This window comes from Bacillus sp. CGMCC 1.60114, assembly GCF_042676365.1.
In the GTDB taxonomy this organism is placed as follows: domain Bacteria; phylum Bacillota; class Bacilli; order Bacillales; family Bacillaceae_G; genus Bacillus_A; species Bacillus_A rhizoplanae_A.
Window position 1 is genome coordinate 1 of sequence record NZ_JBHTHG010000009.1, and the last position, 57,671, is coordinate 57,671.

Annotated in this window: 53 protein-coding genes and 4 pseudogenes (1 of these 57 running past the window's edge); 36 read left to right on the forward strand and 21 right to left on the reverse strand. The window is 36.1% G+C overall.

What is annotated here, in order from left to right; translation table 11 throughout:
- Nucleotides 1-146: 146 nt before the first annotated feature.
- Nucleotides 147-2,939 carry a dynamin family protein gene (locus ACFQZ1_RS05505; RefSeq protein ID WP_377881106.1) on the reverse strand — a complete coding sequence of 931 codons (2,793 nt, stop codon included), beginning with the start codon at nucleotides 2,937-2,939 and terminating at the stop codon, nucleotides 147-149.
- Between the two features lie 352 nt (nucleotides 2,940-3,291).
- Here ACFQZ1_RS05505 and ACFQZ1_RS05510 point away from each other — a divergent pair, with 352 nt between their 5' ends.
- Nucleotides 3,292-3,894, forward strand: coding sequence for a DedA family protein (locus tag ACFQZ1_RS05510; protein WP_377881107.1), 603 nt, complete (start codon nucleotides 3,292-3,294; stop codon nucleotides 3,892-3,894).
- 25 nt (nucleotides 3,895-3,919) lie between these two features.
- On the opposite strand, the gene ACFQZ1_RS05515 is transcribed toward ACFQZ1_RS05510, so the two are convergent.
- The 3 genes from ACFQZ1_RS05515 to ACFQZ1_RS05525 form a co-directional block, all read right to left on the reverse strand.
- Nucleotides 3,920-4,348, reverse strand: a complete 429-nt coding sequence (locus tag ACFQZ1_RS05515; RefSeq protein WP_377881108.1) for an EamA family transporter — start codon at nucleotides 4,346-4,348, stop codon at nucleotides 3,920-3,922.
- 71 nt (nucleotides 4,349-4,419) lie between these two features.
- Complete coding sequence (locus ACFQZ1_RS05520) at nucleotides 4,420-4,566, reverse strand: BH0509 family protein (protein WP_028411195.1); 147 nt, start codon at nucleotides 4,564-4,566, stop codon at nucleotides 4,420-4,422.
- A 160-nt stretch (nucleotides 4,567-4,726) separates the two neighbouring features.
- Nucleotides 4,727-5,143: a pyridoxamine 5'-phosphate oxidase family protein gene (locus ACFQZ1_RS05525; protein ID WP_377881109.1), complete on the reverse strand. Its 417-nt coding sequence runs from the start codon at nucleotides 5,141-5,143 to the stop codon at nucleotides 4,727-4,729.
- Nucleotides 5,144-5,350: 207 nt separating this feature from the next.
- Between ACFQZ1_RS05525 and ACFQZ1_RS05530 the strand changes: the two are divergent.
- From ACFQZ1_RS05530 to ACFQZ1_RS05545, 4 genes and pseudogenes are all read left to right on the forward strand, one after another.
- Nucleotides 5,351-5,464 (forward strand): annotated as a pseudogene (locus ACFQZ1_RS05530) (transposase); the annotation flags it as partial.
- Nucleotides 5,465-5,503: 39 nt separating this feature from the next.
- Nucleotides 5,504-6,132 (forward strand): annotated as a pseudogene (locus tag ACFQZ1_RS05535) (RNA-guided endonuclease InsQ/TnpB family protein).
- A 233-nt stretch (nucleotides 6,133-6,365) separates the two neighbouring features.
- Nucleotides 6,366-7,424, forward strand: coding sequence for a calcium/proton exchanger (gene cax, locus ACFQZ1_RS05540; RefSeq protein ID WP_377881110.1), 1,059 nt, complete (start codon nucleotides 6,366-6,368; stop codon nucleotides 7,422-7,424).
- A gap of 165 nt (nucleotides 7,425-7,589) precedes the next feature.
- Nucleotides 7,590-8,387 carry a YfkD famly protein gene (locus ACFQZ1_RS05545; RefSeq protein ID WP_377881111.1) on the forward strand — a complete coding sequence of 266 codons (798 nt, stop codon included), beginning with the start codon at nucleotides 7,590-7,592 and terminating at the stop codon, nucleotides 8,385-8,387.
- 40 nt (nucleotides 8,388-8,427) lie between these two features.
- Here the strand turns inward: ACFQZ1_RS05545 and yfkAB are convergent, their stop codons facing one another.
- Nucleotides 8,428-9,555 (reverse strand): radical SAM/CxCxxxxC motif protein YfkAB, encoded by a 1,128-nt coding sequence (gene yfkAB / locus ACFQZ1_RS05550; protein ID WP_377881112.1) that lies wholly within the window; start codon nucleotides 9,553-9,555, stop codon nucleotides 8,428-8,430.
- 535 nt (nucleotides 9,556-10,090) lie between these two features.
- On the opposite strand from yfkAB, the gene ACFQZ1_RS05555 reads away from it, so the two are divergent.
- From ACFQZ1_RS05555 to ACFQZ1_RS05580, 6 genes are all read left to right on the forward strand, one after another.
- Nucleotides 10,091-10,273, forward strand: coding sequence for an SE1561 family protein (locus ACFQZ1_RS05555; RefSeq protein WP_098310889.1), 183 nt, complete (start codon nucleotides 10,091-10,093; stop codon nucleotides 10,271-10,273).
- Between the two features lie 117 nt (nucleotides 10,274-10,390).
- Nucleotides 10,391-11,917: a class I fumarate hydratase gene (fumA, locus tag ACFQZ1_RS05560; protein ID WP_377881114.1), complete on the forward strand. Its 1,527-nt coding sequence runs from the start codon at nucleotides 10,391-10,393 to the stop codon at nucleotides 11,915-11,917.
- 135 nt (nucleotides 11,918-12,052) lie between these two features.
- Nucleotides 12,053-12,835, forward strand: a complete 783-nt coding sequence (gene pdaA / locus ACFQZ1_RS05565; protein WP_377881115.1) for a delta-lactam-biosynthetic de-N-acetylase — start codon at nucleotides 12,053-12,055, stop codon at nucleotides 12,833-12,835.
- Nucleotides 12,836-12,893: 58 nt separating this feature from the next.
- Nucleotides 12,894-13,757, forward strand: coding sequence for a DNA-3-methyladenine glycosylase family protein (locus ACFQZ1_RS05570; protein ID WP_377881116.1), 864 nt, complete (start codon nucleotides 12,894-12,896; stop codon nucleotides 13,755-13,757).
- Nucleotides 13,758-13,767: 10 nt separating this feature from the next.
- Nucleotides 13,768-15,153 carry a 23S rRNA (uracil(1939)-C(5))-methyltransferase RlmD gene (gene rlmD / locus ACFQZ1_RS05575; RefSeq protein ID WP_377881117.1) on the forward strand — a complete coding sequence of 462 codons (1,386 nt, stop codon included), beginning with the start codon at nucleotides 13,768-13,770 and terminating at the stop codon, nucleotides 15,151-15,153.
- A gap of 385 nt (nucleotides 15,154-15,538) precedes the next feature.
- The gene (locus tag ACFQZ1_RS05580; RefSeq protein ID WP_377881119.1) at nucleotides 15,539-16,327 is read left to right on the forward strand and encodes a COG4705 family protein; all 789 of its coding nucleotides are present in this window, start codon (nucleotides 15,539-15,541) and stop codon (nucleotides 16,325-16,327) included.
- Between the two features lie 206 nt (nucleotides 16,328-16,533).
- On the opposite strand, the gene ACFQZ1_RS05585 is transcribed toward ACFQZ1_RS05580, so the two are convergent.
- Complete coding sequence (locus ACFQZ1_RS05585; protein ID WP_377881120.1) at nucleotides 16,534-17,982, reverse strand: L,D-transpeptidase family protein; 1,449 nt, start codon at nucleotides 17,980-17,982, stop codon at nucleotides 16,534-16,536.
- 615 nt (nucleotides 17,983-18,597) lie between these two features.
- Here ACFQZ1_RS05585 and ACFQZ1_RS05590 point away from each other — a divergent pair.
- The 3 genes and pseudogenes from ACFQZ1_RS05590 to ACFQZ1_RS05600 form a co-directional block, all read left to right on the forward strand.
- Nucleotides 18,598-19,269 (forward strand): annotated as a pseudogene (locus ACFQZ1_RS05590) (DnaD domain-containing protein); the annotation flags it as partial.
- A gap of 231 nt (nucleotides 19,270-19,500) precedes the next feature.
- Nucleotides 19,501-20,238 carry a tRNA pseudouridine(38-40) synthase TruA gene (gene truA / locus ACFQZ1_RS05595; RefSeq protein ID WP_377881121.1) on the forward strand — a complete coding sequence of 246 codons (738 nt, stop codon included), beginning with the start codon at nucleotides 19,501-19,503 and terminating at the stop codon, nucleotides 20,236-20,238.
- Nucleotides 20,239-20,414: 176 nt separating this feature from the next.
- Nucleotides 20,415-21,698, forward strand: coding sequence for an acetylornithine deacetylase (locus ACFQZ1_RS05600; protein WP_377881122.1), 1,284 nt, complete (start codon nucleotides 20,415-20,417; stop codon nucleotides 21,696-21,698).
- Nucleotides 21,699-21,789: 91 nt separating this feature from the next.
- Here the strand turns inward: ACFQZ1_RS05600 and ACFQZ1_RS05605 are convergent, their stop codons facing one another.
- A complete protein-coding gene (locus ACFQZ1_RS05605) occupies nucleotides 21,790-23,205 on the reverse strand; it encodes a sigma-54 interaction domain-containing protein (RefSeq protein WP_377881123.1) in 1,416 nt (471 codons plus the stop codon).
- Between the two features lie 282 nt (nucleotides 23,206-23,487).
- Between ACFQZ1_RS05605 and ACFQZ1_RS05610 the strand changes: the two genes are divergently transcribed.
- The 3 genes from ACFQZ1_RS05610 to ACFQZ1_RS05620 all read left to right on the forward strand — a co-directional run bounded on the left by ACFQZ1_RS05610 (nucleotide 23,488) and on the right by ACFQZ1_RS05620 (nucleotide 26,015).
- Complete coding sequence (locus ACFQZ1_RS05610) at nucleotides 23,488-23,742, forward strand: biotin/lipoyl-containing protein (protein ID WP_336483778.1); 255 nt, start codon at nucleotides 23,488-23,490, stop codon at nucleotides 23,740-23,742.
- A gap of 330 nt (nucleotides 23,743-24,072) precedes the next feature.
- Nucleotides 24,073-25,494 carry an amino acid permease gene (locus tag ACFQZ1_RS05615; RefSeq protein WP_377881124.1) on the forward strand — a complete coding sequence of 474 codons (1,422 nt, stop codon included), beginning with the start codon at nucleotides 24,073-24,075 and terminating at the stop codon, nucleotides 25,492-25,494.
- A 362-nt stretch (nucleotides 25,495-25,856) separates the two neighbouring features.
- On the forward strand, nucleotides 25,857-26,015 hold the full coding sequence (locus ACFQZ1_RS05620; RefSeq protein ID WP_020061179.1) for a hypothetical protein: 159 nt from the start codon (nucleotides 25,857-25,859) through the stop codon (nucleotides 26,013-26,015).
- Nucleotides 26,016-26,088: 73 nt separating this feature from the next.
- Here ACFQZ1_RS05620 and ACFQZ1_RS05625 read toward each other — a convergent pair whose 3' ends face one another.
- On the reverse strand, nucleotides 26,089-26,430 hold the full coding sequence (locus ACFQZ1_RS05625) for a DUF3969 family protein (protein WP_377881125.1): 342 nt from the start codon (nucleotides 26,428-26,430) through the stop codon (nucleotides 26,089-26,091).
- Between the two features lie 214 nt (nucleotides 26,431-26,644).
- Nucleotides 26,645-27,574: a glutaminase A gene (gene glsA / locus ACFQZ1_RS05630; protein ID WP_377881126.1), complete on the reverse strand. Its 930-nt coding sequence runs from the start codon at nucleotides 27,572-27,574 to the stop codon at nucleotides 26,645-26,647.
- 344 nt (nucleotides 27,575-27,918) lie between these two features.
- On the opposite strand from glsA, the gene nagE reads away from it, so the two are divergent.
- The 4 genes from nagE to ACFQZ1_RS05650 all read left to right on the forward strand — a co-directional run bounded on the left by nagE (nucleotide 27,919) and on the right by ACFQZ1_RS05650 (nucleotide 32,575).
- Nucleotides 27,919-29,418, forward strand: a complete 1,500-nt coding sequence (gene nagE / locus ACFQZ1_RS05635) for an N-acetylglucosamine-specific PTS transporter subunit IIBC (protein WP_377881127.1) — start codon at nucleotides 27,919-27,921, stop codon at nucleotides 29,416-29,418.
- Between the two features lie 335 nt (nucleotides 29,419-29,753).
- Entirely contained in the window at nucleotides 29,754-30,905 is a 1,152-nt protein-coding gene (locus tag ACFQZ1_RS05640) for a serine hydrolase domain-containing protein (RefSeq protein WP_377881128.1), read from the forward strand.
- 107 nt (nucleotides 30,906-31,012) lie between these two features.
- Nucleotides 31,013-31,831, forward strand: coding sequence for a sugar ABC transporter ATP-binding protein (locus ACFQZ1_RS05645; RefSeq protein WP_377881129.1), 819 nt, complete (start codon nucleotides 31,013-31,015; stop codon nucleotides 31,829-31,831).
- 93 nt (nucleotides 31,832-31,924) lie between these two features.
- Nucleotides 31,925-32,575 (forward strand): DsbA family oxidoreductase, encoded by a 651-nt coding sequence (locus tag ACFQZ1_RS05650; protein WP_377881130.1) that lies wholly within the window; start codon nucleotides 31,925-31,927, stop codon nucleotides 32,573-32,575.
- A gap of 90 nt (nucleotides 32,576-32,665) precedes the next feature.
- Here ACFQZ1_RS05650 and pyk read toward each other — a convergent pair.
- Nucleotides 32,666-34,075, reverse strand: a pseudogene (gene pyk, locus ACFQZ1_RS05655) (pyruvate kinase); the annotation flags it as partial.
- Nucleotides 34,076-34,294: 219 nt separating this feature from the next.
- On the opposite strand from pyk, the gene ACFQZ1_RS05660 reads away from it, so the two are divergent.
- The 6 genes from ACFQZ1_RS05660 (at nucleotide 34,295) to ACFQZ1_RS05685 (ending at nucleotide 41,474) form a co-directional block, all read left to right on the forward strand.
- A complete protein-coding gene (locus ACFQZ1_RS05660) occupies nucleotides 34,295-34,687 on the forward strand; it encodes a DUF2642 domain-containing protein (RefSeq protein ID WP_377881131.1) in 393 nt (130 codons plus the stop codon).
- A gap of 17 nt (nucleotides 34,688-34,704) precedes the next feature.
- On the forward strand, nucleotides 34,705-34,899 hold the full coding sequence (locus tag ACFQZ1_RS05665; protein WP_377881132.1) for a hypothetical protein: 195 nt from the start codon (nucleotides 34,705-34,707) through the stop codon (nucleotides 34,897-34,899).
- A 10-nt stretch (nucleotides 34,900-34,909) separates the two neighbouring features.
- Entirely contained in the window at nucleotides 34,910-36,463 is a 1,554-nt protein-coding gene (locus tag ACFQZ1_RS05670; RefSeq protein WP_377881133.1) for a glycosyltransferase family 2 protein, read from the forward strand.
- A gap of 388 nt (nucleotides 36,464-36,851) precedes the next feature.
- Nucleotides 36,852-39,101 (forward strand): formate C-acetyltransferase, encoded by a 2,250-nt coding sequence (gene pflB / locus ACFQZ1_RS05675; protein WP_377881134.1) that lies wholly within the window; start codon nucleotides 36,852-36,854, stop codon nucleotides 39,099-39,101.
- A gap of 65 nt (nucleotides 39,102-39,166) precedes the next feature.
- Nucleotides 39,167-39,898, forward strand: coding sequence for a pyruvate formate-lyase-activating protein (gene pflA, locus ACFQZ1_RS05680; RefSeq protein WP_377881135.1), 732 nt, complete (start codon nucleotides 39,167-39,169; stop codon nucleotides 39,896-39,898).
- A 412-nt stretch (nucleotides 39,899-40,310) separates the two neighbouring features.
- The gene (locus ACFQZ1_RS05685) at nucleotides 40,311-41,474 is read left to right on the forward strand and encodes a diglucosyl diacylglycerol synthase (protein ID WP_377881136.1); all 1,164 of its coding nucleotides are present in this window, start codon (nucleotides 40,311-40,313) and stop codon (nucleotides 41,472-41,474) included.
- Nucleotides 41,475-41,737: 263 nt separating this feature from the next.
- Here ACFQZ1_RS05685 and ACFQZ1_RS05690 read toward each other — a convergent pair whose 3' ends face one another.
- The gene (locus ACFQZ1_RS05690; RefSeq protein ID WP_377881137.1) at nucleotides 41,738-42,970 is read right to left on the reverse strand and encodes a cytochrome P450; all 1,233 of its coding nucleotides are present in this window, start codon (nucleotides 42,968-42,970) and stop codon (nucleotides 41,738-41,740) included.
- A 219-nt stretch (nucleotides 42,971-43,189) separates the two neighbouring features.
- Between ACFQZ1_RS05690 and ACFQZ1_RS05695 the strand changes: the two genes are divergently transcribed.
- On the forward strand, nucleotides 43,190-43,768 hold the full coding sequence (locus tag ACFQZ1_RS05695; protein ID WP_377881138.1) for a TetR/AcrR family transcriptional regulator: 579 nt from the start codon (nucleotides 43,190-43,192) through the stop codon (nucleotides 43,766-43,768).
- Nucleotides 43,769-44,416: 648 nt separating this feature from the next.
- Here ACFQZ1_RS05695 and ACFQZ1_RS05700 read toward each other — a convergent pair.
- From ACFQZ1_RS05700 to ACFQZ1_RS05715, 4 genes are all read right to left on the reverse strand, one after another.
- Nucleotides 44,417-44,539: a YfhE family protein gene (locus ACFQZ1_RS05700; protein ID WP_377881140.1), complete on the reverse strand. Its 123-nt coding sequence runs from the start codon at nucleotides 44,537-44,539 to the stop codon at nucleotides 44,417-44,419.
- Nucleotides 44,540-44,606: 67 nt separating this feature from the next.
- The gene (locus ACFQZ1_RS05705; protein WP_253628525.1) at nucleotides 44,607-45,164 is read right to left on the reverse strand and encodes a GNAT family N-acetyltransferase; all 558 of its coding nucleotides are present in this window, start codon (nucleotides 45,162-45,164) and stop codon (nucleotides 44,607-44,609) included.
- A 250-nt stretch (nucleotides 45,165-45,414) separates the two neighbouring features.
- Complete coding sequence (locus ACFQZ1_RS05710; protein WP_377881141.1) at nucleotides 45,415-46,539, reverse strand: amidohydrolase; 1,125 nt, start codon at nucleotides 46,537-46,539, stop codon at nucleotides 45,415-45,417.
- 55 nt (nucleotides 46,540-46,594) lie between these two features.
- Nucleotides 46,595-47,497 (reverse strand): TIGR01777 family oxidoreductase, encoded by a 903-nt coding sequence (locus ACFQZ1_RS05715; protein WP_377881143.1) that lies wholly within the window; start codon nucleotides 47,495-47,497, stop codon nucleotides 46,595-46,597.
- 80 nt (nucleotides 47,498-47,577) lie between these two features.
- Between ACFQZ1_RS05715 and recX the strand changes: the two genes are divergently transcribed.
- Both recX and ACFQZ1_RS05725 read left to right on the forward strand, forming a co-directional pair.
- A complete protein-coding gene (recX, locus tag ACFQZ1_RS05720; RefSeq protein WP_377881144.1) occupies nucleotides 47,578-48,390 on the forward strand; it encodes a recombination regulator RecX in 813 nt (270 codons plus the stop codon).
- A gap of 8 nt (nucleotides 48,391-48,398) precedes the next feature.
- Nucleotides 48,399-48,719, forward strand: coding sequence for a YfhH family protein (locus ACFQZ1_RS05725; protein WP_377881145.1), 321 nt, complete (start codon nucleotides 48,399-48,401; stop codon nucleotides 48,717-48,719).
- 60 nt (nucleotides 48,720-48,779) lie between these two features.
- On the opposite strand, the gene ACFQZ1_RS05730 is transcribed toward ACFQZ1_RS05725, so the two are convergent.
- A complete protein-coding gene (locus tag ACFQZ1_RS05730) occupies nucleotides 48,780-48,932 on the reverse strand; it encodes a YpzG family protein (protein ID WP_253628529.1) in 153 nt (50 codons plus the stop codon).
- A 38-nt stretch (nucleotides 48,933-48,970) separates the two neighbouring features.
- Nucleotides 48,971-49,132 carry a small, acid-soluble spore protein K gene (locus ACFQZ1_RS05735; protein ID WP_098306889.1) on the reverse strand — a complete coding sequence of 54 codons (162 nt, stop codon included), beginning with the start codon at nucleotides 49,130-49,132 and terminating at the stop codon, nucleotides 48,971-48,973.
- 114 nt (nucleotides 49,133-49,246) lie between these two features.
- Here ACFQZ1_RS05735 and ACFQZ1_RS05740 point away from each other — a divergent pair, with 114 nt between their 5' ends.
- On the forward strand, nucleotides 49,247-49,513 hold the full coding sequence (locus ACFQZ1_RS05740) for a YfhJ family protein (RefSeq protein WP_377881146.1): 267 nt from the start codon (nucleotides 49,247-49,249) through the stop codon (nucleotides 49,511-49,513).
- 24 nt (nucleotides 49,514-49,537) lie between these two features.
- On the opposite strand, the gene ACFQZ1_RS05745 is transcribed toward ACFQZ1_RS05740, so the two are convergent.
- Complete coding sequence (locus ACFQZ1_RS05745) at nucleotides 49,538-50,518, reverse strand: metal-dependent hydrolase (RefSeq protein ID WP_377881147.1); 981 nt, start codon at nucleotides 50,516-50,518, stop codon at nucleotides 49,538-49,540.
- 147 nt (nucleotides 50,519-50,665) lie between these two features.
- Between ACFQZ1_RS05745 and mutY the strand changes: the two genes are divergently transcribed.
- Nucleotides 50,666-51,760: an A/G-specific adenine glycosylase gene (gene mutY / locus ACFQZ1_RS05750; RefSeq protein ID WP_377881148.1), complete on the forward strand. Its 1,095-nt coding sequence runs from the start codon at nucleotides 50,666-50,668 to the stop codon at nucleotides 51,758-51,760.
- 38 nt (nucleotides 51,761-51,798) lie between these two features.
- Here mutY and ACFQZ1_RS05755 read toward each other — a convergent pair whose 3' ends face one another.
- Nucleotides 51,799-51,984: a hypothetical protein gene (locus ACFQZ1_RS05755; protein ID WP_377881149.1), complete on the reverse strand. Its 186-nt coding sequence runs from the start codon at nucleotides 51,982-51,984 to the stop codon at nucleotides 51,799-51,801.
- A gap of 121 nt (nucleotides 51,985-52,105) precedes the next feature.
- Between ACFQZ1_RS05755 and ACFQZ1_RS05760 the strand changes: the two genes are divergently transcribed.
- The 4 genes from ACFQZ1_RS05760 (at nucleotide 52,106) to ACFQZ1_RS05775 (ending at nucleotide 55,590) form a co-directional block, all read left to right on the forward strand.
- The gene (locus tag ACFQZ1_RS05760; RefSeq protein ID WP_377881166.1) at nucleotides 52,106-52,402 is read left to right on the forward strand and encodes a gamma-type small acid-soluble spore protein; all 297 of its coding nucleotides are present in this window, start codon (nucleotides 52,106-52,108) and stop codon (nucleotides 52,400-52,402) included.
- 431 nt (nucleotides 52,403-52,833) lie between these two features.
- Nucleotides 52,834-53,079: a YgaB family protein gene (locus ACFQZ1_RS05765; protein ID WP_377881150.1), complete on the forward strand. Its 246-nt coding sequence runs from the start codon at nucleotides 52,834-52,836 to the stop codon at nucleotides 53,077-53,079.
- 166 nt (nucleotides 53,080-53,245) lie between these two features.
- On the forward strand, nucleotides 53,246-53,776 hold the full coding sequence (gene ntdP / locus ACFQZ1_RS05770; RefSeq protein WP_377881151.1) for a nucleoside tri-diphosphate phosphatase: 531 nt from the start codon (nucleotides 53,246-53,248) through the stop codon (nucleotides 53,774-53,776).
- Nucleotides 53,777-53,832: 56 nt separating this feature from the next.
- On the forward strand, nucleotides 53,833-55,590 hold the full coding sequence (locus ACFQZ1_RS05775; RefSeq protein ID WP_377881152.1) for an ABC transporter ATP-binding protein: 1,758 nt from the start codon (nucleotides 53,833-53,835) through the stop codon (nucleotides 55,588-55,590).
- 18 nt (nucleotides 55,591-55,608) lie between these two features.
- On the opposite strand, the gene ACFQZ1_RS05780 is transcribed toward ACFQZ1_RS05775, so the two are convergent.
- Both ACFQZ1_RS05780 and ACFQZ1_RS05785 read right to left on the reverse strand, forming a co-directional pair.
- Nucleotides 55,609-56,697: an aromatic acid exporter family protein gene (locus tag ACFQZ1_RS05780; RefSeq protein ID WP_377881153.1), complete on the reverse strand. Its 1,089-nt coding sequence runs from the start codon at nucleotides 56,695-56,697 to the stop codon at nucleotides 55,609-55,611.
- A gap of 281 nt (nucleotides 56,698-56,978) precedes the next feature.
- Nucleotides 56,979-57,671, reverse strand: the end of a protein-coding gene (locus ACFQZ1_RS05785; RefSeq protein WP_377881155.1) for a glutamate synthase-related protein. 3,747 nt of this gene lie beyond the right edge of the window; 693 of the gene's 4,440 nt are visible here — the last part of the coding sequence; the start codon falls outside the window, past its right edge; its stop codon occupies nucleotides 56,979-56,981.

A 57,671-nucleotide genomic window follows, 5' to 3' on the forward strand; every position in this document is an offset into this window, starting at 1 on the left:
AGGCATTGAGTAATACGAATAGGTGTAAAATAGAGAAAAACAAAAAGAAAAACATAAAAAAGGGGGGAGCGCAAAGCGCTCCCCCCTTTTGTCAACAGCCCCAAATTGGCTGCTTTTTTGTTCTTATTTACTACAATATGAGAAAGTTAAAAGGTGGATAGTTCATCTGTTTCTAAAGTTGAATCTGTATAGGAATTATCCTCACCTGTAGTTAAGATTACTTCATACTGACGTAATCTCAATTCAAAGAGCGTTATAGGGTCATGATAAACCTCAGGATTTGATTTCATTTTATGCAGTGTATCTTGTTTTTCTTGTATTTCTAAATGAGTGTTTTCTACAGCTTGTTTCAACGCGCCAAATGGATTTCTAAAGAACATAGTAATATCACGCTCTAGTGCGTTTTCAAATAGCTCAAACTGCAAGAAAAATTTGTTCATAATAGAAGCTGTTACATCTGTATAATCTTCATTTTCTAAATACTGTTTGTATTTGCTATATAGCATAGCTTTATTTTTAGGAAGAACTCCAAATAATTTACCGGCACTTTTCAGTAAAAATTGTGCTGGTGTAAATCGGCGTAAAATATTTACTTCTTCCATTTGTATTCTAGTTGTCATTCTATCCGTATCTCTGCGCCAATCATCAAGCACTTTAAAGTCACATTCTAACTGTATTCGATTTTCTCCACATAAAGAATTGAGTCCTTCACTGATTTCTTCTAAGTACGATTGACTTTGAAGGAACTCGTTATTAGAAGCTTCAATCCAATTTTTCATAGAGAGGGCAAGATTAGGTAACACAGTTTGTTCGAGATATGTGTGAACTCTTTCGTTCATAGCTGTATTTAGTTCAATATCAATGTGCCCAAAATCGCTTTCTTCACTAATTAAATCAGAACAACTCTGCAATAGTTTCGGAATATGTTCTCTAATATCATTAGTAATTGCGTTTTTCATTGTACGATATGATTCTGTAATTAAATGAATCTTTTCTTTCTCAAAAGCAGTAACGTTATTAATAAAACCATTTAGTCTAACTAACATATCTTCATTCCAATTAATAGAATCCACTAGGTTGTTTTCCATCTCGACGCGTTTATCCAAAAGATATGTAATTGTTTTTCGAATGAAAACTAATAGCTTTTCAGTACGTTCTGCATCGATATTTTTATGGTTAAAGTTAAAATGAATAAACTCAGTGAACTCGGCTAGTTGTTGACTATTTGTATATAACGAAGAATATGGGAAAACTCTAGCATGCGGGAAATATGCGTTTATTCTCGCTTGCGTATCATGTATAACTCTTTTTGCTTCTGCTTCACTGTAAATGTTATCAATTTTATTTAATAAGAAATGAACTTGTAGATTTGGTGTATGTTCTTGAATACTTAATAGAATGTCACGTTCTTTGTCAGTAAAAGGTGAATCAGCATTCAATACGTATAATAATTCGTCTACCGAATGTAGATATTCAAATGTTTCATTTCTGCTATCGTTGTTTCTGTTAAAGCTAGGTGTAACAACGAATGTAAGTTTATTTTTACTTAAAAATCTGCATGGTAATTTAAATTCAACACATGCTCTATCTCTATATGTTTGGCGGTGCATAGACATCATGTTATGGAAATCAGAGAAATTTTCAGTCGTTGTAATTGCTGAATCTGTTATGGCGTTAATTTCTGTATGATCATCATTTTTAAAGATAACTACATTTGAGCTTGAGTTTTCTAATATATTTTCTCCTAGTATTGAGTTAATAAATGAAGATTTTCCGTTTCCTGAAGTCCCAGTTACTAAAAGACGATTTGTTCTTAAATCTGCAAGCTCGCCAACTAACCATCTAAATCGATGGCCTATTTCTAAATCATTTCTTTGTGCCCACTGTGTAATAGATTCAAAAAGATGTAAACTATACTCTAATCCATCTGTATGATTAGTAGAATATGACAGGTTATTTTCTGCATGTTTTACATTTGCTGAATCTATTTGGGAAGGGAAAATTTCATCCCACGCCAATACTGCTGCAGATGGAAATACAGAATGAGACGGATTGGCTACCTTTAACCAATTTGCTAAAAGGTTCGGAATGATATCGTGTAATTGTCTCAGCATGTATTGACCTTGAATTAATTCAAAGTACGTTTCTTCGTAAAGAGAAGAAATTTTGTCCCATATATCGGACGAATGTATTTCGATATGTAAGAAAAATTCATTTATTGTTTTAAGCCATAATAAATAAGTTTGTTCATTTTTATAGCTCTGCCAAAGCGATGAAACAATTTGCGTAAATTGTACTTGGTCTACATTATGTAATGTAGTTAATACTTCGTAAAAATAATCTGGCGAAATAGCTTTAGTAAATCCTTTATCAATATATTCTTTTAGAACTTCAAACCATGGGAAAGATTCTGTTCGAATGAGCTCATTTACAGCAAGCTCTACTGCACTGCCAAAATCTTGCTGTTCTTCATAAAAGGAACGAGCGATTGCTGTAACGTTTGGATAATCGGGATTTAAAGAAACCGCTTCTTTTATAACAGTGAAAGCTGAATCAAGTTTATTTTGTTCGATGTAAAGAGAGAGTAATTCCAGTGATATCTCGGTCATAAGTATTTTGTTATCGGTAGTAATGGATGTATAAACATTTTCAGCAACTGATAATTGGTTAAGTTCGAAGTAAGCATCCGCGATATTTTTTTGTGCCCATGGTGCTAATTCATTATTGACTTTCTCCCATTTAAAAATGGCCGATTCAAAATCTTGATGGTGATAATAAAATTCACCTTGTGCAAAACGAATATAAGATCCATCGGAAAACTCATTTTTTTCTTCGTTTAAATAAGCTTCTCCAAGTACTTGAAGAGGTGGATGTGTTTCATTCTCCATTAAGAATGTTTCATAATATATCTTTTTTATTAATTGTTTTTCTAGTCTCATTTTTTTCCCCCACTATATCTTGTTCCTCTATGTGTCAACACTTTTTTATATTTATACTTTTTATTTTAACAAAGATTTTCTTTTGGAAAATTTCATTTTCCTTTCATTTTTTAAGAAGAATTGAATTCTAATGCGAAAAGTTTCATTTCTTTTTCAATTTCCTTTCAGTTGTGAAACAACATTAGATGTTCCTAATAACTTAATGCGAATATAATATTCTCCATGAAGTTGTAACATTACGTGTAGAGTTCGTTATAAAAACAATGTATATTGAATATGTATGCCATGTTTGCTTCATTGATAGAGAGGGTACAATGTGGAATAACGATAACGTTTAGGATGTGTCGTGCGAATGGAACAACATATTGGTGAATTAATCGCACACTATGGTTATTATGGAATTATTATTGCACTTGCTGGAGGAATCGCTGGATTACCGATACCAGATGAATTTTTACTTACATTTGTCGGATATAATATTTCAAGGGGATATATGTCAGGTACAGAGGCTTTTATGAGCAGTATGGCTGGGTCTATACTTGGGATTACATTAAGTTATATGCTTGGTTTAAAACTAGGACTTCCTGTACTAAAAAAATATGGTTCCAAAGTGGGGATTAAAGAAGCACAAATTGAAAGGACTCATATTTTATTTGGGAAGTATGGCCCTTTTTTACTAATGATTGGCTATTTTTTGCCTGGTGTCAGACAACTCACTGCATATTTTGCAGGAATGTCCAACTTAAAATGGGGTAAGTTTTGCTTATATGCGTATAGCGGTGCTTTGATTTGGGTGAGTGTGTTTATTGGGCTTGGATGGAAATTAGGAGAAAAGTGGAGAGAGGTAGAGTACAATTTACACCGATATGGATTTTGGATTTGTATTATTTCAATTGTCATCGCCTTGCTTGTTTATACATATGTAAGAATACAAAAAGCTAAGAAAAACCGCTAATTTATATTATATAGCGGTTTTTTTGTTAACTAAAAGCAATAAAAAGAACGCCTGTTGTAATAAAGAGAACGCCCATACCAGTCATAAAATTTAACTTTTCACCAAGAATAAGCATAGCTAAGATAATTGAAAAGACCACGCTTAACTTATCAACAGGTGCTACTTGTGAGACTTTTCCTGTTTTTAAGGCGATAAAATAAAAGAGCCAAGAAGAGGCACCAGCTACACCACTAAGTGTGATAAATAATAATGCTTTCTTATTTACTAATACTTCTCCGATATTTTGGAATTTTCCTTGGATGATAATAACGCCGATCATAAATAAGGCCATAATGATTGAACGGATTGTCGTTGCAACATTCGAATCAATTCCTTCTAGTCCTATTTTTCCAAAGATAGATACAAGTGCTGCTGTGATTGCTGATAGTAATGCGAATAATAACCATGAGCTCATATGAATTCCTCCAATCGTATATTATTGTACATAAAAAAGACCATTCCTGTTAGGGAATGGTCTTTTTTTTATTATTCTGCAATCTCTTCATATAAGAAGTACGTCACATTATAAATATGTTCTACCTCGTCATCTGTCATATACATAAGTTCTTCACGCTCAATCCCTTTTTTCTTTTCAATAAACTCAATCATGTTTTTTCGTTCTTCTCTTTTCATCATTTTTTATTTCTCCTCTCATTCTGTTTTAATACAGTTTATTTAAGTTAATGCTATTATATAACAGAATCTTTGGAAAGTTCCATCTTTTTCAAGTTTTTTTAGAAAAGAACTTTTCGACAAAACGAGACCTCATATTTCATGAGATCTCGTTTTTTGGCTATAGACGTAAAAATTCTGGTTGTGTTGTACCAACACTATCAATGTAATAAATTGTTTCAGGGTTAATTTTTATTAAAACGTAATTTGGATCCTCTGGACCAAGTAACCAACGCTTCAAGCTGTTTGTCCAAAATTTATTTTTTAACGTATTATCTTCTTCAATAGAAGCGATTCCTTCTACTTCAATATACTCTTCATCCCAGTTCTTTCCTTCTTTCCCAAGTAGAATATGAACATTTGGATTTTGTTCTATATCTGTTATCTTTTTTGAATTACGATCTGTTGCAGCGTACAAAACGAAATCTTCATGAAAAAATATCATAAAGCAGCTATGTGGTTTGCCATCACGAATTGTTGCCAGTACACCTGTTTTTTTATTTTGGATGATATTTGCTATTTTTTCTTTTATATGCATTTGTTTATGCTCCTTCCTAGTCAACCCTCATATTTTTTTTAGGGGAAATTCCCATAAGATTTCAATTGGTTTTGCTCATTCTTACTTTTTTCTTCAATGCTCTTTTTTAAACATATCTCCAAAAGAATTCCCCTTCCTCAAGGAATGAGAAGGGTAAAGACCGATGGGTAGGGAGGGGATGAATTTTGGTTGGCGTAAGCCAAAGAAATGAAAAAGGAATTTCCTCAAATCAGACAGAATTCGTGTAAAGAATGCTTTTGGTCTCAAAGTTATTGTTTGTCGACTGTAGGTGGTGCACTATTAAAAGTTCTAAACCAATACATCGGAACACAAGGACAAAACCAACGGGGGGTGAAGACAATGTTTTTGAATCAAAAATATGAAATCTTTCCAACAGAAGCGCATAAAGAAGTGTTAGACCGTTGGTACAATATTGTCGTCAAACCTACAATTCTGCCTTACTAGACAAAGAACGGAAATATAAGCAAAACAAAGAAAATTACGATCGTTATGATATGCAAAGACAACTTACATTGGACAAGAATACATACCCTTTTCTAAAAGAAATGCCTTCTCAGCCGCTACAAGAAGTTTTTGCACGTCTGAAAAAAGCATTTGATAATTTCTTTCGTAAAGATGCAAAATATCCAAAACAGAAAAAGTATAAGGACTACAATAGTATGACGTTTCCGCAATTTGGACTCAAACCGAATGGAAAGCATCGTTATGCGATGTCTATTTCTGATGCGGGGTGGGGGATGTTTCGAAACATGCCTGCTTACAAATGTGAAAGTCATGGCGGTGTACTGATCAAAGTAGAACCAAAGTATACTTCATAAGACTGTTCTTTTTGTGGGAATCGTGTGAAGAAGTCTTTCTCTATTCGTACCCATATTTGTACAAAGTGCAAAGCGGTATTGGATAGAGACTATAACGCGAGCCGGAACATCTTACAAAAAGGATTAGAAGAATTGCTTGCCACAAACTAAAGTCTACAAACTGTAGGGCAAGGTTATGTCCGAACGGTATAATCTACACCTGTGTAAGACGTAGTGGGACACCCTGCTATGCAACAGTTTATGAAACAGGAAGCCCCTTCTTCAATCAGACCGTAAGGTGGATAAGAGGGGGTATTCACACGTAATTATCATGAAAATTGGGTAAGTTAGAAGAATAATGATAAAACAAAGGATAATTGATGAAAATTGGAAGGATGAAAAGGATGTTTAATAAAATCTTTTTATTCGTTGTAGTTATCGGTGTGCCGCTTTCTATTCTTGGTAACGTTATGCATTGGCCACAAACAATTATGTTTGCTGTATATTGTATTACGATTATTGCGCTTGCTGGCTTTATGGGGAGAGCGACAGAAAGTTTGGCGATTTTGTCAGGACCGCGTATCGGTGGCTTGTTAAATGCAACATTTGGTAACGCGGTAGAGCTTATTATTTCTATTTTTGCATTGCAAGCCGGGTTAATAGAAGTAGTGCTAGCTTCGTTAACAGGTTCTGTTCTCGGTAACCTATTGTTAGTGGGCGGCCTTTCATTTTTTGTAGGTGGTTTAAAGTATAAACGTCAAAGCTTTAATGTATATGATGCAAGACATAATTCAGCCCTATTAATTTTTGCGGTTGTTGTTGCATTTGTTATTCCAGAAATATTTTCAATGAAAATGAACGTAGGAAAAACATTCCAACTTAGTATTGGCGTTTCAATCATTATGATTATTTTATATTTAGCTGCATTGTATTTTAAACTTGTCACGCATCGAGGAGTATATCAGCCTAAAGAAGAAATAATAGAACAACATGACGAAGAGCCAGAATGGTCAAAAGGAAGGGCGTTGCTTATTTTAGCACTTGCAACAGTAGCGGTTGGCTATGTATCAGAGGCGCTTGTACATACGTTTGAAACAGTTGCAAAGGCATTTGGCTGGAGTGAATTATTTATTGGGGTTATTATTGTGGCCATTGTTGGAAATGCAGCCGAGCATGCATCGGCTATTCTCATGGCCTATAAAAATAAGATTAATATTGCCGTTGAAATTGCAGTTGGATCAACATTACAAATTGCCATGTTTGTTGCGCCTGTACTTGTTATTATTTCTATGTTTTTTGCGGTGGAAATGCCTCTTATATTCACGTTTCCGGAATTAGTGGCAATGATTACAGCTGTATTTTTGACAATTGCTATATCGAATGATGGAGATACGAATTGGTTTGAAGGCCTAACATTACTTGCAGCATATTTCATTATGGGGATCGGTTTTTATTTATTATGAAAATGCCCGCCACTTAGCGTGAAATGAGCGTCTCATATATTACCTGTGACAGATGTTTAAAAAGAGTTGAGTTTTCTTGCCTATTTTTGATAAAAAGTTTGGATAACAATAGAGAGCGGGGAAAAGAATATAACCGTATAGTCCCATTAGGAAGGAGCTTTACGGATGATACGAGTGTACAGTATTTGTGCCACTATTATGTTCTCGTTTATCTTTTTATTTCCCTATAGTATCTTAGCGAAAACAGAGCTGAATGTAAAAATACCACCATCTGTTTTAAACATTTCGAAAGAAAATACGTATCCAAATCCAACACAAGATTTACCGCGTTTACAACCGAGTGAACTAGCAAAAACATTGCTTGAAACATCGCCAATAAAAATTGAGAATCCAGATTTAATTCGAATGTTTAATGAAACTTCCATTTCGAATGCACCGCTTGCAGTTGGATATCGAGCTAAAATTTATTTAGGACAATGGCCTTTAAATTATGAATCAACTGAAACAACAATGAATTGGGAATATCGACAAGTGAATCGGAATTTCCATGATAATCGTGGTGGACAGGGGTTTTATCCGCTTCGCTATAAGCAAGAAGCACAAAAAATGGTGGAAGGTGGACTTACTTCTTACATTAAAGATGCGGAAGATGTGAAGAAGATGATGTTGCTAAAAGCAATGGAAAAAGTACGCTTACCTCTTTCGTTTAAAACAATTGTTGGTTATGGCACCGAGCATGAACGAGTATACAATATTAGTCCGAAACAACTTGGATACTTATCTGCATATACGCCAGCAGTTAATGAAAAAGGAAAAGTAACATTTGGAGAAGTATATCTTGTCTTAAAAGGGAATCAGCGAAAACTTATGATAAAAAATATAACATCACAAGGAATTGGAGCTTCTATACCAATTCAAGATCATATTTCTTTTAAATTTATTACGTCTCCTAATCCAAAATAAAAAACGTCAGCGCATATTGCGCTGGCGTTTTTTATCCCACTTACAGAGTGAGATTTGCTTGTTTAGTTAAAAAGTTCTCTGTTGAATAATAACTATTTTTCACAAGAATATTTGGTCCAAGACATTTTACAGCTGGACAATGACAGCTTAATTCTTTAGCTGTTTGTGAGGAGTTCCACTTGTCATAAGCTTCTTGCAATGTATTTGTTTGGACATTTCCGAGTAATGGAATGTCACCAAAATCTGTAACAATAATATTGCCGTCAAAAATATTTACATTTAAGCGAGAACGACCGTCTGGATCATTGCGTACTGTGACGTTTTTACTTGTATGTAACTTTCTAAATACTTCTAAGTCACGTTCATCACTGCTACATGCATAGAATGGCAAGGTTCCGAATAACATCCATACATTTTCATCGCGAATATCAAGAAGATGTGAAATTGCACTGCGAATTTCATCTTTCGTTAAAATCTCAAGATTGCTAGCAAAATCACTTGGATACATCGGATGTACTTCATGACGTTTGCAGCCCATTTCTTCCACAATTTGACGGTGAATATGTTCAATATGTGGAAGAGTGCGTTTATTTAGCATTGTTTCAGCAGAAACGAGAACACCTGCTTCTGATAATGCTTTACTATTTGAAATCATACGTTCAAATAGTTTGGCACGTTGTTCATATGATGGTTTGCGTTCCATCATGGCAAATCCGCCTTCAACGAAATCATCAATAGTTCCCCAGTTATGAGAAATGTGTAAGACATCTAAGTAAGGAATAATTTGTTCATAACGAGCTAAATCTATAGTTAAGTTAGAGTTAATCTGTGTACGAACGCCTCGTTCATGAGCATATTTTAAGAGTGGTGTTACATAGTTATCAACGGATTTTTTTGAAAGCATTGGTTCGCCGCCTGTAATACTTAAGGCACGTAGATGAGGAACTTCATCTAATCGTTGTAATAACAAATCAAGCGGAAGTGGATTCGGATCTTTTGGCTGTAATGTATAACCAACAGCACAATGTTCACAGCGCATATTGCATAACGTTGTAGTTGTAAACTCAACGTTTGTTAATAATAATTTGCCGTACTCTTCAAGGTCCATATACGCTTCCCATGGATCATAAGAAGGAGTAATCGGCTTCATTTTTTGTGATGTATTCATTATGAAATACTCCTTTGACTATTGAAATAACAATTTGTCCATTCTCTATGATAGAAGAAGATTGCTTTTTAATAAAGTGAAACTTCCATAAGTGGGGAGTTTTTTCATTCCCACTTATGGTTAGCCTTCACCAATCGGGCGCATGCCAGCAGTTTTCCCACGCCTATCTTCTGTAGAAAAGCGGAAGCGGCTCGCCTAGAATCGCAGGACGCCCGCGCCCAAGGCAGAGAGGCGCTTTTTGCCTCGTTCGAGGGGGCGAAACGACCGGAGATTCTAGCCGCTAGAGCTGGACAACGATTCTCTCCATCTTGAGGTAGGGGATTTACTGCCCGTTCATGCGGGATAAACTTGTTTACTCCAATTGGCGAAAAAATTTTATGACCGTGATAATCATTTTTGCTGTATAATAAAATAAAGATTCAACAAGAAAAATGAGTATGAGTCGAAACAATCGAGTTGATAAGTGTGTTATTTTGAACATTTATGTCTAGTAAGAGCTAATTAGGATAACTCGAATAAAAAGGAGAGAGCACCTATGGGAAATGCTACTTATGATAAAGATTCACAATTAGTATATTTGAAAGAACGTTTAAATATGTTTTTAGAAGTTATTGATACAATTGAACCAGAAGATGTAGAACTAGAAGATGTAGATCGTCTTCTTGAAATGTTAGATGATATTGAATTTAAATGCGAGCAATTTAAAAAAGGTGAGTAAGAATCAGCGAATTGCTGATTCTTTTTTGTTAGAAGCAATGTAAAAAAAGATGTATAATCAAACTGTGAAATTTTTTAAAGCGTTTTGGTAGCGTTCACAATTGAGGGGGAAGTAATAATGAAAAAGCTTCAAGAAAGCATGTATCAACTAATTGTTGCAACGTCGACGAATTTACCGAAAGATGTTCGCCGTGTAATTCAACAAGCGAAAGAACGAGAAAATGCAGGAACTCGTTCAGCAATGGCGCTTGGCACAATTACAAATAACATTAAAATGGCAGATGACAATATTTCACCAATTTGCCAAGACACAGGTATGCCAACTTTTAAAGTTTACACACCAGTTGGTGTAAATCAATTACACATTAAAGAAGCGATCTACCAAGCAATTGAACAGGCAACAAAAGACGGGAAGCTTCGTCCAAACTCTGTTGATTCTCTTTTTGGCGATAATAGCGGAAATAACTTAGGACCAGGAACACCTGTAATTAAGTTTGAGCAATGGGAAAAAGATTATATTGATGCACGTCTTATTTTAAAAGGCGGTGGCTGTGAAAATAAAAATATTCAATATAGCTTACCTTGTGAACTAGAAGGATTAGGACGAGCTGGTCGTGATTTAGAAGGAATTCGTAAATGTCTTCTTCATGCGGTATATCAAGCACAAGGACAAGGATGCAGTGCTGGTGTAATTGGTGTTGGTATTGGAGGAGATCGTACGTCTGGTTATGAGCTTGCGAAAAACCAATTATTCCGTACATTAGATGATGAAAATCCAATCCCAGAATTGAAGCAGCTTGAAGAATATATCATGGAAAATGCGAATAAGCTTGGCATTGGAACGATGGGCTTTGGCGGCGAAACGACATTGCTTGGTTGCAAAATTGGCGTGTACAACCGTCTTCCAGCTAGTTTTTATGTTTCTGTTGCGTATAACTGCTGGGCATATCGCCGCTTAGGTGTAACGATTCACCCAGAATCAGGTGAAATTCTTGACTGGTTATATCAAGAAGGTGAAGATACGTTAAAGCAAGAGGAAGCGAAGGAAGATGCAAATACGCAACGTGAAATCGTCCTGCAAGCTCCGATTACAGAAGAGCAAATTCGTGAACTTCGCGTTGGTGACGTTGTAACGATTAACGGTATGATGTACACAGGTCGTGATGCGATTCATAAACATTTAATGGATAACGATTGCCCGGTTGATTTAAACGGACAAGTTATTTATCACTGCGGACCAGTTGTTGTAAAAGATGAAAATGACAATTGGAAAATTAAAGCGGCAGGACCAACAACAAGTATTCGTGAAGAACCTTACCAAGGCGATATTATGAAGAAGTTTGGTATTCGTGCTGTTATTGGTAAAGGTGGTATGGGTGCGAAAACATTGGCGGCATTAAATGAGCATGGCGGCGTATATTTAAATGCAATTGGTGGGGCAGCACAGTACTACGCAGAGTGTATTAAAGAAGTAAAAGATGTTGATTTCTTACAATTTGGTATTCCAGAAGCAATGTGGCATTTACGTATAGAAGGATTCAAAGCAGTTGTAACGATGGATTCTCACGGTAATAGTTTACATGCTGATGTTGATAAAACATCTTTAGAGAAATTAGCAACGTTTAAAGAACCAGTATTTAAATAAAAAGAATGAAGAGCATTTCCAATAATGGAGATGCTCTTTCTTTGTATTGGTATAAATGGAAAAACGTGTTCAGCATGAAACAAATCGCGGTCACAGAAACTACAAGTACGATTCTATATGAAAAGGAGCATATAAATGAAGCGTAATTGGTTATACATCAGTATTATTTTTTCAATTATGATGGTACTTGTTCCAGCTTCTGTGTTTGCTTATGTGAATACACCGAATCATTGGGGAATTCCACGTGCGAAGAATGAAATTCCTCCGGATGCTGGTCAGAAATTTACAGAGCTGCTGCAGAAAAATGGAGGATTTTATTTAGGAGATACAAAGAAAAAAGATATTTATTTAACGTTTGATAATGGGTATGAAAATGGCTTTACAGGAAAAATTCTTGATGTGTTAAAAGAAAAAAAGGTACCAGCAACATTTTTTGTAACAGGACATTATATAAAAAGCCAACAAGATTTAGTAAAAAGAATGGTAAACGAAGGACATATAGTTGGAAACCATTCACAGAGCCATCCGGATTTTACAACAGTAAATGACGCAAAGCTTCGTGAAGAACTGCAAATCGTAACAGATGAAATTAAGAAGGTAACTGGACAAAAAGAAGTACGATATGTAAGACCGCCACGCGGGATTTTTAGTGAGCGTACATTAGCGCTTGCAAAAGAAATGGGCTATTATAATGTATTTTGGTCACTTGCTTTTCTAGATTGGAAAGTAGATCAGCAGAGGGGATGGCAGTATGCCCATAATAACGTAATGAATATGGTTCACCCTGGAGCTATTATTTTATTGCACTCTGTTTCCAAAGATAACACAGAAGCACTAGCGAAAATCATTGATGATTTACGCGAGAAGGGGTATCATTTTAAAAGCTTAGATGATTTAGTAAAAGGCAATCAACCGTAAGCATGTATGCTTGCGGTTTTCTCATGCTATAATGATGTGTAAAAAGGATGGGGAACGTATGTGGAGCGAACAAGTTACGTTAGAATACCCGTATCGTTTTGAAGAAGTGTTAAAGCGATTATCTTTTGATCCATTAAATGTCGTTAATCTAGAAGATAAAACAATTCATGTTCCGCTTAGCGTAGATGGAGAGCAACTTGTTGTACGTATACAAGGAAAGGGAACAATGGAACAGCCACATTTTTGGATCTCTAGTCAAACAGATAAACGAGATAAAGTTATGAAGCGTATTTCTTCTATTTTTCAATGGAGTCAACCTTTCCATGAGATTCAAAATCATTTTACAAACACGTCATTACGTCCACTTTTTGAAACGTTTGCATATACACCCATTATTTTAGAGTTTGATTATTTCGCTTGTCTTCTACGCTGCATTATTCATCAACAAGTTCATTTGAAATTTGCTACAAAGCTTACAGAACAATTTGTAAAAACATACGGAACAGAGAAACACGGTGTTTTCTTTTTTCCAAAACCTGAACAAGTAGCAAATATTACAGTAGAAGAATTGAGAAATCAAAAATTTAGTCAGCGGAAGGCAGAATATATCATTGGACTTGCGAAACATATTATGGACGGTAAGTTAAACTTAGAAGAGTTAGAGGGAAAAACAGACGAAGCGGTTAGAGAACAACTATTGCCGCTGCGAGGTATTGGGGCATGGACCGTACAAAATTTCTTACTGTTCGGGCTTGGACGACAAAATATGTTTCCAAAAGCAGATATCGGAATTCAACGCGCGCTTCAACAGTTATTTCAGTTAGAACAAAAGCCAGATGACGCATTTTTAGAACGAATGAAACAAGAGTGTGAACCATATTGCAGTTATGCATCATTATATTTATGGAAAAGTATAGAGTAGAGGTGTAACAATGATACAAAAACAACATGAGAGTAAGTTGGAAGTTGGTCAAACGTTTCCTGTGACAATTAAACGTCTTGGAATTAACGGAGAGGGCGTAGGTTACTTTAAGAGACAAGTTGTCTTCATTCCAGGAGCATTACCGGGAGAGGAAGTTGTTGCAGAAGCAACGAAAATTCAACGTGGTTTTGCAGAAGCAAAAGTGAAAAAAATTCGCAAGGCGTCACCACATCGTGTGAAGCCACCATGTCCTGTATACGATGAATGTGGCGGTTGTCAGCTGCAACATTTAGATTATCAAGAGCAGTTGAATCAAAAGCGTGATATCGTTGTACAAGCATTTGAGAAGTATATGAACGGAAGTATGGAAGCTATCATTCGTCCAACGCTTGGAATGGAAGATCCATGGCATTATCGCAATAAAAGTCAATTGCAAGTAGGGCGTAAAGACGAAAAAGTCATTACAGGCTTATACAAACAAAACTCACATCAATTAATTGATATTTCTCATTGTATGATTCAGCATAAAGCAACAAACGAAGCAACAAAAGTTGTAAGGCGTATATTAGAAAAACTGAACATTTCTATTTACAATGAGAAAAAACAAAAAGGTCTTGTACGTACAATTGTGACACGTGCTGCGGTTCAAACAGGGGAAGTACAAGTCACATTAATTACAACAAAAGAAGAATTACCAAATAAAGATCAATTTATCGCAGAAGTACAAAAACAGATGCCAACTGTAAAATCGATTATGCAAAATGTGAACTGGCGTAAAACATCTGTTATTTTTGGTGATAAAACATTCCGCTTAGCTGGAAAAGAAATCATTCAAGAAACGCTTGGCGACTTATCATTTGAATTATCTGCACGTGCATTTTTCCAGTTGAATCCTGAACAAACAGTTGTTTTATACAATGAAGCGAAAAAAGCAGCTGCTTTAACAGGAAAAGAAAAAATCGTAGATGCCTATTGCGGCGTTGGCACAATTGGACTTTGGCTTGCAAACGATGCAGCGGAAGTACGCGGAATGGATGTCATTCCAGAAGCGATTGAAGATGCGAAGAAAAATGCGAAGCGTCATGGATTTACAAACACGAAGTACGAAGCTGGAAAAGCGGAACAATGGTTACCAAAATGGGTGAAAGAAGGATGGCGTCCAGATGTCATTGTTGTTGATCCTCCGCGTACAGGTTGTGACGATAAATTACTTGAAACAATTTTAAAAGTAAAACCGAAACAAGTTGTTTACGTTTCTTGTAACCCTTCATCATTAGCACGTGATGTGAAAACATTAATGAAGAGTTATGAAGTGGAATATGTGCAACCAGTTGATATGTTCCCGCATACCGCCCATGTGGAGAATGTTGTGAAGCTTATTAGAAAAGAAAATTAAAGGTGTGGAAGTGAATGATAGGTCTTATCGAAAAATCGATAAGGCCTAATTTTCATTCAGTATTCCTTACGCTGAACCGTACCACAAGTAACAGTAAACTATATTCTTTTTTGAGTAAATGAACTATATTTAATGAATTTCTAATATAATTTTCATTCTCCTCTCATGCAGTGAAGGGTGTTTCCGTGTAACATATTTTTATGTTCTGATGCAGTGGTGGTTGTACAAATGATTATTTCCGCAAATCCGTTTGTTGAACGGCTAACAGACAGGATTATACAAAAAGCCCAACTCAGAAAAAATAATAGACTTTAAAAATAATTTCTTTTGCATCCTACTTGTTTTTTTTGTGAAGGAAAGAATCATTGGAGGGAAAAACGAGCATATGAATAAGTCCTTATCGGCCGCTATGCAAAGCGCAAAGCCGATCTTTACGAAAGTTCCGGAAATTACAGTCTATTTCTGGATTACCAAGTTGCTGACTACTGGAATGGGTGAGGTGTTTTCTGATTACCTAGTCAATCATATGAATCCGATCATTGCAGTTGCTCTTGGGGGAATGGGTTTAGCAGCCTCATTGGCACTGCAATTCTTAGTACGAAGATATGTGCCATGGATCTACTGGCTCGTTATCGTTATGGTCAGTATTTTTGGTACGATGGCTGCTGATGCTGTGCATGTTGTGTTGGGGGTCCCATACCTTGTATCAACCGTGTTTTTTGCAGCGGTACTTGCAGTTACCTTCTTCATCTGGAACTCGTTCGAGAAGACTCTGTCTATCCACAGTATTTACACTACTCGTCGCGAGATTTTTTACTGGTGCACCGTACTGGGTACGTTCGCCCTCGGTACTTCTGCAGGTGACATGACCGCGTCAACGATGCACTTAGGTTACTTTTCCTCTGGGGTGCTGTTTGCCGTCTTACTTGCCATTCCAGCTCTAGGATATTGGTTGTTTGGTCTAAATGAGATAGTAGCTTTCTGGTTCGCCTACATCATGACTCGTCCAGTAGGTGCTTCGTTTTCGGATTGGATCTCGGTGTCTCACAACCGCGGTGGCCTTGGATTGGGTGAAGGTCCGGTCAGTCTTGTCTTAACGATTATTATTGTTGTTCTTGTCGGCTACCTGACGATTAGCAAAAAAGATCGTAAGAATGAGCCCGCCGCAGCGTAGAAGCGACAGAAAGCTCACTCGCCCATAGCTTTTTCTTACTCTAATGTGTATTTGGTTGAGTCTCTAAAATCACTGGTATTGTAAGAAAGAACGATAAAAACAAAGAAGCAGGCAATCACTTAGGATTTCCTGCTTCTTTATGTTTATAAAGAAAATACTGTTTAAGTTTTGGATACATACATTACTTCATGAGGGACTGCTATTTGCTAGTACACGACAACCGGTTCATAAGTACTGAGACTATCATACACGGTTTTCGCAACACTAGGAGGGAGGTTGACACATCCGCCCGAACCTGCCGTTAAATAGGCATTGTTGGCCCAGTTTGTCCGCCATCCGGCATCGTGGAACCCTTGTCCGCTGTTTGTAAACGGAGCCCAGTAATCTACCTTAACAGAATAATCGGGTTTACCTACTGCGCTGCCTCTGAGTGTGTACGGTGATCGTTTATAGAGGATATACCACACACCTGGTGATGTATCTTCATTGGTGCTATGTTTACCCGTCACTACACTCGTTGTGACTGCCAATTTTCCATCTTTGTAAATCCAAATTTGCTGTTCTGCAATTGACACTTCAGCATACGTGTCTCCAATGCCATTATTTGCTGTTGTTTCATAACCGATGCCTTTATTCTCCCAGCCATTTCCATAAATATTAGAAGCGGAAAGAGATTTTTCCCCTTTTTCGAAGGCTTCTTGGATTTGTTTTGCTTCTTTTTCAACATCTATTGCCCAGCCATAGCCTTGTCCTTTTACTGATATGACCGAACCAGAATGGGTTGTAAATGTGAAGTTTTTATTTAATGTTGCTTGAGCTTTATTAATTTCAGTAATCTTGTTCTTAATGTCACTTGGGTCGATTGTAACCTTCATATCCTTTGACATAGAGGCATTTTTAATTAGATCTTTCGCTTTTAAAGAGTAAACTTCATTTTGTACCTTATAATCAATGGTTTGTTGAAGAAGATCCTGTAGCGCTTTCTCCTCTTCTTTTACAATCGAATTGTTTTCTTTGATAGGCTGTATGTATACAGGATTCAAATGGATTTCACTTTTATATTTCTGTTTATCGTAATCCTTCAATAGATTAGCGACATCATACTGTTTTCCGTCAATGCTTTTTGAGATAACAACTTTGCCCTGTTCGAGCTTCGCCATAGCATCTTGAGGCGCTTTTAAATCTTTATTCATAGATAAGAGCTTTTCTTCTACAAGTTTTTTCAGCGTTTCGCTTCGATACTGCTCTGCCTTTTCGGGTATCAGCCAATAATTTTTTTCCTTTGAGGAAGGAAAAAATGTCCACTGGCTTTTTAGTAATTTCTTAACTTTAGGCAAATCTTCATCCGTAAATCCTATTTGTGTATCTTTTTCATCTAAAATTTGTTGTTGGCCGACATAGACTTTGTTTTTTAATACAGATGTTTTTAATTTCTTTATTGCCTGATCAGCAGTCAGACCGCCAACTTTTGTGTCATTAATCGTAACCTGTGAATTGAACCGGGTTGTCTGATAATAACTAATTCCCGCAATTAGGAGTGTAATCATAACGATGACACCCGTTGCGATAAACTTCCAATTTTTAAAACGCTTGACTGATTTTACCTGTTTTTTATCAATTTCTTCAACTGATTCACTTAGTGTGTTGTTGTTCATAAACCATTCCTCCGCATACCTAATATAACCCCGGTATCAACGTCAACCGACTTTTAAACTAGTATTTTTGCATCTTTGCATCCAAAACCATTGATTAGTTTACCCTATTATTCTTAAATTTTCATTATTTTTTATCAAATTTCATAGTAATTAATTGGTCAAAATTGGATTTTTTCAATAGAATGAACGTTTTAGTACCTAAAGTGAACTTTGTAGCCTCGTTAAACGTAAACTAGGGATAGGACAAAGAAGGGAAGAAAAGTGATAAAATGCATACAACAGTCTTACATATAACAGGCTTATTCCGTAACATATAGAGAATGACACATAAAATTGTATAACCCCAGACGATCCTTAGATGATAGCCAACTTCTCTTGAGTCACAATGAATAGCCCCTTACGACCCCCTTGTAAGCCCATCCCAAGCCCCTTGCAAGTAATAAATCATTACAAAAACAAAACAAAAAAACTACTACTACAAGAATCGCTTCGAAGGAAATAAAACCGTAGTAGTAATTTTTTATAAAATAAAACTACCAAATTTCCTTACTCATCCTTATATCTATGAAGGAAACGGCAATTTCACATTTGCCATCAAAGATGGGAGGGATACATATGGCAGTATACCGGAATGTGCAGGTGAATTTTTGGCAGGATGATTTTGTATTGGACTTAACCCCGGAGGAACGATACTTTTACATATACTTGCTGACATGCTCTAAAACTACGCAATGCGGTATTTATCCATTGCCAAAACGTTTGGCGGAGGTGGAAACAGGTTATAACAGAGAGACTGTCGAGAAGCTGCTGCAGCGGTTTATCGATTATGGAAAAATACTATATGATGCAGACACGAAGGAGTTATACATCCAAAATTGGTTGCGTTATAACCCAGTTACGAATACGAACATCGAGAAATGCGTATTGCGTGAGCTAAAGACTGTGAAATGCAAAAAGTTTGTACATATGTTTCTTCAAAAATGTTTAGAGGAAGAGCTGAGCATTCCGCTATTATTGAAGCATTTCGGTATGCCGGTTGAGGAGTTTCAAGCTGCTCCTCAAGATGATGCCGAAACCTGTGAAGCAGATGAGGATGTGGATTCCGATTGTAATGTATTCATGTTTTATAAACAAAATTTCGGTAGTTTGTCACAAAAGCCGAATAGCAGAATCGAGGACTTATCGGAGGAGTGCGTATTACAAGCACTCCAGATTGCCCATAAAAACAACAAGCCGATGCTTGCTTATGTGAAGGGTATTTTACGAGATGGGCATGAAGGGTATACGTAGCTTAGTGAAGTAGAGGAAGCGTCTGTTATGGAAACTGCACTAAGGAATTTTGTATTCATTATCTATCCCTGTTCTCTATAACGTGGTATTTTTAAATATGCAGGTGAGAAGAATTATATATGATATGGATAGGTACAGTGATTGTATTTTCTAGGTATAAGAAAGGCGGTGAGTCTGTTATTAAAAACATGAATAGGCAAATGTCTATGTTTTTAATAGCAGAAAACAATGAACAACTACAAATTAACAATTCAATATGACGGCGGCCGCTATAAGGGTTGGCAGCGTCTTGGTAATAACGATAATACCATTCAAGGAAAAATAGAAAATGTATTATCTGAAATGCTAGGAAAAGAAATTGAAATCATTGGATGCAGCAGAACAGATGCTGGTGTACACGCTCTTAATCAAGTAGCTAATTTTACGATTGATGAGAATTTAACGGAACCTAAAGTTAAAAAGTACTTAAATCAATACTTACCAAATGATATTAGTATTACTGATGTGGAATTAGTTCCAGAGCGTTTCCATGCTCGCTATAACTCGAAGGCGAAAACGTATTTATATAAGATTTGGAATGAAGAACATACAAATCCATTCATGCGAAAATACAGCATGCATGTTGTAAAAAAATTAAATATTGAACATATGAAAAAAGCAGCTCAATATTTTATTGGTTCGCATGATTTTACAGCTTTCTCGAATGCAAAGTCCAAGAAAAAGTCTATGGTTCGTGAAATCTACTCGTTAGATGTGACGGAAAAGGACGGCTATATTCAAATTAGAGTGAGTGGCAATGGATTTCTTCACAATATGGTGAGAAAAATTGTTGGAGCGTTAATAGAAGTTGGGTTAGGCCAGCTAGATGCTGAAGCAATACCGCAAATTTTGGAGGAGAAACAACGGAATCAAATAAATTGTCTTGCTGATGCAAGTGGGTTGTATTTGGAGCAGGTTGATTTTTAATTGGATAATAAGGAACATAAAAATCCCAGTAAGTAAATGGAGTCACTTACTGGGATTTTATTGTTTCGATTGTAAATAAAGGTTTAGAATAAAAATATAAATCGTTGAAAGTTTGTAGACACTAAATTGTTTATGTGAAAATAAAAATTTACTATACATGCAAAGGGGAATTTGCAATGAATGAAACGATTTCAAAGCTACTAGAACAAATTGATGTAAGAAAAGATGAACTAGTAGAACTGGCAAAAACATTAATTCGTTTTGAAACTCCTGCACCACCAGCAAGAAATACAAATGAAGCACAGCAGTTTGTTGCTGATTTTTTAACGAAGCGTGATTTTAAGATTGATAAATGGGACGTGTATCCGAATGATCCAAATATTGTTGGAGTGAAACAGGGCACAGCAGGAAATTTACACAAAAGTTTAATTATTAATGGGCATATGGATGTAGCAGAAGTTTCAGCAAATGAACCATGGGAAACTGGACCGTTTGAACCTTTTATTAAAGATGGCTGGCTTGTTGGCCGCGGTGCTGCTGATATGAAAGGTGGGCTAGCTGGAGCTCTATTTGCCATTCAGCTTTTACAAGAAGCTGGTATTGAATTGCCTGGGGACTTGATTTTTCAATCGGTAATTGGAGAAGAAGTAGGAGAAGCAGGGACACTTCAATGTTGTAAGCGTGGATATAATGCTGATTTTGCAGTTGTTGTGGATACAAGTGATTTACATATGCAAGGCCAAGGCGGGGTTATTACAGGATGGATTACTGTGAAAAGCCCGCAAACATTTCATGATGCAACGCGCAGACAAATGATTCATGCTGGTGGTCGCTTGTTCGGAGCGAGTGCAATTGAAAAGATGATGAAAATTGTGCAAGGATTACAAGAGCTAGAAAGACACTGGGCTGTTATGAAAACATATGATGGTTATCCAGTAGGGACAACTACAATTAATCCAGCAGTCATTGAAGGGGGACGTCATGCGGCATTTATTGCGGATGAATGCCGATTATGGATTACGGTACACTTCTATCCAAATGAAACACATCAACAGGTGATTGAGGAAATTGAAGATTACATTGGCAGACTTTCGGCAGCTGATCCATGGTTGCGTGAAAATCCACCACAATTTAAATGGGGCGGGGAATCTATGATTGTTGATCGTGGTGAAATATTCCCTTCGTTAGAAGTGGATCAAGATCATCCAGCGGTGCGACAACTTGCAGCTGTACATGAATCAGCATTACACCGCAGTGCCATCCTTGATATGTCTGCTACAGTAACGGATGGAGGATGGTTTAGTGAATTTAATATTCCAGCAGTGATTTATGGGCCAGGTACGTTAGAAGAAGCGCACTCAGTGAATGAAAAGGTTGAGGTAGAACAGCTTGTTGAGTTTACAAAAGTGATTTTGTCATTTGTTTATGAGTGGTGTCATACAAAAAAGGGCGTTCTTTAAGAACGCCCTTTTTTGCTGTACTTATAGAAGTTTCAAAGAGATCCATGTGATGTATATAAACTCGTATGGATTAATGACAGAGCGATAATCTTTACGTGTTTAGCCCGTACTTTTTTAATCGATATTGCAGATTTTGTCTGCTTAAACCTAAGTATTTTGCGGCTTGTGAGATATTTCCTTTATGTTCGCCAAGAACTTGAATAATATATTCTTTTTCCGTTTCTTTTATTGTGTTCTTTAAAGTTCTAGGTGTATGATCTGAGTTATCGGTCTCCCACCTAGCTAGAGGAGGGTGAATAGTTAATTCATTTTTTGCTAGCTCGTAAAAACGTGTTGGAATATGAGATGTTGTAATCATTTCTTCATCTTCTATTAAATTCATGGACCCTTCAATTACATGTTCTAATTCTCTTATATTCCCAGGCCAATCGTGTTTATAGAAAAAGTCTCTGACATTGTCATCTATACCCTTTACGTTTAAGGCAAATTGCGTATTATATTTTTCAATAAAACTACGAAGAAGTGGTAAGATGTCTTCTTTTCGCTTTCTTAAAGGCGGAAGAAATAAAGTAACAACACTTAATCTGTAGTATAGGTCTTTTCGTAAGCGATTGTGTGTCATGGCTTCAATTGGATCTTCATTAATAGTTGCTATGATTCGAACGTCTACTTCTTTTTCTTGTGTTCCTCCGATTCTTCGTATTGTTTTATCTTGTATCGCACGTAATAATTTAGCTTGAAGCGCTGGGTTTAATGAGTTAATTTCATCTAATAATAAAGTTCCCCCGTGTGCTTCTTCAAATAAGCCTGGTTTATCTATTGCGCCTGTGAAAGCTCCTTTGTTTGTGCCAAATAATAAGCTTTCCATTAGGGTTTCAGGTATAGCAGCACAATTTTGTGAGATAAAAGGCTTACTTGCGCGGTGACTTTCATTATGAATACTTTGTGCAAATAATTCTTTTCCGGTTCCTGTTTCTCCCATGATAAGTATAGAGGAAGAGGTGCGTGTTACTCTTTTTGCTTCTGTAATAACCGACTGAATGGCTTTAGAATTACCTATTATATGATTAAAGGTAAATTTAGTATTATGCCCTCGAAGGGCATTCGCTTTACTCGTTTGTCTTATCTGGGGAATCTCTTTTACTATTTCAATAGCGCCTTTTATTTTTCCGTTTTCTACTATGGGAAAGGTATCATTAATTGTTGTAATCTCTTGCCCTTTATTATTAAAATAAGTTTGCTTTATATTTTTCCTCGCTTTTCCCAATTTTAGTGCTTCTATAAGGGTACTGTTTTGATTTTCTTCAAATGCAAATACATCTAAAAGATTTTTATATAGTACCTCCTTATGATTCATTGATTCAATTTCCATCATTTTGCGGTTGTAGATGATTGTTTTACCTTCTTCGTTAATAATGTGAATCCCAATATCAATTTCATTGAGTAAGGTTTCATATAGCATATTCATTTCGACTAATTTTTTGAGATTGATTTCTGTTGTGTACATCTTTCATCTTCTCCTTGTTATACCCTATGAAGACTGATTTTTCTTAATTTTAATAAAAATATTGCAAGTATGCAAAAAAATTTTGCGTTTTTTGGTTAAAAATCTTTAAAGGAGAAGAAAAATTTTGCGCGTATTAAAATTTTTTCAGTACTAACTCTTAATTCCACGTAAGAAATTAGGTTGGTACATATCTTGCATTAATAATAGCTGAATGTTCTGATTTTTTAGGAGGTGAATTGGAAGATTTACATGTTTATTTAATAAGAAAGAGGGGTTTAAAAGATGAAGACAGTGATAGAAAACGTGTACAGTCCTTGTTATGGTAAGGTTGAAAAATTATTTATTAATGAAAGTTCCTATGTGTATGAGTGGGAGAAATTAGCTTTAATTGAAACTATGGATAAGCAGAAAGTAGAAATTAAAGTGGGAATCAGTGGCTATGTTGAAGGGCTAGAAGTAGAAGAAGGACAAGCTATCACAAATCAAACATTATTAATAACAGTCAGGGATGATCTGTTGATCACAGGAAGTGATTAATACAAAGCCTTCTGGATTATGTACCGTTTTCTAATGCTCTTTTAAACAATTGTTTAATTTATATCACTACCAAGTGGAGCCTAAGAAAGTTTTCGTATGAACTATCTATCGAATTTTGGGTACTTTCTTGTATTGGGAGATTTTCTTTTGAAAAATCTCCCTTCTATTACAAATCTATAGTAACGATGAAATAAAAATGCACTTTATTCATTTTTATTTTTCATATTAAATTTAAGGCGTTTACATTTTGGGGTGCTTATAAAGTGAAGCTTCCATCAGCGGGGGTCTTACTGTCCGCGAATAGCGGGATAAAATTAAAGGGGGGTTCATATGGAAAAGCAAAATCAGGAGTTAAAGCGAGAGCTAAAAAGTCGACATATATTTATGATTGCACTTGGAGGGGTTATTGGTACAGGTCTTTTCTTAGGATCAGGTTATACAATTCATGAAGCAGGGCCAGGCGGGGCGATTGCGGCGTATCTTGTTGGGGGCTTTGTTATGTATTTAACAATGCTCTGCCTTGGGGAATTAGCTGTTGCTATGCCGAGTGCAGGATCTTATCAAGTGTATGCTACAAAGCATATTTCGCCTGCGGCAGGTTATGTAATAGGTTGGATGTCATGGTTAAACTGGTCTGCTACGATAGGGATTGAGCTAATTGCAGTTAGTATTTTAATGAAACGTTGGTTTCCAGATGTACCATCTTGGATTTGGTGCATAGTTTTTGCAGTACTTCTTTTTGCTGTTAATGCATTATCTTCACGAAGTTTTGCAGAGGTTGAGTTTTGGTTCGCAAGCATTAAAGTCATTACGATTATTGCATTTATTATTTTAGGCGGGGCAGCTATGTTTGGATTCTTAGATATGAAAGGACATGAACCAGCCCCAATGCTTTCAAACTTTACTGATCATGGGGGACTGTTTCCAAATGGGCTGACAGCTATTTTAGTTACAATGGTTGCCGTCAATTTTTCCTTTCAGGGAACAGAGATAGTTGGTATTGCGGCTGGAGAGAGTGAAAATCCAGAGAAAACAATTCCAAAAGCAATTAATAATACGGTTTGGCGTATATTAGTTTTCTTTATACTTTCTATATTTATACTCGCTGGATTATTCCCATGGGAAAAAGCGGGATTAGTAGAAAGTCCGTTTGTAGTTGTGTTTGATAAAATTGGTATTCCATATGCAGCAGATATTATGAATTTCGTTATTATTACAGCTGTGTTATCAGTAGCAAACTCTGGTTTATATGCAACTTCTCGTATGCTTTGGTCTATGTCGAAACAAGGAATGATTAGTCCGATTTTTGGTAAGTTATCTAAAAAGGGCGTTCCAATTTATGCATTAATTGTAAGTACTATTGTTGGTTGTCTCTCTTTACTATGCGGTATATATGCAGAGGATACAGTTTATTTATGGCTTCTTTCTATCGCGGGGTTTGGTGCAATACTGGTTTGGGCATCTATTGCTTTATCAAATCTTTTAGCGAGAAGAACGTATGTAAAGCAAGGCGGGGATATTAAGGATTTGAAATTTAGAACACCGTTATATCCGTTTGTTCCGCTTCTTTCTTTCGCATTAAATATGATTGTAATTGTGAGTATGGCCTTTATTCCAGATCAACGTATGGCATTGTATTGCGGTATTCCATTTATGATTGTTTGCTTACTGTTTTACCGTTTTTCTAAAAATAAGAACAACAAAATGAAACAGGTTGAAGAGACGGATACAGCAGAAGCACAAAGTTTATAATAAAGTGAAACTTCCATCAGTGGGGGGGGCTTTATCTCCAACTGAGGGTTAGTTGAACCAATCGGGCCTTTACGGACAGTTATCCCCCACCTATCTTCTTCGATTTCCTAAAATCTTGAGGGGGGTGGGGATTTTACTGCCCGTTAATGCGGGATAAAGTGAAACTTCCATCAGTGGGGGCTTTATCTTTCACTCATTATTAGTTGAATGAATTGGGGCGGTAGCAAGAGGATTCACTCCTCGTTAAGTGAGGAATCAAACAAACTTCTACCATTTCCTCGGAAATACAACAAACAATTGCATATGTCGACGACCTTTTATTTATACTAACATAGACTTTATTCAAAGGAAGGGGTGTTAGTATGGGACGCGGTAAGTCTTTTGATCATAAGAAAAAAGGACACGATCATCAACCTCCAAAGGGTGCTTACATTCATAAAGACGTAAATGAACATACGTTAGAAGAGGAAGAGCTACCGGTAAATATTGAAACGTATAAAAATAGTTTAAAAAAACATTAAAAAGCACCTCTGTAGGTGCTTTTTTCCTATTTTAATTAGGAAGAAGGAGAGCATGAAATTAGGAATTGCCACTTTACCGAATATCTTCAATTAATTGCTCTGTTTCCTCATACATTTCATAGTCACTTAACACTTGAATACAGCGCCATTTTAACTCTTCAATATTTTGTTCTAAATCTTCGGGAATTAAGTTTTGAATGTCTTCTAATTCAATGCCAAAATGAACAACTTCTAGTACTTTATCATCAATATTTCGATCCATTAACAATTCCAGTACATCTAAATTAAATATGTATCGATAGGCTTCATCGGGGGAAACAACTTTTAATTTTAAACTTTCAACGATGCTTAATACTAAAAGAAGAATGGTTTTTTCAAGAACAGCCTGATCCTCTGTTTGAAGGATGAGTTTCATGGGCACCTCCGTTTTATCCTGCTACTCGCGGTCGATAAATTTAGAAGTTTCAAGATTGGATACCGTCCGTTAGAGCCGATTAGTTAACCATTTAGAGAGAAAGGTCTCTGAATGGAAGTTTTGTTTTATAAAACACTAGGTTGTACTATACTATTCGGAGGTGCATAGAAAATATGCAAAATAATACAGAAAAAGGCGCCATTTCAGACGCCTTTTAGAAAATACTCCAGCCTTCTCGTTCAGAAAGTAATTCTAATATTTTAAGTCCAGCGAGGCTATTACCGTTTTCATCCAGTGCAGGACCGAAAATACCAATACCCATTTCACCTTTTATACAGCCAAAGATACCACCAGCTACACCACTTTTGGCTGGAATTCCAACGCGAATTGCGAATTCTCCAGATTCGTTGTACATACCACACGTTACCATGAAGGTTTTGCAAATTTTTGTAATGTGTTTTGGGATAATTTGTTTGTTGCGATATGGATCATAACCATCCATCGCAAAGATAAGTCCGATACGGGCTAAGTCTATGCAGTTTACTTCAATTGCACATTGGCGTGTATATAGATCCATTAATTCTTCAATATCACCATCGATAATGTTGTTTTGCTTCATATAGTAGCAAAGAGAGCGGTTTAAATAAGCAGTTTCTAACTCAGATATGGCAACTTTAGAAGAATAGTTAATGGAAGGATTATCTGTAATATCACGAACAAAGTGAAGGATGCGTTCCATTTTTTCTTCATTGCACTCACCTGCAATCATACTTGTGATAGCTAATGCCCCGGCATTAATCATTGGGTTTAATGGTTTAGAGGGACTTGTTGTTTCTAATTTAATAATAGAATTAAAAGGATCACCTGTTGGTTCCATGCCAACTTTAGAAAATACATACTCTTCACCGCGGTCTAAAAGAGCAAGAGCAAGTGTAATTACCTTTGAAATACTTTGAAGCGTAAAGAGTATCTGGGATTTTCCCGCATGAACGTAATGGTTTTCTCTATGGTAAATCGCGATACCTAAATCATCAGGATTTGCATTTCCTAATTCAGGAATATATGTTGCAAGCTTCCCTTGCTTTGTATAGGGCTGAACTTGATCTAATAACTGTTGTAAGTTGTTAGTCTCGATACACTGCATAATAAACACTCCTATTATATTAGTTACTAAATTTAACTTTCCCGACAAGTACAGAAATAAATAATAACATGAAAATGAGGAATGATAAAATGAAACTTCTATTCATGAGGGCGCTTCGTTATTTGTAAAAACGATAACTTCAATCCATTGCTGTTTAGTGATTAGAATAAGGATGAATTTCACAGACATCTAGGATTAAGGGAAATAAATCCATAAAAAATTCAAAAATAATAACTACACATCTATACAACTATATGTTATTATGTTCATGTGATAGAAAGCGTTTTCTGAAACTTTTTTTATAAATGGTAACGTTTTCATAATTTTGAATAGGAGGAATTCAGATGTTGCAGTTTTTACAACGTATTGGTAAAGCATTAATGCTTCCAATTGCAGTGTTGCCAGCAGCGGGGCTCTTGCTTCGTTTAGGACAGCCTGACGTATTTAATATTCCTGTTATGGCACAAGCCGGTGCAGCAATCTTTGATAATTTAGCACTTATTTTTGCGATTGGTGTTGCAGTCGGTTTGTCTGTTGATGGTAGCGGTGCCGCAGCTCTTGCGGGTGCGATTGGTTATGAGGTTTTAAAAAATACGACGGATACTTTAAGTAAAGGGTATTCAGCGGCAGAGTTAAACGATAAATTAAGCAGTGTGCAACATTTAGTTGGTTCTGTAGATCCTTCTAAAGTGGCAGATACTTTAGGTCAGGTTGCAAAAGCGGCAACGTTAGCACCGAAAATTAATATGGCCATTTTAGGAGGTATTATTGCAGGTGTAGTTGCGGGATTGCTATATAATAAATTCCATAAAATTAAATTACCAGAATGGCTAGGATTCTTTGCTGGTAAACGTTTTGTTCCCATTATTACAGCTGTAGTGATGCTACTATTAGGTTTAGTGTTTGGAGAAATTTGGCCAACAATTCAAAGCGGTATCGATGCAGTAGCACATGGTATTGTTAACTTAGGAGCAGTTGGTGCAGGGATTTTTGGATTATTAAACCGTTTATTAATTCCAATTGGTTTACATCATGTAATGAACACATATTTCTGGTTTGTGCTTGGTGATTTTACAAACTCAGCAGGAAATGTTGTAAATGGCGATATCGCTCGTTTCTTTGCAGGAGATCCAAATGCAGGTATGTTCATGACTGGTTTCTTCCCAATCATGATGTTTGGTTTACCAGCAGCATGTTTTGCGATGATTGCAGCAGCAAAACCAGAAAAGCGTAAAGCAGTTACTGGTATGTTAATTGGTCTTGCATTAACTTCATTCTTGACTGGTATTACAGAACCAATTGAATTTTCATTCATGTTCTTATCACCAGTATTATATGGTATTCATGCTTTATTAACAGGCCTTTCTTTATATATCACAACAACGCTTGGTATTCATGATGGATTCTCATTTAGTGCCGGTGCAATTGACTATGTTATTAACTTCGGTATTGCAACAAAACCAGTACTATTAGCAGTTGTAGGTTTAGTTTATGCAGCAATTTACTTCTTTGTCTTCTACTTCTTAATCAAGAAATTAGATTTAAAAACACCTGGTCGTGAAGATGATGATGAGTTAGTGGAAGAAGGAACGGTTGAGGCAGGGGAAGCTGGTTCTATCGGTGAAACATATGTAGCAGCGTTAGGCGGAAAAGAAAACTTAACAGTAATTGACAACTGTGCAACTCGCCTTCGTTTACAAGTAAAAGATGCAAACTTAGTAAATGAATCAGCATTAAAACGTGCTGGTGCAAAAGGTGTTATGAAATTAAGTAATACAAGTGTACAAGTTATCGTTGGTACAAACGTTGAGTCTGTTGCTGATGATATGAAAAAACATGTATAAATAATAAAAAGAAATCCCTCATTGATAAAAATGAGGGATTTCTTTTTATCTCGCTATTCGTGGGCAGTAAGAGTCCTGTCTCGAGATTCAGAGAAATGCGCAGAAGATAGGCAGGGGATAACTGCTGGCATGTGTCCGCTTGGTGAGAGATTTCGATCAGTGAGGAGGAAGAAACCCCCATTGATGGAAGTTTCACTTCATTAAGAATGTAACGACTATCTTGCATTTTAGATGCTCTTTTTTATTTTTTTGTATATGGCGTTGGTAAACTACTCTTTGCGTGATAAAGTAAGATGTAAAATGGGCAACTATGCGAGAAGGCAGGTTTTATTATTATGAAATCTCACAGACCGATTGTATATATAAAGCGAACTATTATTCTCAGTCTGTTGTTTACCCTTATATATTGGGGATATACGAAAATTACTTCGCACAATAAAGAAAAGGAAACGCTGCAAGCAGTGAAAGAAGTAAAGAAGGAAGATGTAGAGAAACGTCCAAATCCAAAAGAATTGCCATCTGCGCAACCTACGCAAGATATAAATAATAATGCCCAGTTGGATGGGTACTTAAAGAGTAAAAACTTCAATGGTACAGCTGTTGTTATAAAGAATGGAAAGGTTCTTTTGAATAAAGGATATGGACTTGCCAATCAAGATAAAAAAGTTGCTAATAATTCAGAGACATCCTACTACATTGGATCAATTACAAAAGCTTTTGTCGCGACTTCCATCATGCAATTGAAAGAACAAAATAAATTAAACACAGAAGATACTATCGCGAAATATATTCCTGATTTTCCAAGAGGCCGGGAGATTAAATTAGTACATCTCCTTACACATACATCAGGTATTCCAGAGTACCCAGAGGGAGCAGAGAACATTACCCATGATGAACTCATCAAAAGAATAGGACATCAAAAATTGGCATTCCCTCCCGGATCAAATTGGAAATACTCTGATTCTAACTATTCTGTGCTTGCGTATATTGTAGAGAAAGTGAGTGGAGAATCTCTTGAAGATTATATTCAAAGGCACATATTTGAAGTAGCTGGTATGAAGCACTCAGGGTTTGGTGACAAGTTTCAACAAGAAGAATATCCTTCTACCGGCTATAAAATTGTAGATAATAAGATGACAACACCAGCTTTACCAAGTATGTCACAATTGTTTGGATGCGGTGATGTGTACATGACTGCATATGATTTATATTTATTTGATCAAGCTTTATTTACAGGAAAGCTTATTTCAAATGCAAGTTATCATCAAATGTTTACAGCAGTTAAAAAAGATTATGGTTTTGGTTGGTATGTGGACCCGGGTAGTTACTCAAATCATGGCGTTATGCCGGGGTGGAATTGTTTAAATAGTTTTAGCAAAAATGGAAGTGAATATGTGGTTTTATTATCTAATATTCAAAATAATATTAAATCGTTTGGTGTATTAAGTAATGATATTTATACGATGATTCGGCATGTAGAAGTTTAGAAAGCTATCTTATGAGATAGCTTTTTTTATATACTTTTAACTAGAGGATTTTGGAAAATGATTTAAAAATGAGATAATAATAAAAAATGTAAAAAAGAGGGGATGAAATGGGGATTCATGAGCATCATGCACGGAATGGAAGAAGATTGTTTATTGTTTCTATTTTCATATTTGTTGTTGCTGTTATAGCGTTTATTCTCGATTATATCCGGACACCGCATTTTCAATGGAACAAGGATACTATGACCTTTGTAAGTATGATCATAATGGCCTTCTTTTTTATGATTTATAGTTTTGTAGAAAGAGAGAGGGCTAAGAAAATTGGAACATCGATTCGTATTGAAGGGAAGTCGCCGTTAATGCATCAACAGCGATTTGTTGTACGAAGGGAAGTATCTTTAATAAACACGGTTACATACTTTTCGATGGATGGAAATACGATGGGTGCTTTAAGAGAAGAATATGAAACAGAACTACAAAAGGTATGGAAAATTTTCATGTCCTTTTTCTTGAAATCATTGAGTGAAAAGCGCTTTGTTTTGTATAACGAACTAGGAGAAAGGATGTTAATTGTAAGACAAAGAGCGGGAATGCACTTTTCTTATACGTTTCATGACTTGGCGGGAGATAAGATTTGTGAACTGAAACAGACATGGAATTTTAAAAAGCTGGAATGGCTTTTGCGGTCTGAGCATGATGAAGAAATTGGAGAAATTACTGGAGATTTGCATGCCAATATTCAAAAGGGACGCTGGAAAGATGGCAGTTATATTGAAGTAAAAGAAGATGCGATTCCAGTAGAAGCAATTGAATATTTTTCTGCGAGCGGCGGTTCGCTCATTAATTTATCAATTGTGGAACATGCAAAGTATGAAAAAGCTTTGTATTATGCGGTAGCTGCAATATTGACATTGAAAAATCGTTAGATGTCTTTCTTTGAATGGAAACGATTTTTAGTTGACAGAAACGCTTCGTTGTAACTATAATTGTTACAACTTAAAGGCAAAGGAGTAACAATAATGACATTACAAATAAAAGTATATTCCGATTATGTTTGTCCATTTTGTTTTATTGGTGAACAACCATTACAAGAAGCAATTCAAGGAAAAGATGTAGAAGTAGAATGGATGCCATTTGAATTACGTCCATATCCAGCGGAACGTATTGATCCATGGAATGAACCAGACAAGTTAGGAATGTTCCAAAGTACAATTGCACCGTGGGCAGAGCAAATGGGTGTTGATATAAAGTTACCTCGTTTGTCACCGCATCCATATACACATACTGCGTTTGAAGGATATCAATATGCGAAAGAAAATGGAAAAGGAAATGAATATCAGCACCGCGTGTTTACTGCATTTTTCCAAGAAGAACGGAATATTGGAGAAGTGGACGTGCTTGCAGAAATCGCTGGAGAAGTAGGATTAAATCAAGACGATTTTCGCCAAGCACTAGAGAATGGTACGTATAAAGAAGCGCATCAAAAAGCCGTTCATCACGCTTATTATGAACAAGGCGTACAAGCTGTACCGACATTTATTATCGGTGATAGTGTAGTACAAGGCGTACGTAACAAAGAAATGTTAGAAGCTATTATTGAACAGGAACTAAAAAAAGAAAAAGTAACAGTTTCAGATGGTATGACATGTAATAGAGAAGGTTGTGAGTAAGGGAGGGCAGATGCATAGTGCATCTGCCTTTTTTACTCTATTAGCGGGCGATAAAGAGCCCACTGACGGAAGTTTCACTTTATTTCATTTTACAACCTCAATTTTCATGAGATTTGTCGTTCCACGTTCGTTCACAGGGACACCCGCTGTTATAATGACAATATCTTGTGCAGAGATAAGCTTTTGTTCTTTAGCGTTACATAATGCTTGTTCAATTACTTCATCTGTCGTTTGTTTTGGTGCAGTGAAAAATGGGTGTACGCCCCATACGAGTGCAAGTTGCTGCATAACAGATTGTTCAGATGTTGTTGCGATAATAGGAGTGCACGGACGATATTTTGAAATCATTTGTGCTGTATAACCACTTTTTGTTGGTGTTAAAATTGCTTTTGCTTGTAAGGAATAAGCTGCTTGGACAGCAGCGGCACCAATTGTTTCTGTTATTTGTTTCTGGTCCTCATGAAGCAATTTTTTTTGATTTTGGAATAAAGAAGACTCCTCTACTTGCAGAGCGATTTTATTCATCATTTGTACGGCCTCTATTGGATATTCTCCGGCAGCTGTTTCTCCTGAAAGCATAATCGCATCTGTGCCATCAAAGATTGCATTTGCTACGTCTGAAGCTTCTGCTCTTGTTGGTCTTGGATTTCTTTGCATAGAATCTAACATTTGCGTTGCTGTAATGACTGGTTTTCCGAGCAAATTACAGGCATGAATTAATTCCTTTTGGATAATTGGTACATGTTCTGCTGGGATTTCAATGCCCATATCCCCGCGTGCCACCATAATTCCATCTACAACTTCAATAATTTCTTTTATATTATCAATTCCTTCTTGATTTTCAATTTTTGCGATAATGCGAATATGTGAGGCGTTATGCTTTGCTAATATGTCGCGTACTTCTAAAATGTCAGCAGCTTTACGTACAAAGGAGATGGCGATGTAATCAACACGCTGATCGATGCCGAAAAGAATATCTTGTTTATCTTTTTCTGTAATACCAGGTAAGCGGATTTTTACATTCGGTACGTTCACACCTTTATGATCTTTAATTGTCCCGCCATGTATAACTTTTGTTTGTAACTCGCCATTTGCCTTTTCTATTACTTCTAGTTCTAATAATCCATCATCAAGTAAGAGATGGGATCCTACTTCTACATCATCGTATAGACCTTCGTATGTAACAGAAAACTGTTTAGATGTTCCGAGTGCTTTTTTCATTAAAACAGTAACAGTCGTACCTTCAAGCAGCTCTGCCTGTCCGCCTTCAAATTCATCGGTTCGAATTTTTGGTCCTTTAATATCTTGTAAGAGCGCAATGTTTTTTTTAGCTGCCGCTGCGGCTTTTCGTATTGTATTGATACGCGCTTGATGTTCTTCGTGTGTTCCGTGAGAAAAATTTAACCGAGCCACGTTCATTCCAGACTCTAGTATAGAAATTAATGTTTCGTATTGTTCACTTGCAGGTCCAATTGTGCAAACGATTTTTGTTTTTCGCATATAAAATTCCTCCTTTTTTTAAAACACATATTAGCAGACAATAAATTCTTCTATTGTTGGAAGTTTCACTTTATTATGTTGGCAATTGTATGTGTACTTCATGTATAGGTATGTGATTTGTTTTATAGAAAATGTGCAGTTTGTTTAGCACCAAAAGTGCGATGTCTGTATACGCTGATAAATGTGAACAAGTTGAAATGTATATAGGAGGAGAGCCTAGTGCCTCTATTTAAATATTATTGGCGTAAGCTTGCAAGTATTGTCGGTAGACAATTAGATTGCTTTTTTAATGAGAAAGTTATCCCTGCTGTGGAAGGAATATTATTTTCACCGCGGTTTGCAAAGTATATAGCAATTTATACAAAAAAAGGTGTTGCAGAATACCTTGAATCTCAGGAATTTCAAAACATTATTTTAAAGGAATGTAGTACTTCTCCATTTAAAAAAATCGCAGAACAATTGTTAGGGAAAGAGGTTGGAATTACTGTAACGGTTGGAGGTTTAACAGGTGTAATTTTGCAAGTAGGCGAAGAATTTTTAACATTACAAGAATCAACTGGGGCAATTATTTTATTACCATTTACAAGTATTCTTTCAATTCGTGAGATATAGGGAAAGGAGAGAATAAAATGTTGTTTATTGATACATTACGGTCTCATGTGGGGCAACTTGCCCAAGTTGTAACGGTTGGAGAAATTGTGACAGGGATTATTTTATCTGTAACAGATGGAGTAGTTGTCATACGAACAGCTTCGTCCTATGGTCCACCGGAAGATGTTATGGTAAGAATTCCAGTTGTTTCATATGTTCGATTGTATAGTTAGGAGGAGTAACATGCGTGTATCCGTTGTAATTCTAACACATAATGGGGCGCAAACGATAGGTGGTGTGTTGGAAGAAGTAAAAAAGGTACAACCTTATGAAATTATTGTTGTTGCGAATGGATGTACAGATGATTCTGAACAAATTGCAAAAGAGCTTGGATGTATAGTAATAAGTAGTGAGGAAGAGCTTGGGAATGACGTTGGTCGTGTGGTCGGTGCCAAGTGTGCAAAGGGAGAAGTATTGTTATTTTTAGACGGCGATTTTCCTATTCTTTCGTCTAGTCTTCATTTCTTTCTTAATCCAATTTTACATGGACAAGTAGATGTGATTTTAAATAATTTCGATGCTTTATTTAAGAAAAAACAGCGTCCGCATTCTATTACCATATGGCGACAAATTTTGAATGAGATAGTGGACCAAGCTGATTTACAAATTGATTCTATTTTATCAGTACCACATGCTATAACGAAGGAAGCGATAGAAAGCATTGGTTATGATGCGTTATGTAATCCGATTGTTGCACACGTTCGCTTAACAGCACAAGGATGGCGAATACAACGGCATTGTTCAATTGATGTAATTACTTCCAATAAATTTCGCCCAGCTGAGCATGAAGCATATGGGAATAAACTTGCACATGCAGAGCAGCGAATGATAGGAGATCACATAGAAGCATTAGGTGAATGGTTAGATAATTATGATAGACGAGGAGCCTATACAGATGGAAATAGGAGAAGAGATATTGTACTAGCTCTTCGCGAACTTGGTGATCAAGCATTGCCTTCATATTATAATGGCTGGGGTATTCAATCCAATTTATATAGTGGTAAACAACTTTCAATTATTATTCCTGCTCAAAACGAAGAAATGACGATTGCATTAGTTATTCAAGAAGCACGTAAAATTGAGCCACTTGAAATTATCGTTGTTGTTAATGGATCAAATGATAAAACAGCGACAATTGCAAAGCAATGCGGGGCTACAACTATTGTTTATGAAGAAACTCTTGGAAATGATGTGGGACGTTCTATAGGGGCTCAGATGGCTAAAGGGGATATCTTGTTATTTATTGATGGTGATTTTGCAATACCTGCAAAGGATTTGTATCCTTTTGCAAAAGCGATTGCCGAAGGACAAGACGTGGTGTTGAATGATTTAAATAATTATTTAGATTTACGAGCACCATTACATCTTGTTACGGCACTAAAATATGCCCTAAACTTGGCTTGTAACCGAAAAGATTTAGGGGTAGGTTCGCTCGTATCTGTACCAAATGCATTTAGTAAGGTTTGTTTAGAATATATCGGATTTGATTCTTTATTATCTCCATGTGTGGCACAGGTGAAGGCAATATTAGCGGGATTTTTAACCTCTTGTGTACATCGTGTAGAAGTAGATCAAATGAATCGAATTCGGCCGAATGAACATTTTACAGTGAAGGAGCATGCCCCAGCTGTACTTCGAATTATTGGGGATCATGAAGAGGGGATGTCATGTTTGATAGAAGAACTTGGCATTCGAGGTGGTTTTCATGATGGTGGACGTAAGAGAGAAATAAAGTGAAACTTCCATCGGTGGGGGTCTTACTGCCCAAAAATGGCGGGATAAAATAAAAAAGGTGTGCCAAAACAGGCACACCTTTTTTCATTCTGTTTTAAAAATACTATAACAGAATAGGGAGGAAGAGTATTACAGTTTAAACTGGATATGACTCTTATACTGCAGAAAAGGATTCCTTCATTAGAATACCAAAAAAATGAAATTATTAAAAGGGGTTAATTTAATAAAGATTAAAGTAACGTTTTCACTATATTCATAGGAGTTTGCTCATTGTTTCACAAACATGTCACAACTTTAACGTTCATTTTTTCAAAAAAGTAGTATTCTAAATACGTAAGCTGTTATATAAAAAATCTTAGTCCTGTACTAATCAAAAATGGAGGAGATTAGGATGACTGAAGTATTAGAAAATGTAAAAAATGCATGGGAAAACTTTAAAGGTGAAAAGTGGAAAGCAGAGATTGATGTCCGCAACTTCATTTTAAATAATGTAAACGTTTACCAGGGGGATGAATCCTTCTTGGCTGGAGCAACAGAAGCGACGAAACAACTTTGGGATCAAGTAATGGATTTAACAAAACAAGAACGTGACAATGGCGGAGTCCTTGACATGGATACGAAAATTGTTTCTTCTATTACATCACATGACCCAGGATATTTAAATAAAGATATTGAAAAAGTAGTTGGTTTCCAAACTGACAAGCCATTTAAGCGCTCATTACAACCATTAGGTGGTATTCGTATGGCAGAGCAAGCTTGTGAATCTTATGGATATGAAATGGACAAAGAACTAAGCCGTATTTTCAGAGACTGGCGTAAAACGCATAACCAAGGTGTATTCGATGCTTATACTCCTGAAATGAGAGCAGCTCGTAAATCAGGCGTTATTACAGGTCTTCCAGATGCATATGGACGTGGTCGTATTATTGGTGACTATCGCCGCGTTGCATTATACGGTATAGATCGTTTAATCGAAGCGAAAAAGGAAGATTTGAATTTAACTGGCGGTGTAATGAGCGAAGATACAATGCGTTTACGCGAAGAATTATCTGAGCAAATCCGTGCCCTTCAAGAATTAAAACAAATGGCAGCTTCTCATGGCTTTGATATTTCTAAGCCAGCAACAAATGCACAAGAAGCGTTCCAATGGTTATATTTTGCTTATCTTGCAGCAATTAAAGAACAAAACGGTGCAGCGATGAGTCTTGGCCGTACGTCTACTTTCTTAGATATCTTTATTGAAAGAGATTTAGTAAACGGTACATTAACAGAAGAAGAAGCACAAGAAATTGTTGATCATTTCATTATGAAATTACGTCTTGTGAAATTTGCAAGAACACCTGATTATAATGAATTATTCTCTGGTGATCCAACCTGGGTAACAGAATCTATCGGTGGTATTGCACTTGATGGTCGTCCATTAGTAACGAAAAACTCATTCCGTTTCTTACACACATTAGATAACTTAGGACCAGCTCCAGAACCAAACTTAACAGTTCTTTGGTCTAAACAATTACCACAGAACTTTAAAAACTACTGTGCGAAAATGTCTATTAAAACATCTGCAATTCAATATGAAAATGATGACATTATGCGCCCAGAGTATGGCGATGATTACGGTATTGCTTGTTGTGTGTCTGCAATGAGAATTGGTAAGCAAATGCAGTTCTTCGGAGCTCGTGCAAACTTAGCTAAGACACTGTTATATGCAATTAATGGCGGTAGAGATGAAAAATCAAAAGAACAAATTGGACCTGAATTTGCACCTATCACTTCTGAAGTATTAGATTACGAAGAAGTTATGCGTAAATTTGATATGACAATGGAATGGCTAGCAGGTTTATATTTAAATACATTAAATGTAATTCACTATATGCATGATAAATATAGCTATGAACGCATTGAAATGGCACTTCATGATACAGAGATTCTTCGTACAATGGCAACAGGTATTGCTGGATTATCTGTAGTAGCTGACTCTTTAAGTGCAATTAAATATGCGAAAGTAAAACCAATCCGTGATGAAAATGGTATCGCAGTTGACTTTGAAATTGAAGGAGACTTCCCTAAATACGGTAACAATGATGATCGTGTAGATGAAATTGCAGTCAATCTTGTAAAAACATTTATGAACAAACTTCGTAAACATAAAACATACCGTAATTCTGTTCATACAATGTCAATCTTAACAATTACATCTAATGTTGTATACGGTAAGAAAACTGGTAATACTCCAGATGGTCGTCGTACTGGAGAACCATTTGCACCAGGTGCAAACCCAATGCACGGTCGTGATACAAAAGGTGCACTAGCATCATTATTATCTGTTGCGAAATTACCATATGAAGATGCACAAGATGGTATTTCTAATACATTCTCAATTATTCCAAAAGCACTTGGTAAAGAAGATGATGTACAAGTTCGCAACTTAGTATCTATGCTCGATGGATATGCAGTAAAAGAAGGACATCACTTAAATATTAACGTATTTAACCGTGAAACATTAATGGATGCAATGGAACATCCTGAAAAATATCCACAATTAACAATTCGTGTATCTGGTTATGCGGTGAACTTCATTAAATTAACTCGTGAACAACAAATTGACGTTATTAACCGTACAATGCACGAAAGTATGTAAGTAAAAGTTTTCCCTCTGTTTCCATGAAGACGGAGGGAGGCTGTTTCAATAGAGGAGGAAGTAACATGGTAAAAGGAAGAATTCATTCTGTTGAGTCTTGTGGTACTGTTGATGGCCCAGGAATTCGTTATGTCATATTTACACAAGGGTGCTTATTACGTTGTCAATATTGTCATAATGCGGATACATGGGAGATTGGTAAAGGGAAAGAAATAACAGTTGAAGAAGTGATGCAGGATGTTACATGTTACCTTCCTTTTATTGAAGCTTCTGGTGGCGGTATTACAGTAAGCGGCGGTGAGCCACTACTGCAGTTAGACTTTTTAATTGAGCTGTTTAAGAAATGTAAAGAGATCGGCATTCATACGACAATTGATTCTTCAGGAGGGTGCTATTCTGAAGATGAAGAATTTCAAAGAAAATTAGATATTCTGATGGAATATACAGATTTGGTATTACTTGACCTGAAACATATTGATTCCAAGAAACATCGTAAATTAACAGGAAAACCGAACGAACATATTTTACAATTTGCCCGTTATTTATCAGATAAAAAGAAATCAATTTGGGTGCGTCATGTACTTGTACCTGGAATTACTGATGGTACAGAGGACTTAGAAAATTTAGCAGCCTTTATTCAAAGTCTTGATAATGTACAAAAGGTAGAAGTCTTACCGTATCATAAGTTAGGCGTTTATAAATGGGAGGCGTTAGGGCATAAATATCCTCTTGAAGGAGTAGAGCCTCCAACGGAAGAAAGCATTCAAAAAGCAAAGAATATTTTAGCAGCAGTCTAATCCAATTGTGGATTAGACTTTTTGCTTTCTGTTGATAAATAGTAGAGCAAACATAAGGAAAAGAGTATACTATGATTACTGAATGTCTATTTTTGTAAAGCAATGATATGGATAAATTTACAAAAATGTAAAGGGAAAACGTAACAATAGAAAGAATTAAGAAATAATATAAGGCGTATCATGGAGTATAGATAAAAGTCAAGTTATTGCGAAAGCAGTTATAGGAAAGTATAATGTTAAGATATGAGCAGATGGGATTAAGGGGTCAATAACATATGCTTTGTATATCCACGACAGGTACAGATCCAACGAAAAATCGTTGGAATTCAAACATGCAAAATTATAAGGGAATTGTTTTTTATATTGTGACAGATGCAATATGAAAGACCGAAAAAGCTAGGAGTGGATTTGTTTGATAAAAAACCCCAAGGTTTTAATATTAACAGCACATTACGGTAACGGTCATGTACAAGTGGCAAAAACATTAGAACAAACATTTCGTCAAAGAGGATTTGCGGATGTAATCGTATGCGATCTTTTTAGTGAATCACATCCTGTTATAACGGATATTACAAAATATTTATATTTAAAAAGTTATACAATTGGGAAAGAGCTATACCGCTTATTTTATTATGGTGTTGAGAAAATTTACGATAAAAAAATTGCATCATGGTATGCCAATTTTGGTCGAAAACGATTAAAAGCGATATTGCATGCTGAAAAACCCGATATTGTTATTAATACATTTCCAATCATTGCGGTGCCAGAGTTGAAAAAGCAAACAGGTATTTCTATTCCTGTTTATAATGTAGTTACTGATTTTTGCTTGCATAAAATATGGATTCACCGAGAAGTAGATCGTTATTTTGTTGCAACAGATTATGTGAAGAACATTATGACACAGGTAGGAGTACCTGCTGAGCAAATTGTAGCAACAGGGATTCCGATTCGTAAAAATTTTGAAGCAGTCATCAATGTGGAAACATTGTATGACAAGTATGATTTGTCACGGGACAAGAAGATTTTGCTTATTGTGGCAGGAGCGCATGGAGTGTTAGGAAGTGTAAAAGGGTTATGTCAGTCCTTTATGTCAGTTCCTGACCTGCAGGTAGCCGTAGTTTGTGGGAAAAATAAAGTATTGCAAGAGGACTTGCTGCAATTACAAGAAAGCAATCCAGATGCATTAAAAGTATTCGGTTATGTGGAGAATATTGACGAGCTGTTCCGTATTACCTCTTGTATGATTACAAAACCAGGAGGAATTACATTAAGTGAAGCAGCAGCTTTGCAAGTACCTGTCGTTTTATATAAACCAGTACCAGGGCAAGAAAATGAAAATGCGAATTATTTTGAGAAACAAGGTGCAGCAGTTGTTATTCGTGAAGATAATGAAATCTTTCAGAAAACGAAAGAATTATTGCAAGATGATATGAAGTTATTGCAAATGAAAGAAGCGATGAAACGTATTTATCGTCCGGAACCAGCGTTTCATATTGTAGATTCTATTTTAGAAGAAAATCATGTGCGAGTACATTCACCAGTACATCCACCAGCCCTTGTACAGTCTTTTACTTAATATAAGAACCTCTTTTCTATCTAAGTAGAAGGAGGTTTTTTTCGTTATTTCGTTTAATTGGAGCAAATCATCATTTTTGAGAGAGAAATTCCTAGCCGCTTTGGTGTGGATTTAAAATAAAGTGAGACTTCCATCAAATGATCAATTAAGATGTTCTTGGATTTGAAATAGAAGATTAGAGATTATTTTCAAAACGAAGAAAGGGCATCCCTCCGTCATTTCTGATGACTTTTGGGACACCCAAATTTACCGGACAACTTGGCCTAGCGGTGAACCTTTAGCGGTAAGCTGGATAAGGCTTGGCCAGCAGCTGAGGTCTGTAAGCTTGCCTCCAAGTTGAAGCCTGGAACCGATTCAATGCGAGAAAATGTTTCCATAAAAATTTTGAACGCTTTGTTAGCTTCCAATCTCGCCAGTGGCGCACCGAGACAGAAATGCGGCCCATTGCCAAATGTTTGATGCCGGTTGTTATTTTTTCGGTGAATATTCACAGTAAATGGATCTTCGAATACATCCTCATCAAAGTTTGCCGCGCTATTCCAGGTGATCACCAAATCACCTTTCTTCAACTCAACGCCTAGAACATTGTTATCTACTTTCACTTCACGGTCCAATGCAATAACGTGGAAACGGTAACGCAGCATCTCCTCAACAAAATTAGGTACGAGGTTTATATTGCTTCTTAATTCTTCGTAAAGTTTAGGAGCATCATATAGCAATGAGTAGAATGAATTAGCCAATAAAAGACTTGTTGTTTCAACACCCGCCGCAAGAAGAAACATAGTCACACGAACAACTTCTTCATCCGTAAACTTTTCTCCTTCGATTTCAACTTGAATCAAATCAGAAAGAATGTCGTCTGACAGCTGCTTTCTTTTTTCCACAACGATCGGATACAGGTAATTAAAGTACTCCATCGCTGCCTTCGCCTTTTGTTGCCCCACTTCCTCGGCATTTTCACTATTGAACGGCATGAACAATATATCGACCCATTTCTTAAACAGCAGCTTGTCCTTATGCGGAACCCCAAGCAAATCGGCCATTACTATGATCGGAAGGGGGGTTGTAAAATCTTTGACAATGTCGATCTCTGACTTATCCCCCATTTCGGCAATCAAATCGTTAATAATCTGTTCAATACGCGGCTCCCAAGCTTTGAGACCTCTAGGGGTGAAAGCAGCCGAAAGCAGAGAACGTGACTTACGGTGTTCCGGTGGATCCGTTTCATTAATATTTAAGCGATCCGGGACGCTCCCTTCTTCTGTGCCAGCTCCGATCTGGGAAATGGAACGGTGGCGTTTACTTGAAAATAGTTCATAGTCTGTAAGAATTCGCTTAACGTCTTCATATTTGAAAACATTCCAAGTGTCCGTGCCTGCATGATAGTAAATTGGATGCTCCGTTAGCATTTTTTTATACCAAGAAAATGGAGAAAATTCTTCGGATTTAGTTTTAAAACCCTTAATTTCAGAAGTTGAAATGACTGTATTTTCCATATAAATCCCTCCGTGTCTAATCAGAGTACAATAGAACAAAATTGGACTACCTAATCTGTCTGGCCCAGAAACATACTCCCCTTAGATCACCTCCTGCATTGATTGGCTTTAATACACTTGTATACTAAGATATGTAATATGATATACACACGTAGATTAAAAAGGGAGAATCAATTTTCACAAGTTGTATAATTAATCTACAGAAAAGGAGAAGTGTAGATGAGAAATAATGAGGAACAGCTGGATTTACGTGTTAGACGTACACGTAAATTATTATGGGGGTCTTTATTTGAATTAATGACACAATCAAAACAGAAATATAGTTCCATTACCATCAACCAAATCTGTGATCGTGCGATGGTGCATCGAACAACATTTTATAAACATTTTGAAGATAAAGACGCGTTATTAGCATTTGGATTTAAACAATATCAAGGGGAAGATTATACCATACCACTTTTAGATCGATTAACTAAACCATTTCAAGTGATGGAGCAATTCTTACATCATGAAGAGATTGGTAAAATATTAGAGTCGCAAATGGGTGATGAACAATTTAATAACTTTATACATTATCAAACCCGTGAAATGAAGAAACAGGAGAATCAAGAATTAAATCGAATTTGTAAAAGTCATACAATACCAAATGAGTTAATTATCGAATTCTATTCAGGTGTAATTACAACGTTAAGTACATGGTGGTTACAAAATAGAAAAAGTGTTTCAGCAGAAGAAATGGATAGATACTTTCATCAAATGATCAATCAAGATGTTTTTCAATTGAACAGAGATCAATAGGGACTTAATGTAAGAAGTTCACGGAGCTTGAACATATTTGTATTATCCACATTTAATATTCTCACCTTTGAAAGAGACAAGTGGACTGATAGCAGTGGAATTCTTACTAACATAGTTTGGTATCAATATATCCCATTCTTTTTCATAATAACTACTATGAGGATGACTTTGCTATCATTTACATACTCATACGCTAGTTGAAGATAGCAGACAAAATGATCAATCTTTTTTTTGTAAAAATAAATCTATTCATATTAAAAAGTGACCTCGTTTTCTTTATATTAACATCAATGTATGTGCAACTTTTAATCAAACTTTATTCTAATCCAACATTTGGTTGCATCCCACTACTTGCGAGGATAGATATGTTCGTCAGGATGTTGAGAAGATAAAGAAGGCGAATGTAGTAAATTTCAATTTATCCACAAAAGAATTCGCTTACAATATACAGTAAACTTTAAATATTAACAAAAGTATCCACAATATCCACAATTTTTAGTAAATTTATCCACAAGGTAAACAGGATAACTGTGATTAAATTCCTCTTTTATAAAAAAGATATTAGAATTTATACACAATTCTAGTGATTTTGTGGATAAAGTTTTCCACAAAAAAAGCTACCTCTTCTCAATAAGAGGTAGCTATATGTTAATAAATTCCTTTTGGCTTATATCCAGCTGCACGATCTGCTCTTTTAAATTCACGTTGATAGAGAACTTCCTGTGTGCTAGATAATGTATTTCTTGATCTTTCACGTTTTTTCTTATCCATTACAGTTCACCTCGTGTCATAAAGTCATTACCTATCGTTACCAATGACAGAGGGAGATATACATATATTATGCTTCTTTTAAATGATGAGCGTCTTGGAATGTTGCTTCGCGCATTGTGTGTAGTGTGTATTGATCTTTTGGAATTTCATATAAGTTATATACTTCACCATTTGCGTTAATTTGATCGTATACACATTTTCTTGTTTCATTTGCTAGATTAACGTATGGCAGTTTTTCGGCAGCTTTAATAGAGCGAGTATTTAATTTGCGAATTCGCATGAAAATAGTCTCAATGTCTAATTCATAGAAAAGCTCACTAAAGAAAGCGTCTTTTGCTGGTTTATTATAACCTTTTCCATGATAAGGTTTACCGAGCCAGGTGCCAAGAAAACCTGCTTTTTCTTGCACATCAAATAAAGTTATTGTTCCAATAGGGTTTCCCCATTCATCAACAATTGTGCGTGAAATTAGTTCTCCGCGCTCTTCAGCTTCAATTGTTTGTTTTGTTAAAAACAAAAATTCTTCATAAGAAGATGCCTTCTGACGCACAAAGGGGAAGACATCAGGGTGAATCATCAAATCATATAGAACGTGGCTGTCATGTAGGTCACGTTTTTTTAACATACTATCTCCTCCTAAAAAGAGGGTAGCATGACGACAAAAAACACCCCACCCTCGAAATTTTTATATAAAACTTAAAAAAATTTCGGGGTGGGAATCGAACCCACTAGAACCAGTCTATAATGCTGGTGGCGCACCATTTGCCTTCCCCATTCATCAATTTGAAATTACTCAACACGACACAAATTGATCATGGTTTCATTCAGTTTATACTCGTATAATACTTCATCTAGTCAAAAAAATAAACTAGTTTTTATGATTTTTTTGTATGAATAATTTTTCCATCTATCATCGTTAATACGGGCTTGGCTAAGTAATGAAGAGGATGATGAGTCCATAGGACAAGATCGGCGTCTTTTCTAGGCTCGATACTACCAATTTTCTTTTCTAAACGTAAGTTGCGAGCAGGTATAATTGTAATTCCTTCTAGAGCTTTATGCTCATCTAATCCTTCCCTTACAGCGATAGCTGCGCAAACATTTAAATACTGAATTGGTGTATAGGGGTGATCTGTCGTAATAGAGACTTCAATCCCATGATTCGATAAGACATGATACGTTTGCCAAGATTTATTTTTCAATTCAATTTTTGACCGACGTGTTAATGTTGGACCGACAGATACTTTTAAATCGTGGTTTGCTAATTTATCAGCAACAAGATGACCTTCTGTACAGTGTTCAATACGTAAATCAAGATTAAATTCCTTAGCAAAGCGAAGAGCAGATAGAATATCATCTGCGCGGTGGGCGTGGGCACGTACAGGAATTTCACGTCGGAGCGCTTGTAAGATAGAAATCATTCGAAAGTCTGCATCATTTCCATAATGCTTTGCTTCATAAAAAGCTTCGCGCAGCATTCCCATAATTCCCATGCGGGTAATTGATTCTTTGTTTCCATTACTATGCATTCCTTTTGGGTTTTCTCCAAACGCAATTTTCAGACCCGCGGGCTCTTGAATGACCATATGATCAATACTATTTCCTGCTGTTTTTATGACGCATGTTGTTCCGCCAATTACATTTTGACTTCCAGGCATAACGTGAACGGTTGTAATACCGCCTTGTACAGCATCTTGAAAAGCGATATCAAAAGGGTGAATGCCATCTAAAGAGCGAATATGAGGAGTTAGCATTTCTGCTGTTTCATTTGCATCATTTCCAGCCCATCCAGTTCCTTCATCATATAAGCCAAGATGTGTATGCACATCGATAAAGCCTGGAAGAAGATGAAGACCACGTGCATCAATAACGGTCATATCTTCGCTAGATTCAATAGATCGTTCTAATGCAGTAATCTTGTTATTTTCTACTAATACATCGCCTTGTAATTTAGGAGATGTAATAGGATAAACAGTGGCTTGCTTAAATAATATTTTCATAATAACCTCTTTATTCTGCATACGAGTTTTTTCTCTTGAGAAAGTTTAGAAATTATTAGTAAGATACAATATTTTGAAGCGCGTGTTCTAAAGTATCATAAGAATGTGTATATCCATGTTGTATTGCTTTTTGAGGTAATACATTTTGTCCTTGTAAAATAAGGGTGCTCATTTCACCTAGAAGGGTTTTGAGTGCAAATGCAGGTACCGGTAACCAATGCGGTCTATGCATCACTTTTGCGATGGTTTTGCCGAACTCTTTCATTGTTACGGGATGAGGGGCTGTAACATTTAATGCACCGTTCACTTCTTTTGTATGAATAGCAAAATCAATCATTCGAACAACGTCTTCAAGATGAACCCAAGAAAGCAATTGGTTGCCTGATCCAATTGTTCCCCCGATAAACAATTGATAGGGAAGTAACATTTTCGGCAACGCTCCTCCATCTTTTCCAAGAACAACACCAAAGCGTGTATAGACAGTGCGAATACCAAGTGTAGCAGCTTTGCTTGCTTCTTCTTCCCATAACTTTACTGTAGTAGCTAAAAAATCATTACCTGGTTGTAGGTGATTTTCCGTAAATGTTTCTGTTTCTGATGTACCATAATAGCCGATGGCACTTGCATTAATAAATGTGTGAGGGGATTGAGGCAACATTTGTAGTTGTTTAATTAATCCTTGAGTCGTTTGTAAGCGACTATTGACGATTCTTTCTTTCTGTTTTTTAGTCCAACGTCCATTGTTAATAGATTCCCCGGCAAGATTAATAACAACATCAATGGAAGGAAGGGGGAATTTTGAATCGGCAGCATCCCATTTTATATATTGAATATTTGAGGGTGAATGATTTACTCTCAGTTGACGCGTTAAAATGTATACGGTATGTCTGTTGCTTGCTAAATATAAAGTGAGTGCTTTTCCAATAAAACCTGTTCCTCCAGAAATAGCAATTTCCAAGAGAAATCCCTCCTTATTATATATATTCAAGAAATTTAAATTTGTTGCATATATGTTAAAATGATATTGAGGTGAAATTTATGGCTGTCATTACAAAAATAGAAGTACAAAAGCGAACAAAAGAAAGGTTTAATATTTATGTTGATAAAGGTCATGGAGAAGAATATGGTTTCAGTGTAGATCAAGTGACCTTAATTAAACACGGACTTCAAAAGGGCTTAGAATTTGATGATGTTGAATTAGCGAATCTTTTATACGATGAAGAGGTACAAAAAGCGTATTTATACGCCATTACTTATTTATCGCATCAAATGAGAACGAAACAAGAAGTAGAAGAGCAATTACGGAAAAAAGAAATTGGACAAGCCATCATCTCTGAAGTTATTTCAAAACTATTGCATGATCGTTATATTAATGATAAAGAGTATGCAATTGCATATGTACGTACTCATAGCAATGTGAGTCAAAAAGGACCGATTGTTATCAGACGTGAACTGTTAAGTAAGGGTATTTCGGATGTAATTATTACACATAGTTTACAGGAGTATCCACAAGAAAAACAAATTGAAAATGGTCTTGGACTTATAGAAAAAAAGAAGAAGGCTTATCAAAAACATTCTTTTCTGCAAATGAAACAAAAATTAGAGGAAATGCTAGTACGTAAAGGGTATGGGCGTGATATCATTCAAATTTGTTTAGAAGAACTACAGGATGAAAAGGATGATAAAAAGCAAGAAGAAGCCCTTATATATCATGGTAATAAATATCATGAAAAGTATAAGAAATATGATGGCTGGACGTATGAAAATAAGATGAAGCAAGCATTATATCGAAAGGGTTTTTCGATTGATGAAATAGAAGTGTTTATTCAAATGAAACGTGAAGAGGGATGAGGAGAAATATGAGAAATATGCCAAAGCGCTATAGTGAGATGACACCACATGAGTTAAGAGAAGAAATTGGCACTTTAAAAGAACAGGCAGTGAAGGCAGAGCAGCTTGGTATTGTAAATGAATTTGATGTACTAATGAGGAAAATCGCAATGGCTCGTGCTTATATGACAGATATCAATGCATTTCAGATTGGTGAAACATATGAACTTACAGAAGAGCCAGGGGTATCTTTTACGATTACGTATTTTAATGGAGTATTTGCTTGGGGTCACAAACAAAATGAAACAGAGGAAATTGGTATTCCTATTTCGCTATTACAACAGAAATAAAAACCAGAGAGCCTTGGCTGCTCTGGTTTTCACTTTATAGTTGTTAAAGGAGATAGGCAATCAAGTTTGGCGTTTTCTCATCTCATTTGCCAAAATAATAAGAGATTGAGTTTGCTGCGTTTGTCCATTCACTTGTGCTTTTGCATGTTTTCGACGCGCCCATGTAGGGTTGAATAACTCGGAACGATGGTCTAAATGATCGCGGTAACTCATCTTATCACCTCGTGTAAGAAGTTATCGATAAACATTTGTTATGCTTCTTCTTCTCGATTAGCGGCATGCATTCGTTCTTGCGGATGCGTATTAATGGTGCCGTTAGGTCGTTTCGAAGCAAAACGTGCTTGTGCTTTTGGCGGACCGTCTAACTTATTGTTATTTCTAGCTTCAGACCAAATTTCAGATTGTTTGCCCAAGAGGAACTCCCCCTCGCTACAAATTGATACAAAAAGTATCACTTATAGAATGTGCAATGTGAGAGAAAATATTCTATAAAGTAAAATGGATAAATTGACTAAAGGAGACATAAAATGAACGATATTTTTGAAAAATTAACGAAAGAACTTCTTGAAAAAAATGCTTCCCTTTCTTACTCTCAAGCCCGTACTTGGATTGAGTTGTTATGGGAGGATTTTAGCGCGACATATGCAAAGATAGGAACGTATCAAGGGATTGAAATGACAGAGAAAGTTGTACGAGCGTGGATTAACAACCAAGGGGCGCGTTTGCATGAAATTCAAACGAGTAATCCAAAGTATAGTCATTTAATTAATCGAGAAAATCATTTGAAACATTAAAAAACGACCAATTGTGGTCGTTTTTTAATGGGGAAGTAATTCTAATTTTTTTCGTAGTTTTTCTTCACTGAAAATCCATCCGGTGTATGAACTCATAATATCGAGCTCTTTATTAAGTTGAACGATTGCAACAAATGGATAATAACCTTTGCTGCGATAGCGCAGATCAATAAATCGAACTTCATAATAATCGTTGTATTCAAAAATGTCCCAGCGATAGACAGGAGAAAACGATAAGAATGCTGAAATGTTTTCATCTTTTTGAGCGGCACGAATGATATCATTATCAGGTAATGGAATGCGCTCGAATTTATCATGAACCATAATATGACCGCGATGCCAATGAGCAACAAAGTAATGATCTTTTGTCACAATAGCTAAGCGGTAATGATAAAAGCGGTATGACGGTGAAATAATGACTTGTTCAACATCACGGAACCGTTTATTTACGACACTTTTTACATTTTGGCGCATCATAATTCGGCCAATATAATAAACGGTCATTAATATATAAGCCGCCGCCGCCGTATAACCTTTATTTGCACCGACAAGCATACATGCAATCGCTAATGTATGAATGAAGAAGATAACTGCATCAAATGTATTAATAACGCCTAGTGCCACCCATCTCTTAGTAAAGGGCCGCAGCGCTTGTGTGCCGTATGCATTAAAAATATCAACAAAAACATGAAGGAAAACAGCAATAAATGTCCATAGAAGAAGATGAAGATAAGGACTTCCTTGAAATATTGCAAAAGTAATCCCACTAATAAGAAATGACCAAAGAATAACAGCTGGGATAGAGTGAGTAATCCCACGGTGATTTCGAATGTATTTCGCATTGTTTCGTAATTTTAAGACAGTATCAATATCAGGGATATTCGAACCAACAATTGTTGCAAACATCACAGCTTGTGGTCCTAAGTCACTATGGCTGAGCGCTGGATCTAGTGTGGCTAAGCTTCCTAACGTAACGCCCATGACAAGATGAGTGGCTGTGTCCATGAAAACCACCTCCGTTTTTTATTAATGTAACTCTTTTTATTTTATATCACAAGGCATTTACCTTTTATTTCTTACATCATCTTACTTAAATTTTCTCCCAAATTCTTTATAATAGTACGTATATGCAAAAAATGAGGGGGATCAAGTTTGAAGCTTGAGATATTAGACGACTTTAATATAGAAAAATTTCGACATGATTTAATCAGTTGGTTTGAAACGGAGCAACGTGATTTACCATGGCGCATCAATAAAGATCCATATCGCGTTTGGGTTTCAGAAATTATGCTTCAGCAAACACGAGTTGAAGCTGTAAAACCATATTACGCAAATTTCATGGAAAAGTTTCCAACGCTAGAAGCATTAGCTGATGCCGAGGATGAAGAAGTGTTAAAAGCGTGGGAAGGACTGGGGTATTATTCGAGAGCACGTAATTTACACGCTGCAGTAAAAGAAGTAAAAGAACAATATGGTGGAAAAGTTCCAAACGATGTAAAACAAATTGAAAAGTTAAAAGGTGTAGGACCGTATACAAAAGGAGCAATTTTAAGCATTGCTTACGGAATTCCAGAGCCAGCTGTTGACGGAAACGTGATGCGTGTATTATCAAGAATCTTGTCGATATGGGACGATATTGCTAAACCAAAGACACGTAAATTATTTGAAGGTATTGTTCGTGAAATCATTTCAAAAGAAAATCCATCTTATTTTAACCAAGGATTGATGGAATTAGGTGCACTGATTTGTGTTCCTAAAAATCCATCTTGTCTTCTATGTCCTGTTAGGGAGCACTGCCGCGCGTTTGCAGAAGGAGTACAAAAGGAATTGCCTGTGAAAAGTAAAGCGAAAGCACCGAAAATGGTCCCAATCGTTGCTGGTGTATTGCGTACAGAAGATGGTAAATATGCAATCAATAAAAGAGAAAGCACAGGGTTGCTTGCTAACATGTGGGAATTTCCTAACGTGGAAATTGGAGAAGGAATTCGTAACCACAAACAACAATTGACAGATTATATGAAAGAGAAGTTTTCTCTTTCTGTTTCTATTGATAATTATGCAATGAATGTTCAGCATACATTTACGCATAGAACGTGGGATATATTTGTATTTTATGGTACAGTAACAAATTCAATTGTTGAAACAGACACTTTAAAGACGATAACTGTTCAGGAATTTGAACAGTTACCAATTTCTAAATCACATCGAACAATTTTTGAAGAGTGTGTAAAAAAACTCCAGCCGTAGCGGCTGGAGTTTTTAATCATAGGATATTTTTGATTAGCTTATTGCTGCTGTAAACCACCGCGTGCTTCAATTTCTTTTATAATCTCTTTATAAATAGTTTGGCCTTCTACATTTAAATATGGCATCATTTGCTGCAGGGAATGATGAAAATAAGCGAGTTCATGTTTTTTCCAATGATCTTTCGGAGTCATTGATAATTCCGTCATATCACGTCCCAAATACATATATTCACACCTCCATCACAGTTAGTTTGAATGAACATTTTTGTCTGTATACGTAAAAAAATATTTTTCTTTTCACATTTTTAACGGATATGTTCAGAGAAGGATGGTTACATTATGTGTTGTGGAGGTGAGAAAGATGAACAAACAACATGGTTTTGGAAAAACAACTTCTGGTGCTAGCATTCAAAGCGCAAAACAACAAAGCGCTAGCTATGGCACAGAATTTGCAACAGAAACAAATGTACAAGCAGTAAAACAACAAAACGCACAAGCAGAAGCTAAGAAATCACAAGCTTCTGGTGCTGCTAGCGCTCAAAGTGCAGCTGCTAGCTATGGTACAGAGTTTGCAACAGAAACAAATGTACAAGCAGTAAAACAACAAAACGCAAAATCAGCAGCAAAGAAAACACAATCTTAATCACAAAAAACACTCCTTTTTATGTAAAAGGAGTGTTTTTCTTTTTTATCCCGCTATTTGCGGGCGGTAAGACCCCCATCTCAAGGTTGAGAGAGAAACGAAGAAGATAGATGGGAGATAACTGCTGGCATGCGCCCGATTGGTGAGAGCTTTCCATCAGTGGGGGATGAAAAACTGCCCCACTGATGGAAGTTTCACTTTATCCCGCTATTCGTGGGCAGTAAGACCCCATCTTAAGGTTCTGAAAAAACAAAGAAGATGGATGGGAGGGAACTGCTGATATATGCTCGGTTGAGGATAAAAATAATTAATGAAAGTTTTACTTCATTTGTGAGAGCCGACACAACTTCTAATAAGTCAACAAATATAGTCAAAGGAGAAGAACCATCTTTATTCGAAACTATGTAATAGTATTTTTAAGGAGGTATGGAATGAAACAATTTGATGGACTAGTTGAAGAACAATTGAGGACGATGGACGAATTGTTAAAGTTACAAGTTCATCTAGAAAAATACCAGCATCTTGAAGTAAATCAGCAAGATATGAAGGAGCTTCATTTTATTCGTCAGGAAATTCAAAGAACAGAGAAAAATTTAAAAGCTTTACAGGAGAAATTTGAGCAGCAAACAGCTGCAGTGATTCATTCTTTTGAAAATGAGAAAATGATTTCGAACTAAGAGACGATTTTGTAAATCGGCTCTTTTGTTTTAAAATTTCGACAGAACCGTTATAATAAAAAGAAAAGTGAATTCGACTCAATATGTTTTGAGAAAAAAGTAAAAATGAATGATATACCAAGTAACAACTTTAGAAGAGCGTTCACGACGAAAGAAGGGAGAAAGTATGGGGTTTCCCAAAGAAGGAGATAAAATACAAATACATAGTTATAAACATAACGGTTCCATTCATAGAATGTGGGAAGAGACAACGGTTTTAAAAGGTACACAAAGTTTTGTTATTGGAGCAAATGATCGAACAATGGTAACAGAATCAGATGGGAGAACGTGGATTACGCGTGAACCAGCTATTTGTTATTTTCATTCGAATTATTGGTTTAATATTATTGGAATGCTAAGGCAGGATGGTGTGTACTATTATTGTAATTTAAGTTCACCATTTGCCTATGATTATGAAGCATTAAAATATATTGACTATGATTTAGACATTAAAGTGTATCCTGATATGACGTATACATTGTTAGATGAAGATGAGTATGAAAAACATCGTGAGCTTATGAACTATCCAGCTGTCATTGACACTATATTAAAAAGAAACGTTGAATATTTAACGCAATGGATTCATCAACGAAAGGGGCCATTTGCTCCTGATTTTATTGATATGTGGTATGAACGATATTTAATGTATAGAGACTAGAGAAAAACCTGCTAGGATATCCTGCAGGTTTTGTCTTGTTAGAACGGGGGAGTGGCATGAAAGGAATAAAACGGTATCTACAATTTGTAAAGCCGTATCGGTGGCTCATTACGGTGACAATTGTAATAGGTCTCATTAAATTTGGTATTCCGCTTATTATGCCTTGGTTATTAAAGTATATTATTGATGATATTATTCAAGGAGGAAGTTCACTCGAACAGAAAACATCTCAATTATTTACGGCTATTGGGGTTGCGTTGTTTATTTTTGCGGTGCTACGGCCTCCGATTGAATATTATCGTCAATATTTTGCACAGCGTATCGGAAATGAAGTGTTGTATGATTTGAGAAAATATATTTTCGCGCACTTACAAAAATTAAGCTTACGTTATTACTCTAATACGAAGACCGGTGAAATTATTTCTCGTGTAATTAATGATGTTGAGCAGACAAAAGACTTTGTTATTACTGGATTAATGAATGTTTGGCTTGATACAGCAACAATTTTTATTGCAATTGTGGTTATGTTTTCGATGAATGTGAAACTAACGCTTGTTTCCTTACTCGTATTACCTATTTATGTAGTTGCAGTTAAATACTTTTTCAGTCGTCTTCGAACATTAACACGTGAGCGTTCACAAGCGCTGGCAACAATGCAAGGATATTTACACGAGCGTATTCAAGGTATGCAAGTGACACGTAGCTTTGCGTTAGAGGAGTATGAAGAAGAGCAATTTCAAAAGAAGAATAGTAAATTCTTAACGAGGGCATTAACACATACGAGCTGGACCGCGAAGACATTCTCTACTGTAAACACATTAACGGATCTTGGTCCTTTAATCGTAATAGCTTTTTCTGCTTATGAAGTCATTCATGGATCGTTAACACTTGGTACAATGGTAGCTTTTGTCGGTTATATGGATAGTTTATATAGTCCGTTACGCCGTCTTGTAAACTCTTCGACCACACTTACGCAATCTTTTGCCTCTATGGACCGTGTTTTTGAATTGCTAGATGAGGAGTATGATATTATAGATTGCCCAGATGCTATCGTAAAGAATTCACTTCGAGGTGAGGTCGTATTTAAAAATGTTTCATTTCGCTACAATGAAGATGAACAAGATGTGCTTCGAAATATTTCTTTATCTATTTCACCAGGTGAAAAAGTAGCACTTGTTGGTCTAAGCGGGGGTGGGAAGTCTTCACTTGCAAGTTTAATTCCTCGTTTTTATGATGTTTCTAAAGGATCGATTTATGTAGATGAGATTGATGTTAGAAATTACGATGTGCGTAATTTACGCAGTCATATTGGTCTTGTTTTGCAAGATAACATTTTATTTAGCGATACGGTTGGAGCGAATATTTTATATGGAAGACCTGAGGCGACAGAAGAAGAGGTAGTAGAAGCAGCTAAAGCTGCACATATTCATGATTTTATTATGAGTTTGCCTGATAGATATGAAACGGTAGTCGGGGAAAGAGGTGTGAAATTATCAGGTGGGCAAAGACAACGCATTGCAATTGCACGTGTATTTTTAAAAAATCCCTCACTGCTTATTTTAGACGAAGCTACATCTGCGTTAGATTTAGAAAATGAACGCTATATTCAAGAAGCGTTGCAAACGCTAGCTGCTGACCGAACTACAATTATTATTGCGCATAGATTATCAACAATTACACATGTAGATACAATTATTTATTTAGAAGACGGTGAGATAAAAGAAAAGGGTTCTCATCAGCAATTAATGCAAAAGCGCGGGCATTATTATAATTTATATCAAATTCAACATATAAAAGAAACGACCCCTTCGTAATGTGAAAGGGTCGTTTTTTCATTCATCTTCTTGTTTATCATGAATTTGTAGTTCGTCTTCTGGCTTATGATACGTATAGAAGCTGTCTACAAGTAAATCTAGATGTTCTACTTCTTCGCTATAATTAATAATAGCTGAAACGAGAGTGAACAGGTGAAGCCATATTTTATAACTTTCTTCATCTTCTTTATTTTGGTAGTTCATAAATATGTCAATTAGTTGTTGTTTACCAATAGAAACCTCGTCAAGAAATTCAACAGATTGTTGTTTCTTTGCTTTCCCGATAAATTTCAGCAATACTTGCTCATGATAATGTGTTAACGAATCAAGTTCATTTTGAATCGATTCTTGAAATGATTCTGGCATATAACGTAATTCGTTTTCTGTTCGATGTAATGCTTTTAATGTACTCAAAGCACGATTAGTTGCCGTTAACATTTGTCTAAATAAAACTAACTTACGAATTTTAGCAAATTGCACTTTTTTCGTATAGCTTCTTTCTTCCTTATACAGTAAGTAGTAATGATTTAGACGAATCATTTTTTCTTTCATATGGTCAATATCTGTTTTCAATGTTGTGAAATCAGATGCTTGCCTGCTGTTCATACGAATCCATTTTACGACTTCTTCTGTATTATCCACGATTTTATGATAGAGTTTTGTTTCGTATTTTGGCGGCATAAATATTAAATTTACTAGAGATGCTGCGATAATCCCAACCATAATTGTTGCAAAGCGTAATAGGGCAAAATCAAAGAAATTTGCACCTTGATATTCCATAATGGCAATAACAGTTACAAGGGCAATGGAAATTGTATTTTCTAAATGTAATTTTAAAGCAAGTGCAATAACTAATATACATGTTAATCCAATAATAAAAGGGTTGTTTCCAAAGGCAAATACAAAGACAATGGCAAAAATTGCCCCAATTACATTTGCTTGAATTTGTTCTAGAGCTGTTAAATATGAGCGGTACACAGAGGGTTGTACAGCAAAAATTGCTGAGATCCCAGCGAATACAGGGCTTGGTAATCCAAGCAATAAACATGCAAATAAAGCTAATGTAATGGCAATACCCGTTTTTAAAACGCGAGCACCAAGTTTCATACTCTTTTTAATATCCTTTCTTTCTTGTCATAATGAATGTACAACATGATACTATACATTCATTAACTTATGTTAGCAAGTAATATTTTAATGAAAAAACCTGCTGAATTTCAGCAGGTTTTTTGATTTGTTATAGAGTACTACGAGAATCATAAGTCGTCAATTAGAAAATTGTTATTCTTAAATAATGAAAAATTTATCCCGTATAAGCCCGATTGGTGAGGGCCAATAATCAGTGGTGGATGAAGAAAGCCCCCCACTGGTTAAAGTTTCACTTTATATTACTCTGTTGAAACAGATGGGTCTGCTTGCTCTTTTGTTGGAATTACTTCGTAAAAATGAGAATTCATATCTTCTAACAAAGGTGAAAGAAGAGCAACTTCCTCATATTGTTCATGTTCGTTTAGTACGCGAAGATAGTCTGATAATAGTTCGTTTACATCAGATTCTCCGGTTTTACTGAGTGGACGAAGCGTAACGTTAGCACCTTTTGCGATTCGTCGCTCTAATGCTTGTTCTGTTAATCCGAGATCAGGTTGGTGACGTAAGTATACAACTCCTCCTGTCATTCCAGCACAAATCCATGGACCAGGGTCACCGAGGACGAGCGCGCGACCATTTGTCATATATTCAAAAGCAAATCCTTTTATATTAGCGTGAACACCGATGTTTCCATGTTCTTCTTTTAAAAGTGGTTTTGTCATTCTTCCACCAATAATCATATCAGCACCTGATAGACGAATCCCAGCTCTAGCATCAGCATTTCCTTGTACGTATAATGATCCTTTTTGTGCTCCGTATCCGAATCCTTTTCCAACAGAACCGTTATAGTATTTACCGTCTTTTCCTTTTGTTTTTGTAATGTAAATGCCGCCTCCAAAAGCTGTTTTTCCGATGCCGTCTTGCGCGCCGCCATTGACATGAATGAATAGATTGTCACTATTATAGGCGCCTAAACCATTTCCAGGAACAGA

What these genes read in the sequence shown, in the direction of transcription:
- ACFQZ1_RS05505 (WP_377881106.1), bottom strand. Translation starts at nt 2,939, where the DNA reads ATGAGACTAGAAAAACAATTAATAAAAAAGATATATTATGAAACATTC.
- ACFQZ1_RS05510 (WP_377881107.1), top strand. Translation starts at nt 3,292, where the DNA reads ATGGAACAACATATTGGTGAATTAATCGCACACTATGGTTATTATGGA.
- ACFQZ1_RS05515 (WP_377881108.1), bottom strand. Translation starts at nt 4,348, where the DNA reads ATGAGCTCATGGTTATTATTCGCATTACTATCAGCAATCACAGCAGCA.
- ACFQZ1_RS05520 (WP_028411195.1), bottom strand. Translation starts at nt 4,566, where the DNA reads ATGAAAAGAGAAGAACGAAAAAACATGATTGAGTTTATTGAAAAGAAA.
- ACFQZ1_RS05525 (WP_377881109.1), bottom strand. Translation starts at nt 5,143, where the DNA reads ATGCATATAAAAGAAAAAATAGCAAATATCATCCAAAATAAAAAAACA.
- cax (WP_377881110.1), top strand. Translation starts at nt 6,366, where the DNA reads ATGTTTAATAAAATCTTTTTATTCGTTGTAGTTATCGGTGTGCCGCTT.
- ACFQZ1_RS05545 (WP_377881111.1), top strand. Translation starts at nt 7,590, where the DNA reads ATGATACGAGTGTACAGTATTTGTGCCACTATTATGTTCTCGTTTATC.
- yfkAB (WP_377881112.1), bottom strand. Translation starts at nt 9,555, where the DNA reads ATGAATACATCACAAAAAATGAAGCCGATTACTCCTTCTTATGATCCA.
- ACFQZ1_RS05555 (WP_098310889.1), top strand. Translation starts at nt 10,091, where the DNA reads ATGGGAAATGCTACTTATGATAAAGATTCACAATTAGTATATTTGAAA.
- fumA (WP_377881114.1), top strand. Translation starts at nt 10,391, where the DNA reads ATGAAAAAGCTTCAAGAAAGCATGTATCAACTAATTGTTGCAACGTCG.
- pdaA (WP_377881115.1), top strand. Translation starts at nt 12,053, where the DNA reads ATGAAGCGTAATTGGTTATACATCAGTATTATTTTTTCAATTATGATG.
- ACFQZ1_RS05570 (WP_377881116.1), top strand. Translation starts at nt 12,894, where the DNA reads ATGTGGAGCGAACAAGTTACGTTAGAATACCCGTATCGTTTTGAAGAA.
- rlmD (WP_377881117.1), top strand. Translation starts at nt 13,768, where the DNA reads ATGATACAAAAACAACATGAGAGTAAGTTGGAAGTTGGTCAAACGTTT.
- ACFQZ1_RS05580 (WP_377881119.1), top strand. Translation starts at nt 15,539, where the DNA reads ATGAATAAGTCCTTATCGGCCGCTATGCAAAGCGCAAAGCCGATCTTT.
- ACFQZ1_RS05585 (WP_377881120.1), bottom strand. Translation starts at nt 17,982, where the DNA reads ATGAACAACAACACACTAAGTGAATCAGTTGAAGAAATTGATAAAAAA.
- truA (WP_377881121.1), top strand. Translation starts at nt 19,501, where the DNA reads ATGAACAACTACAAATTAACAATTCAATATGACGGCGGCCGCTATAAG.
- ACFQZ1_RS05600 (WP_377881122.1), top strand. Translation starts at nt 20,415, where the DNA reads ATGAATGAAACGATTTCAAAGCTACTAGAACAAATTGATGTAAGAAAA.
- ACFQZ1_RS05605 (WP_377881123.1), bottom strand. Translation starts at nt 23,205, where the DNA reads ATGTACACAACAGAAATCAATCTCAAAAAATTAGTCGAAATGAATATG.
- ACFQZ1_RS05610 (WP_336483778.1), top strand. Translation starts at nt 23,488, where the DNA reads ATGAAGACAGTGATAGAAAACGTGTACAGTCCTTGTTATGGTAAGGTT.
- ACFQZ1_RS05615 (WP_377881124.1), top strand. Translation starts at nt 24,073, where the DNA reads ATGGAAAAGCAAAATCAGGAGTTAAAGCGAGAGCTAAAAAGTCGACAT.
- ACFQZ1_RS05620 (WP_020061179.1), top strand. Translation starts at nt 25,857, where the DNA reads ATGGGACGCGGTAAGTCTTTTGATCATAAGAAAAAAGGACACGATCAT.
- ACFQZ1_RS05625 (WP_377881125.1), bottom strand. Translation starts at nt 26,430, where the DNA reads ATGAAACTCATCCTTCAAACAGAGGATCAGGCTGTTCTTGAAAAAACC.
- glsA (WP_377881126.1), bottom strand. Translation starts at nt 27,574, where the DNA reads ATGCAGTGTATCGAGACTAACAACTTACAACAGTTATTAGATCAAGTT.
- nagE (WP_377881127.1), top strand. Translation starts at nt 27,919, where the DNA reads ATGTTGCAGTTTTTACAACGTATTGGTAAAGCATTAATGCTTCCAATT.
- ACFQZ1_RS05640 (WP_377881128.1), top strand. Translation starts at nt 29,754, where the DNA reads ATGAAATCTCACAGACCGATTGTATATATAAAGCGAACTATTATTCTC.
- ACFQZ1_RS05645 (WP_377881129.1), top strand. Translation starts at nt 31,013, where the DNA reads ATGGGGATTCATGAGCATCATGCACGGAATGGAAGAAGATTGTTTATT.
- ACFQZ1_RS05650 (WP_377881130.1), top strand. Translation starts at nt 31,925, where the DNA reads ATGACATTACAAATAAAAGTATATTCCGATTATGTTTGTCCATTTTGT.
- ACFQZ1_RS05665 (WP_377881132.1), top strand. Translation starts at nt 34,705, where the DNA reads ATGTTGTTTATTGATACATTACGGTCTCATGTGGGGCAACTTGCCCAA.
- ACFQZ1_RS05670 (WP_377881133.1), top strand. Translation starts at nt 34,910, where the DNA reads ATGCGTGTATCCGTTGTAATTCTAACACATAATGGGGCGCAAACGATA.
- pflB (WP_377881134.1), top strand. Translation starts at nt 36,852, where the DNA reads ATGACTGAAGTATTAGAAAATGTAAAAAATGCATGGGAAAACTTTAAA.
- pflA (WP_377881135.1), top strand. Translation starts at nt 39,167, where the DNA reads ATGGTAAAAGGAAGAATTCATTCTGTTGAGTCTTGTGGTACTGTTGAT.
- ACFQZ1_RS05690 (WP_377881137.1), bottom strand. Translation starts at nt 42,970, where the DNA reads ATGGAAAATACAGTCATTTCAACTTCTGAAATTAAGGGTTTTAAAACT.
- ACFQZ1_RS05695 (WP_377881138.1), top strand. Translation starts at nt 43,190, where the DNA reads ATGAGAAATAATGAGGAACAGCTGGATTTACGTGTTAGACGTACACGT.
- ACFQZ1_RS05700 (WP_377881140.1), bottom strand. Translation starts at nt 44,539, where the DNA reads ATGGATAAGAAAAAACGTGAAAGATCAAGAAATACATTATCTAGCACA.
- ACFQZ1_RS05705 (WP_253628525.1), bottom strand. Translation starts at nt 45,164, where the DNA reads ATGTTAAAAAAACGTGACCTACATGACAGCCACGTTCTATATGATTTG.
- ACFQZ1_RS05710 (WP_377881141.1), bottom strand. Translation starts at nt 46,539, where the DNA reads ATGAAAATATTATTTAAGCAAGCCACTGTTTATCCTATTACATCTCCT.
- recX (WP_377881144.1), top strand. Translation starts at nt 47,578, where the DNA reads ATGGCTGTCATTACAAAAATAGAAGTACAAAAGCGAACAAAAGAAAGG.
- ACFQZ1_RS05725 (WP_377881145.1), top strand. Translation starts at nt 48,399, where the DNA reads ATGAGAAATATGCCAAAGCGCTATAGTGAGATGACACCACATGAGTTA.
- ACFQZ1_RS05730 (WP_253628529.1), bottom strand. Translation starts at nt 48,932, where the DNA reads ATGAGTTACCGCGATCATTTAGACCATCGTTCCGAGTTATTCAACCCT.
- ACFQZ1_RS05740 (WP_377881146.1), top strand. Translation starts at nt 49,247, where the DNA reads ATGAACGATATTTTTGAAAAATTAACGAAAGAACTTCTTGAAAAAAAT.
- ACFQZ1_RS05745 (WP_377881147.1), bottom strand. Translation starts at nt 50,518, where the DNA reads ATGGACACAGCCACTCATCTTGTCATGGGCGTTACGTTAGGAAGCTTA.
- ACFQZ1_RS05755 (WP_377881149.1), bottom strand. Translation starts at nt 51,984, where the DNA reads ATGTATTTGGGACGTGATATGACGGAATTATCAATGACTCCGAAAGAT.
- ACFQZ1_RS05765 (WP_377881150.1), top strand. Translation starts at nt 52,834, where the DNA reads ATGAAACAATTTGATGGACTAGTTGAAGAACAATTGAGGACGATGGAC.
- ntdP (WP_377881151.1), top strand. Translation starts at nt 53,246, where the DNA reads ATGGGGTTTCCCAAAGAAGGAGATAAAATACAAATACATAGTTATAAA.
- ACFQZ1_RS05775 (WP_377881152.1), top strand. Translation starts at nt 53,833, where the DNA reads ATGAAAGGAATAAAACGGTATCTACAATTTGTAAAGCCGTATCGGTGG.
- ACFQZ1_RS05780 (WP_377881153.1), bottom strand. Translation starts at nt 56,697, where the DNA reads ATGAAACTTGGTGCTCGCGTTTTAAAAACGGGTATTGCCATTACATTA.